Raw genomic sequence first — 57,671 nt, 5'->3', positions numbered from 1 at the left:
TCGTAAACATTTATGACAGGGATAAGGTTGAAGCTCTGGAATATAAATCCAAACTCCTGTCTTCTTATCTTTGAAAGTTCATTGTCGCTAAGGTCGTATAGATTTTTGTCTCCAAGCATTACAACTCCATCTGTAGGTTTATCAAGACCTGCCATACAGTGAAGAAGTGTACTTTTACCAGAACCGGATGTACCTATTATAGAAGTGAATTTACCTGTTTCTATTTGAAGATCTATACCGTCTACAGCTTTTACTGTAGTATCTCCCTTACCGTAGTATTTTTTCAGATTGCTTACTATAAGTGTTTTCATATTAAAAACCCCTTTCAAAATATATTGATGTCTTTGACCTTAAAATACCATTGTAAATATGTTCGTTCAATAGATATGGCCTGAAATGCAGTTAAAATGGCGCGAAATGCAATTTCAAAAGTAAGTATATAAGTTTTCAATTATTTCCTACAAAGGAAAGGATGGTATCAACGTTGAATATAGATATATAAAACATTATGGGAGGGGATTATTCTATGGACAGAGTTGAAATAATAAAAGGCGATATAACAAAGCTCGATGTGGATGCAATAGTAAATGCGGCAAACACATCTCTTCTTGGAGGTGGTGGAGTAGATGGAGCTATTCACAGAGCTGCAGGGAAAGAACTTTTAGAGGAATGCAGAACTCTTGGTGGATGTATGACAGGAGATGCAAAAATAACAAAAGGATATAATCTACCTGCCAGATATGTAATACATACAGTAGGTCCGATATGGCATGGTGGCGACAGAAATGAGGAAAAACTTCTTAAAAGCTGCTACAGAAGATCGATAGAACTTGCCGTAGAGAATAATCTTAAAAGTATAGCTTTTCCGGCTATAAGTACAGGAGTATACGGATATCCACCTGAAAAAGCGGCAAAAGTTGTATCGGATGTTCTTTGTGAAACCCTGAATAAATACGATAAAAATAGGGTAGAAAAAATAATACTTGTGTGTTTTGATGATTTAACATACAATCTTTATAAAATGTATATAAAATAAAAGACAGTGAGGTGTTGATTATGAAGATAACTTTTTTAGGACATTCTGTGGTACTTATTGAAAATGGAGAGTTTAAAGGTATAGTAGACCCTTTTATAACAGGTAATCCGATATGCAAATACAGTGATGAAATGTTGGAAGGACTTACTCATATATTTGTAACACATGGACATGGAGATCATCTGGGGGATACAGTTTCTCTTGCTCAGAAAAACAATGCGCTTGTGGTTGCAAATCATGAGATAGCGCACTATCTTTCAAAGAAAAATCTGAATGTACACTCTATGCATATAGGTGGAAAATTTACATTTGATTTTGGAACTTTAAAAATGACTCCTGCACTTCACGGTTCTGGTATAGAAGATGGAGAAGATATGATATACGGTGGAAATCCATGTGGATTCCTTTTTGAAATAGATGGCAAAAAAATATATCACGCAGGTGATACTGGACTTACTATGGATATGAAACTTCTTGAAGATGACCATATTGATCTGGCATTTCTTCCAATAGGTGGAAACTTTACTATGGATGTAAAGGATGCTGCAAGAGCTTGTGAATTTATAAAGCCGGATAAAGCTGTTCCTATGCATTACGATACATTCGGAGTAATAGAAGCAGATCCTTTGAAATTCAAAAAAAGAGCTGAATATGCAGAAGTTGTAATACTTAAACCAGGTGAATCAATAGAACTCTAGGATAAATATCAAGTATAAATAGAAATACCCGGATTTACATTATGGAATGTACTCCGGGTATTTTTTATAGTCTGTTTTCCCATCTCAGGTCTTTTCCTATGAAATGAAGAAGTCGGAAGTTTCCTATTATCCTTGAAAAAGTTCTCTGAGAATATGATTCTCCCAGTTTTATAGGAGAAAGGTTCGTAGAGATTATAGTTTTTTTGCCAGTCAGAAGTCTGGTATTTACAATATTGAAAATCTCACCTGTAGTAAACGAGTTATTGAGCTCAGTTCCTAAATCATCTATTATAAGGAGATCACATTCGAAAAGATTTCTGTAACTCTCCTCATTCATTCTGTGGTCGCCTTCTTTTCTGAATTTGTAGTTTTCAAGAATCTCAAGTATTTTAAATGCAGTCTGATATATGACTACATATCCCTGATCAAGGAGTGATTTTGCTATACAGTTGCACATATATGTTTTTCCAAGTCCGGTACTTCCGAAGAATAAAAGATTATCTCCGTTATCCTCTTTGAAATCCGCTATGAATGAATCACAGATAGATATAATTTCCATCATATTCTGCTTTGGAGATTTATTTTCCTTTTCATCTATCTCATCAGAAAATATATTCATATCAAATTTGTCGAAGTTTTCCTTTTCAAGAATTCTTGTCATATTTGACATTCTGTATGCTTCATTTATAATTTCCTGCTTAAGACATGAACATTTCTTTCCACCAGGTAGAAATCCTGTGTCTTTGCATTTTTCACATTCATATTTTATTTCCAGATAATCTTCAGGAAAATTATTTGCTATCAGAAGGCTTTTTCTTTTCTCTGATAATGTTTCTATTTCTTTTCTGCATTCAAAGGCGATTTCCTCTCTTGAAGAAGTTTTCTCAAGTGCAGCTTTTGTCATTTTTAGTCCGATGAATGCTATTTCTCTATCTATTGTTTTTATTTCAGGAATCTGTTCATATACCTGAGCTCTTCTTTTTTCAAGCATATACTCGTCATTATCTCTTTTATTCTGATATTTAAGCAGAATACCTCTAAGTTTTTCCTCTTTCATACAATCACCGCCTTCAATATCTATTTAAACTTTCTGCTCTGACTTTTCTTTATAAGATCGTTTAATTCGTCGGCAGAATATCTTGTAAATGTCTCATCAAAATTTTTGAAAGAGTTATTCTTTGATGGAGTTGAACTTTTCTTTTTAGTTGAATTCTGTTTTGCATCTTTTTCTTTTTTTTCTCTTTCTTTCTCTGCCCGTTCAGCTTCTTCAAACTTTCTAAGTTCTTCAATAGTTCTGATGGAAGCATCAGCCCATTTTTTTATTATACCGTCTATATATGCTATCGAAGGGTTTGAAATATTTTTTGATTTTGAACAGGCTTCAAGTGCAAGCTCTATGTCTATATTATAAACATCGAACCATGTATTCATAACATCCTTTTCAGATTTTGACGGTTGTCTTCTGAAGCCAAGATAATCGAATACTGCTCTATACATCATATATCTTTCGCTCTGAAGAGCCATGCTGTTTTTTACATCATCAACTGTATAAAAACATGAATCATACCAGTTTCTAAGTATACTTTCTATGTATTTTACCGGCTTTGATGTACCTGTTCTGTCCTTTGTAATCTGATAGGCAAGTACAATCATATCGGGACTCATATTAAATTTCTCTTTTATATCAAGAAGAGAGATTTTTTCGCCCGGTTCCAGATATCTTCCTACTATTTTGTTTATTTCATTGAACATTTTTCTGTTTTGCGTGTTTTCAGATTTTAAAACTATCATATCTGCATCTGATGAGATAGGAGAAGTTTTGTTGAAATCCATATAGTTAAGGTTCATAAACTCTACAGAAAAATTGAATCGATTGTCGATATCATCTCTATGTATTTTTACTATATTCTGTGATTCCCAGTATTCCCATGCTTTCAGCACATCAGAAAGTGGAACATTGAGATTTGACGCTATATATTCATTTCCCTGTTTTGGGTCCGGATTTGCCATAGTGGCTGTTTTGTATCCAAGTAGATAGACCTTTACAGAAAGCCCGTCAGCCATTGGCATAAATAAATCTATAAATACGTTGGGGATAGTAGTCTGACCAAAATCCCTATCGTTATTTTCGACAAAAAACATTATATCACCTCACTATAAATTATATCATCTAAATACCGCTTTTGTTAATTATACAGGAGAATGAAAATATGGTAAACTATGGTGTAGTGCAAATGCTAAAATTGGGTAGCTATAAAATATAGTCTACTTTTGAAGATAATAGATGATATAATAATTTTTATATAGTTTTAGAGGTGATAGATTTAATGATAAAGTATTGTTCAATAGGCAGTGGAAGTTGCGGAAACTGTCATTTTGTAGGATATAAAGATACAAATATACTTATAGATGCGGGACTTAGTGGAAAAAGAATATCTGATGGTATAAAGGATATAGGAGAAGATGCGGAAAAACTTAGAGGTATATTTATAACACATGAACACTCAGACCATATAAAGGGAGCTGGGATAGTATCCAGAAAATACAATATACCCATATTTGCAAATATAGAGACATGGAGAAGTATGAAAGAAAAGCTCGGAAAAATAGAAAAGGAGAATATGATAGTATTTGAAAATGATAGAAACTATTCTCTGGGTGATTTAATAATAAGACCTTTTTCAATAGAGCACGATGCTGCAAATCCTGTTGGATATAATATGTGTGCAAATGGAGGAAGCGAAAAAATATCTATAGCTACGGATATAGGGATAATAACCGAAAATGTAAGAAGAAATCTGTACAGATCAAAGCTTGTTGTTCTGGAATCTAATTACGACAAGAATATGCTTATGGCGGGATCTTATTCGTATGCACTTAAAAGAAGGGTTATGTCAGATGTGGGACATCTTTCAAATGACGAGGCAGGAAAATTCTGTGTAGATCTCATAAAAAACGGAACTGATAGAATACTTCTGGCACATCTGAGCAAAGAAAATAACTTTCCTGAGCTTGCCTATGAAACATCAAAGGGTATACTGAAAGAAAATCAGATGAGTATAGGGAGCGATGTAAACTTAGATGTACTTCTTAGAAACAGTATTTCTGATATATACAAAGTGGCACCATAGAATAAGTGGAGAATTTTACAATAAAATAAAAAAAGATTGAATATATGGAGGAGTTTAATGAATATAACAGTTATAGGAGTAGGAAAAATAAAGGAAAAATATCTGAAACTAGGGATAGACGAATTTTCAAAAAGGCTTTCAAAGTACTGCAAGCTGGATATAGTCGAGCTTGACGACGAGAAGGCTTCGGAAAAACTGAGTGAAAAAGAAATGATAATGGTAAAGGACAAAGAAGGAAAGAGAATTCTTTCAAAGATAAAGGACAACAGCTATGTAATAGCACTTGCTATAGATGGGAAAAATCTGTCTTCTGAGGAACTTGCCGACAAAATAAGCGATCTTGCAGTCAGGGGAAACAGCAGTATTACTTTTGTAATAGGAGGTTCGCTTGGTCTTTCTGATGAGGTGATGAAGAGGGCTGATTATAAGCTGTCTTTTTCAAAGATGACATTCCCACATCAGCTTATGAGACTTATACTTCTTGAGCAGGTGTACAGAGCTTTCAGGATAAATAATAATGAACCTTATCATAAGTAGGTGATACGATGGTATATCTTAAGGAATTTGTATTTCCAAGTGAAAATGCAGAACATTTATTTATAAGTGGAATAAAGAGTACCTGTTATAAAACATTCTATCCGTTTGGAATTATATCGAAAAATCTGTTTGAAAGGATTGATTTCAGTCCGATTACTATACTTTATGGGTCAAATGGATCAGGAAAATCGACAGCTTTGAATATCATTGCAGAAAAAATAGGAGCAGATAGGGAATCTGTATTTAACAGAAGCGACTTTTATGGAAATTATGTCGATATGTGTGATTTTGTAATGGATGATTATGATTTAAACGAGATAAAGATAGTAACAAGCGATGATGTATTTGACTACATACTCGATATAAGAAATACCAATGAGGGAATAGACAAAAGAAGAAGCCGGCTACTTGAGGACTATATAAATACAAAAGAATCGAGAGCAGTTATGAAATCTCTTGATGATTATGAAACGATAAAACACATAAATGAAGTAAGAAGAAAAAGTCGGTCAAAGTATATAAATGAAAATCTGACAAAGAATCTGAGAACATATTCAAATGGAGAAAATGCATGCAGATATTTTCTCGATAGTATAAAAGAAAATGGAATATATATACTGGACGAACCTGAAAATAGCCTTTCTCCAAAAAGGCAGATAGAGCTTGTAAAATTTATAGAGGATTCTGCAAGATTTTTCGGCTGCCAGTTTATAATTTCGACACATTCACCATTTATATTGTCCATGAAAGAGGCAACTATTTACAATATGGATAAATGCCCTGTATCGATAGATAAATGGACGGAACTTGATAATGTAAAAGAGTATTATAATTTCTTTATGGAACATAAAAATGAATTTGAATAGAAAAAGGGCTATCATTTAAAATGACGGCCCTTTTAAATTTATATAAAATTATATAGCTCTAGTGTATTCTTTTAACCACTCAGCTTCTTCTGCAGTAAGGAATGGAGATATTTTTTCAAATACCTGTCCATGATACCAGTTAAGGTAATTTTTCTCTTCTTCAGTCATTAGCTCAGGATTTATACCATCAAGGTCTATTGGAGCAAATGTTATAACTTCGAAGTTCATGAACTGTCCGTAGAAGTTTTTCTCAGCTTTTCTACAAACTATTTCGTTCTCTATTCTTATACCGTGAGATCCCTCTATGTATATACCTGGTTCGTTAGTAGTTATCATACCCTCTTCTAAAACAGCAGAGTCGAATCTTTCAGGAACAAGTTTCCATCTGAATCCGTTTGGAGCTTCGTGAACATTAAGAACGTGTCCTATACCGTGTCCAGTACCGCACTGATAGTCTATTCCCATCTTCCACATAACTCCTCTTGCAAGTATATCAAGGTTGTATCCGTGGCATCCGTAAAGGAATTTTGCCATAGAAAGTCCTATCATACCTCTAACAACAGAAGTGAAGTGAAGTTTTAATTCATCTGATAATTCTCCAAGTACAAAAGTTCTTGTTATATCAGTAGTTCCGTCAAGATACTGTCCACCAGAATCAAGAAGGAACAGATGCTCAGGTTTAAGTTCAACATCAGTTTCTGGAGTTGAAGAGTAGTGCATCATGGCAGCGTGCTCTTTGTAGGCAGCTATAGTTCCAAATGATGTATCAAAGAAATCTTTATTTTCAGCACGAAGTTCAGCTATTTTAGCCTGTGCAGAAAGCTCAGTTATTCCACCTTTTGCAACGTTGTTCTTTAACCAGTACATAAACTTAGTTATAGCCACACCGTCTTTTATATGTGCATTTCTTGTGCAGGCAAGTTCAGTTTCGTTTTTGCATGCCTTGAAGAATAATGCAGGGTTGTAGTCTACTATTTTTTCAGCTTTTATGTTGTTGAATACAGCGTAGTTAAGTTTTGTTCCATCTACTAGAACTTTTTCGCATTCGCATATTCCTTTAACATATTCATATATATCGTTGTATGGAAGTATTTCAACGTTCTCTTTTGCAAATTCAGCTTTTAATTCATCTGAAAGTTTAGCTTCATCTATGAAAAGAACAACTTTGTCAGTTGTTATTACAGCATAAGATAAAACAACAGGGCTGTGAGCTATATCTCCACCTCTCATGTTGAAAGTCCATGCTATATCGTCAAGAGATGTCATTACATGGCATGTAGCTCCTTTTTCAGCCATTTTTTCTCTTGTTCTCTGAAGTTTAGATGAGAAAGATTCACCTGTGTATTCAATACCAAGCATAAATGCCTTTGCATCAGATAAAGAAGGTCTTCCTTCCCATATAGAGTCTACAAGATCATACTGATATTCTATTTTTATATTTTTTTCAGCAAGAACTTCTGTAAGTTCGTTACCTTCGTTTGCACATATTACTCTTCCGTCAAATCCAAGAACTGAACCTTCAGCAAGGTTTTCAAGAAGATATTCAGTAGTTGTAGGGAATCCTTCAACACCCATTTTCATAAGTTCAACTTCACTACCTTTAAGCTGATTTTCAGCCTGTATAAAGTATCTTCCGTCAGTCCAAAGACCTGCAAAGTCTTTTGTAACTATAACAGTACCTGCAGAACCGTTGAATCCTGATATAAATTCTCTTGATTTGAAGTAGTCTCCAACATATTCACTCTGGTGAAAGTCAGCAGATGGTATCATATACGCATCTATATTCTTGTCAGCCATTGCTTTTCTTAAAGCAGATATTCTTTCATTTATATTCATATTAATCCTCCAATAAAAGGTATTTATGTATCTGATTTTTAATCAGACCGTACAAGATAATGATATCATTTGCCTTTTGTATATTTCAATAAAAGCGATTTTTATATCAATAGTTTTTATGTATTATACCGAGGATTATAAAACGTTAATATATACATATATTAAATATATTTTTGTATATATAAGTGTCGATATCAATAAAAATATATTATTGTTCTAATAAAAATATGAATCGCAAATGCTAAAACAGAAGATTTTATTATTGTTTATAAAGATTGAAAACATCTATAAAATATGGTAAAATCGGAAAATGTATAAATTTAGAGCATAGGAGATTGATAAAATGGAAAATTTACCAAACTGCCCGAAATGTAACTGTGAATATACTTATGAGGATGGAAGTATGATAGTATGTCCTGAATGTGCATACGAATGGAATCCAGAGACAACAGTAGATGAAAATGTAATAAAAGACGTAAACGGAAATATATTAAACGATGGAGATTCTGTAACAGTAGTTAAGGACCTTAAAGTTAAAGGAAGTTCATCTTCAATAAAAATAGGAACAAAAGTAAAGAATATAAGACTTGTTCCAGATGCAGCTGACGGACACGATATAGAGTGCAAGATAGATGGATTTGGTGCAATGAAACTTAAATCAAGTGTTGTAAAAAAAGCATAGTAATATAAAAGGATGATTTGATAACTCAAATCATCCTTTATCTTTATGGTTATTAAAATCAAAAGTTATTTAAAATACTTCAAAACTTAAATATCATTAAAATACATCGCTCATTATATGATTTTTAAGATAATCATTGAAAATAGCATATTCTTTATCAGTAATCTTTTTAGGATAGCTCATAATTACCAGATTATGCCCTTTATTTTCTTCCCTGTAAGGTGGATGAATATGAGAGTATATATTTTTAAAAAATCCACATCTTTCGTAGAAAGAAAGCCTACGAATAGAAATATCGTCTATAGGCGGATCTATTTCAAGAATAATAACCTTTTGTTCTGAAGAAAGAAGTTCAAGAGCTCTCTGTCCATATTTTCTATTTCTCATCTTAGGAGATATACATAGATGCTCCACATATATAAAATTATCTTTTTTCCAGCAAAGAATGATTCCTACGAATTTCTTATTATCCAAAATAAGATTGAAATAGTAGTTTGGATCATCCATTATCTTTAACTGAGAATTAGATTTTCTCTGTTCATGTAAAGGAAAGCTTATAGAGTACAATTCCATAGCTTTTTTATATTCTTCAGTATCTGAATTTGTAATGCGTATAAATTCCATATAATCCCCTCTTGCTAAATAGTATTTTAAATATTATATCAGAATATACTACATAACTCTATCTGTATTAAGCCATTTTCCCTTCCATGTATAAAGAACCATAAGTACAGCACCGATAAGCCAAGATATAGGATAAAGTGCGTATACGGCATCTATAGTATTGAAATAAGGAAGTACGAACTGTATACATAAAACTCTGAACAGACAAAGTGAAACAAGAAGAACTATCATAGGTGGTATAGTTTTTCCTGTACCTCTTACAGTCCCTGCAAATGAATGCATTATACTAAGCAGGAAGTAGAATGGACAGAAGAATTTCATGGCTTCCATTCCAGCCTGTATAACAAGGGCATCTTTTGTAAATAGAGACATTATCTGGTGAGAGAATGTAAGAAGTAAAACTCCTGTTACAATCGTATAGATAAGTCCGATTATAAGTGTTATTGTGGAACCTTTTTTTACTCTGTCTATCTTCCCGGCACCGTAGTTCTGACCTGTAAAAGTAGTTATTGCCATACTTATACTCATTACCGGAAGTATATTGAATCCATCTATTTTAAGATATGCTCCGAATCCTGCCATAGCCTTTGAACCGAATATATTTATACTTGACTGTATAAGTACATTTGAAAAAGATATTACAGTATTCTGTATAGCTGTAGGAAGTCCTACTTTTATTATTTTTAGTGCCATATCTTTATGTATTTTTATCTTTTCAATACATACACTGTATACGTCGTCTACCCTTATAAGGAAATATAATGCAAGGATACATGATACCATCTGGCTTATGTTTGTTGCAACAGCTGCACCCATTACACCCATTCTGAAAGTTTTTATAAAAAGAAGATCCAGAAAAATATTTACTGTAGATGCGACACCAAGATAAAGCAGAGATCTCTTTGAATTTCCGACAGCGTTAAGTATTCCGGCTGCCATGTTATATACTACGTTAAATAGAATACCAAGAGAGAATACTCTAAGATATACAACAGATTCACCCATTACATCTGATGGCGTTCTCATCCACTGAAGAAGCTGAGGTGTAAAAAGTATACCTGCTATAGACATTGTAATTCCAAGAACAATAGAGATTGCAAGTGATGTATGAACAGCCTTCTGTATTCCTTCTCTGTTTTTTGCACCGATATACTGCGATACAATTACACCTGCACCGACAGAGGCACCCTGACAGAACGATATAAGAAGGTTTATAAGAGAAGTACTCGAACCTACCGCAGCAAGTGCATTACTTCCGACATAGTTTCCGACAATTATGGAGTCCACTGTGTTGTACATCTGCTGAAGCAGATTTCCAAGTATAAGTGGAACCGAAAAAAGAAGAAGAATTTTTACAATGTTCCCCTCCGTCATATCAGACGCTTTTTTAGTTTTTGGGGAATGACCTACCGAAAGAGATTTGTTTGCGATACTATCTGCATTTGAACTCAAAAGAACACACTCCATTTCAAATAAATTATTTTTAATATCTGAGTTATATATTATCTGTCTGAAAACATTAGTGTTATTATGCTATTATATAATGATTTTGAAATACAATAATATTTCCAAAAACATATTATAGAACACTTTTTTGCTAATATCAAATATGATATTTATATAACGAGATATAGAGTGAATTTTTATTAAGATATTGAATGTATATTTTATCAATTTGAGCATATTATTAAAAAATAAAAGCGAGAATTGCATCAAAAGATAAGCAATACCCGCTTTTGTTTTGAAAAAACTTAATTAATTAAGAAACTATTTCCTGTGTTTTCCATATAGGAAGATTATCTTCAAAAGAGACAGAAAGTCTTCCGGAATCACATAGATATGAAACCATGGATCTTATTGTGCTTCCTACAAGTACATATTGTCCCATATTCATTGTAAGATCATATGAACTGAATATATTTGATATAAGTTCGTCCATAGAAAGACCATCTCTACAGAAAAGCATTATTCTATCAAGTATTTCTATGACTTTGTTTCTATTCATAGAAACAAGTGAATGTATGTCGTCAGTTACATCCGCATGAGACGGTACGAAAGTTTTACATTCCATTTTTTCAAGATAATCAAGTGTTTCAAGAAATCCCTTTACATCGTATATAAATGAAATGTGGTATTTTTCTATTGTTTTTCTGCCGAATACAGAATCGGCAATGAAACATATATCGTCAGGTGTTCTTACCCCTATCATATCAAAGAAGTGACCCTTTAGATTGAAGATTTCAAATCCTTCAGGAAGTTCAGCTTCTGATATATCCAATGCAGATGATGGTTTTGCCATCAGAAATTTATTTCTAAGAGATGAATCCGGGAATCCGCCGTATAAAAAAGAAGGCTCAAGCACCGGGTGCTCTGTAAAGCATTTTTCTATTCCGGATGTATATATTTTGCAGCCTGTTCTTTTCTGAAGAAAATTATTTCCACCTATGTGGTCTGCATTTGAATGTGTATTTATAATAGCCTCAAGTGTCCAGTTGTTTTTTTCAAGTATTTTTAAAATCTTTCTTCCGGCATCGGAATCATTACCACTGTCTATAAGAAAAACTTTATCCTCAGATGTCTTGTAGATTCCTATTTTTGAAGGACAATCGATATAATAAGTATTTTCTGTAATCTGAACTAAGTTAAACATAAAAATCCCTCTTTCTATAAGAATTAATTAAACTGACCAATCGATAAGTATGATTAAAAAATAGTTTACTATACAATTATAAAATGATTATTCTGAAAATTCAATATATATAAATGTAAACTATATCAAAAATATAGGAAGTATCAAAAGGCGTATATATACATATACAAGTATATCGTTGCAAAAATAAAATAGATAAAAGTTTAAAAAAATATTTGTGATTTTTTGACCCGCGGGACACAAAATGACACATCAGGAAAACTTTTTTTTCAAATGTTACATAGTATTATACAAAAAATAGTGACGGAAAAATGATGCAAAAAGTAGTAAAATAGCACGTTTCAGCGTCAAAAATATACTTTTTTAATGACTGAATTTATGATATATTAAACATAGTAACAATTGACAAAAAATATAGAAACAACTGAGAATAAACGAATTCAAAAGAAGGAGGAGAAATTATGATTTATTCAGCAGAAGTATCTAATATGTGTAAAATAAACAAAGGGCCAAACCACGGTCCAGCTCCAATACCAGAAGAAGGTAAATGGGTAAGAGCTAAAGAAGTAACTGATATAAGCGGTCTTACTCACGGTGTAGGTTGGTGTGCTCCACAGCAGGGTGCTTGTAAACTTACATTAAACGTTAAAGACGGTATAATACAGGAAGCTCTTGTTGAAACTATAGGATGTTCAGGAATGACTCATTCAGCTGCTATGGCATCTGAAATACTTCCTGGAAAAACTATACTTGAAGCATTAAATACAGACCTTGTATGTGATGCTATAAACACAGCTATGAGAGAAATATTCTTACAGATAGTATACGGAAGATCTCAGACAGCTTTCTCTGAAGGTGGACTTCCAATAGGTGCAGGTCTTGAGGACCTTGGAAAAGGACTTAGAAGCCAGGTTGGTACAATGTATGGAACTTTAGAAAAAGGACCTAGATACCTTGAAATGGCAGAAGGTTATGTAACAAAAGTAGCTCTTGACGAAAACAGCGAAATAATAGGATACGAATTTGTTAACCTTGGAAGAATGATGGAAATGATAAGCAAGGGAACAGATGCTAACGAAGCTATGGAAAAAGCTAAAGCTACTTACGGAAGATTTAACGACGCTGTTAAATACATAGACCCAAGACATGAATAATATCTAAAGGAAGGTGTGAATAATATGGCATTATTTGAAAGTTACGAAAGAAGAATAAACCAGATAACTCCTGTATTAGAAAAATACGAGTTAGGTTCATTAGAAGATTGTAGAGCTCTTTGCGAAAGCAAAGGATTTGATCCATACAAAATAGTAAAAGAAACTCAGGCTATAGCATTTGAAAATGCAGGTTGGGCATATACTTTAGGTGCTGCAATAGCTCTTAAAAAAGGATGTACAAAAGCTGCAGATGCTGCAGAAGCTATAGGTGAAGGACTTCAGGCATTCTGTATACCTGGTTCTGTTGCTGACAACAGAAAAGTTGGTCTAGGACATGGTAACCTAGGTGGAATGCTTCTAAGAGAAGAAACTAAATGTTTCGCATTCCTAGCAGGACACGAAAGTTTCGCAGCTGCTGAGGGAGCTATAAAAATAGCTGAAAAAGCAAACAAAGTTAGAAAAGAGCCATTAAGAGTTATACTTAACGGACTTGGAAAAGACGCTGCTTACATAATATCAAGAATAAACGGATTCACTTATGTACAGACTGAATTTGACTACTTCACAGGAGAATTAAAAGTAGTTAAAGAAGTTCCTTTCTCAAATGGAGAAAGAGCTAAAGTTAGATGCTACGGAGCAGATGACGTTAGAGAAGGTGTTGCTATAATGCACAGCGAGGGTGTTGACGTTTCTATAACAGGAAACTCTACAAACCCAACAAGATTCCAGCATCCAGTTGCAGGAACATACAAAAAAGAATGTATAGAGCAGGGTAAAAAATACTTCTCAGTTGCTTCAGGTGGAGGAACAGGAAGAACACTTCATCCAGATAACATGGGTGCAGGACCAGCTTCTTACGGTATGACAGATACAATGGGAAGAATGCATTCTGATGCTCAGTTTGCAGGATCTTCTTCAGTTCCAGCTCACGTTGAGATGATGGGACTTATAGGAATGGGTAACAACCCAATGGTTGGTGCTACAGTTGCAGTTGCAGTTGCAGTAGAAGAAGCAAGCAAATAATAAATACTAGAAAATATAAATATAAAGGGCAGTCTGATAACAGACTGCCCTTTTATAACGGGGAGGTAATATGAAGAAACTGGCTTTTTTTGATGTTGATGGAACGCTTATAGACTGTTCAAACGGAAAAATGGGTATGAGTGAAAGAGTAAAATCTGCCATAAAAAACTTTCAGAAGCGGGGAAACAAGGCTATGGTTTCTACAGGTAGACCATTTGCATTTCTTACAAAAGAACTTATGGAATTTGGATTTGATGGATTTATCCTGGGAAACGGAGCACAGGTAACAGAAGGCGAAAAAAGAGTTCATTTCAATGCTATGGACAAGGATTTTGTAAAATTTGTGGTTGAAAACTGCGATAGAATAGGAATAGAATACTGTCTTCAGGGAGAAAAATACTCTTATTCAAAGAAATTTTTCAATGAACTTATTTCGTATTATGCCGAATATGAAATAAGTACGGATTATTTTATATTTGATTTTAATCTTGATGATATAGAGGTATTCAAAATAGAAATGCTTCCTGTAAGCAAAAAAGGAGATATGTTCTGTAGAAAGCTTGACGAGCTTGAAGATTACAACTGTTTTAAAAACTATCCGGCAAGAGCATATGAACTTTATCCTGTGAGCAATTCAAAGGGAAAAGCGGTATCAATAGCAGCGGAGTATATGGGCGTAGATATTGAAAATACATATGCTTTTGGTGATGGAAGAAATGACATAGAAATGATTGAAATGTCAGGGCATGGCATAGCGATGGGAAATGCCTGTGAGGAACTTAAAAGTGTGGCAAAGGAAATGACTGAAACTGTAGAAAATGACGGGATAGCTGCATATCTTGAAAAACTTGTATAAATCGGACTTAAAGGATATTTCCTCGATTATATAGAATATAGAATTATATGCGAAAGTAGATTTATAATCATGTATCAGAAAAGAGGCGTATCCTAATGAAAGAGGAAGAAAAAATCTTTGCAGGGAAACTATTTGACTGCAGAATAAAAGAACTTAGAGATGTAAAACATAAAGCACACGAACTGTGCAGAAAATTCAACAATATGGATGAATACGACGAAGCAAGACTTCCGCTTGTAAAAGAGTTCATCGGCAGTATAGGTGAAAAATATTATTTTCAGGGGCCAATACAGTTCAACTATGGAAGTCATACATTTATAGGTGAAAATTTTCTGGCAAACTTCAATCTTCTTGTTATGGATGATGGAAAGGTATTTATAGGAGATAATGTAATGTTCGGTCCTAATGTAAGTATTCTATGTACAAATCATCCACTTATAGCGGATGAAAGAATCAGAATGGAATATGAGGATGGGCATGTATCAATGTCAGAATTTGCAGGAGAGATACATATAGAAGATGATGTGTGGCTTGCTGCAAATGTTACGGTAATAGATGGTGTTACAATAGGAAAAGGTGCCGTAGTCGGTGCAGGAAGTGTTGTTACAAGGGATATACCCGCAGGATGGCTTGCGGTAGGAGTTCCGGCAAAACCTATAAGAAAAATAACAGAGAAAGATTCAAAAATGCATCTTTTATAATATATATAAAATCCCGGTCTCAAACGATACAGTTTTGTATCGATGGACCGGGATTTTTGATGGTTTATATGATGATTTAATTGTTTATGCAAAAGCAAGTTCGAAAGAGTTTTCAAATCTACCAGAGTATTTAGATAAAAGTCCTTCATACTCAAGAGTAAGTCCAGGAAGATCGAAGAAATCATTCGGCTGAACAAAGAAGTGCTCCTTATCAAGTATATTTATTCCACTTTTTGAAAGTACATCCGCAACAAAACTTGAACATACATATCCGTATTCCGGATTTCTCTGTATACCAAGAGGTATAGTTATAAGAGAAAGAACATCATATCTATATAAATTTCTTCTGTCTGCTATATCCTCTATATTTTTATGAAGAGATTTAAATGATTCCTCTGAGACCTCCATAGAATAAACTCTACATATAGTATTCTTTCTTATTTCATAAAGCCCTTTGTCTATACCCTCTTCAACAAATCCCGCGAAAAGTGGATTTCTTGGATTAAGTCTTCCAAAAGAGTACATAGTATTAAGAGATTCATCAAGAGCTATTGATATATGAGAATATGGTTTTCTGCTTATTCTTTTTATAATACTTGAAAGAACTGTGCCTGTATAAGTCGATATTATATATATTTTTTTCATTATAATTCCTCCCTGCTGATATTCATTATAATTGCATCTATATATTTCCTATTTTGGTTGTTATCTATTTTATAATTCAATTATATTGCCGAAATATTAAGTAAAACATATCAAAAAACTTAATAATTTCTAAATATGTAGCAAACAGTCGCTTTCATATCTTAATAAATATTGCAAATAAAGTCAATATGATACATATAGACTTCACGAAAAAGTTAAGATTGTGTAAATGTTTTTTTATGGGAAAACTGTTATAATGTAATAAACAGATTGATAATTGAGACAATTATAATCTAGATGGATTTTATGGAGGTATAAATATGGCACAAAAGCAAGGTATCAAAAAAGTGGTATCTCTTTTTTCGGCGGTTGTAATAGCTGGGGCTGTTACAATACCTTATGTATCGTATGCTGATACATATTATGGAATACACAAAATCGAGTATACCGATGAATTCAAACAATATATAGAAGACTATAAAAATGGAGATACAGAAAAATACGGGGATAAAATACCATCTCCATATGATGTAGAAGGAACAGAAATAAAAGGAAATGCTTCTGGTATTTCGAGATATGCTTCTGCAAAATATGACCCAAGAGAGATTGATAAAACCACACCTGCCAGAGATCAGGAAAATCTTGGAGTATGCTGGGCATTTGCAGGAATGACAGGAATGGAATCATATCTTATGACAAATGGATATGGAGAATATGACCTGTCAGAAGAACACATGAGATGGTGGGCAAAAAACGGAGAAAATGGATGGAACGTAGGAGACTATGATGGTACATCGAATCTTCTTTCAATGGGATATTTTGCCTCAGGAGAAGGTCCAAAATATGAATCAGATATAAAATACAATACACATAAAACAAGACCTTCAAATCAGGACAGCGCAAAAACAATAGGATATACAGCAGATAATATAATATATGTAGAAAACACTACAGAATCAATAAAAAATGCCATAATGAAATATGGAGGAGTAGTATCTGGATACTATGATAAAGATCGGTATAGAAGTGAAGATGAAAACTCATACTATATAAACGTAAATCCAGGACAGAACCACGCTGTAACAATAGTAGGCTGGGATGACAACTACAGCAAAGATAACTTTACAGGTCGGGCTAAACCTTCAAAAGATGGAGCCTGGTTAATAAAAAACAGCTGGGGAGATTATAACGATGAAGATGGATTCATGTGGGTTTCATATGAAGACCGGACTCTTAGAAGAGAATCAGACAACTATGCAATAAAAAGCCTTAGAAAAAATGAGGGCGAAAAGATATACCAGCATGAAAATGGTGGATATGCAGCATATGGAGGAACATCTTTTACAGTTGCCAATGTATTTAACTTCAATGGAACTAATGAGACAATAGAAGGCGTTACAATAGGAAATGAATCTATAGGAGCCGAGTACAATATATATTATGCACCTGTTGTAAATGGAGTTCCTCAGAACAAAAACATGACAAAACTTGCATCTGGAACTTTCAAAGAAACTGGTTATATTACAGTACCTGTTGATTCTACATACATACCAAGTGGAAAAGGTGCTATAGTTGTTCAGATGAAGTCAAATGGAAGAAATCTTGCGGCGATACTTGCAGAGGAAAATATAGCAGGTGTAGACTGGTTTGAGGCAAAGGCATCAAAAGGAGAAAGCTTTAAACTTTCATCTTCAGGTAGTTTCCAGGATATGAATTCTAATACATCAAATCCTATGAACTTTGCAATAAAGGCTGTAACAAAATCAAACGTAAGTGAAGATGATATTATAGGAGCAAATAGATATGATACAGCTGTAAAAACAAGCCAGAAGGGATGGAGCAGTGCTGATACGGCTGTCATAGCAAATGGAAGTGCAATAGTGGATGCTCTTACAGCAACACCTCTTGCAGAATCTGAAAATGCACCTATACTTCTTACTGACAAAACATCTCTTAAAGATGTAACAAAGAAAGAACTTCAGAGATTGGGTGTAAAAAAAGTATATCTTATAGGAGGTTCATCAGTATTATCTTCAAGTGTGGAATCTCAGATTAAGTCTATGGGAATTACTACAGAAAGAGTATACGGAAATAACAGATATGAAACTGCAGCTGCAATAGCCTCAGAAATGATTGAGTCTGGAAATGAAATAAAAGAAGCAGCAGTTGTAAATGGAATGACTGGACTTGCAGATGCAATAAGTTTTGGTGCTGTAGCGGCTGAAAAAGGTATGCCGATACTATTAGCTGACAAAAATGGAAATCTTACAGGTTCAGAAAAAATACTTTCAGAAAATAATATAGAAAAGACATATATAATAGGTGGAACAGCAGCTGTACCTACATCAGTTGAAAGCAAGGTTAAAAATCCTGAACGTATAAGTGGTAAAAACAGAAGTGAAACAAATGCAAAAATAATACAGAAGTTCTACACTTCCTCATCGCTTGATTACGCATATGTTGTAAAAGATGGAATGCAGGCCTCAGATCAGCTTATAGATGGACTTTCTGTAGGAGTACTTGCAGCGAAAAATCATTCTCCAATAGTACTTGCAGGAAAATCTCTTTCAGATGAGCAGAGAAGTGTACTTTCATCAAAGACTATAAATAAAGTTGTTCAGGTAGGTGGCGGACAGAATATAAACGCTGTACTTGAACTTAGAAACAAATAAAAATAAATAAATCATAAAACAATTTATGATTTATTATAATAGATACAAACTATGATATATAATAATAAAAATAAGCGAGGCAGAAAACTGCCTCGCTTTATTTTTCAGCAATTGGATTATACAATCCTATATATTATCATTATATCAGTCAAAAATCTTTAGATGAGCACAAAACAAGAATTTTACTGATTAATACTAGTTTTCATCTGAAGCTTCAAGCATAGTTGTAAGTTTTTTGTTTAATGCAAGAAGTAGTACTGCAGATATTATAAGTATAACTGGTATAGCTATGAATACCTGTAACATACCCATTTTATCCATTATACCCTGAACGTATCCAGATGCTTTAGAAGCTGCGAAAGTGGCAAGTGTCCAAACTCCCATTAATACAGTTAAGTATTTAGCAGGAGCGTGCTTAGATACCATTGAGTTTCCTAGTGGTGAGAAGCACATTTCTCCAAGAGACTGGAATGCTATAAATCCGAATAACCAAGCAACAGAAGCTTTGATTGATGGATCAAGGCTTGCACCTCTTGACATTTCAGCACCAACCATGAATACGAAACCAGCTCCAAGGAATATAAATCCAAGAGCAACTTTCTGAAGCATTGATAAGTCTCCCTGAGGTCTGTTTGCTAGCTTAGTCCATATAGCGGCCATAACAGGTCCAAGAAGTATACATAATAATGCATTGAAAGTAGTTTCTATCCATACTGGAGGAACTGCAAAGCTTCCTACGTTCATATTAACAAAATTCTGCATGTATAATAGAACTGAAGTAGAAGCCTGATAGTAGAATGTCCAGAATATTATAGTGAAAGCAGATATTATTATTATCGCTGTAGTTCTTTTTTTCTCAGCTGGAGTAAGAGGTCTGTTAGCATCCTCTTTAGAAACCTCGTGATGCTCAGATCCACCTAATCTGCTCTGAGGTAATTTACCTGCATCTCCTAAAAATCTCCATCCAAAGAAGAAGAAAGCAGCACATACAAGCATCATTGCACCAGAAACAGCGAAACACTGTCTGAATCCGAATACTACATGTCCGTCAACAACAGTTGCAAAAGTATTTGCATAAAGGAATCCCATTATAAGAGAACCAAAGAAAGAACCTATGTTAACGAAAGAATATAATATAGAGTATGCAGAGTCTTTACGGCTGTTGTCATCATAAAGCTCTCCAACAAGAGCATTAAGCTGACCTTTGAAAAGACCTGTACCTATAGAAACAACAGCAACAAGAGCATGTACATACATAACTGAAGTTGCAAAGTATCCTATAAACCAACCTGCAGCCATTATAAGAGCACCTATAACAACACAGTATCTTGCTCCTAACCATCTGTCTGATATTATACCACCTATAACAGGTGCAAGATAAGTAAAGGCTATAAGGTTTGAACCTATTATAGCTGCATCTGCAGCTGAAACACCAAGTCCTCCGTTAAGAACAACTTCGGCTAAGAATAATAATAATAGCGATTTAGAACCATAGTATGCAAATCTTTCAAATGTGAAAGTAAGACTGCAGACATAAAGTCCTTTTGGGTGTTTAACTGAAGTATTATTTCCCATTAAAAAACCTCCGTATTAATTACATATATTTTGTATGAGACAGTTTGAAAACCATATTTAAAAAATAAAGTACAAAAACGGTATCCTGCCCCAAGACCATCTTATTATATATTAACTTTAAACAAAAAATCAATACTTATTAAAGAAAAAATAGAAAAAACTAATTAAACGAAATGTAATATTCGGAAGGAAGCGAACTATATTTTGTTATTTAAAAAACAAACTATTTTCTGATATATACTACTAAAAAATAAAAAAATTCAAAAAATTGTATAATACGATAATTATAAAAAATTGCCTGTTTAGTAAAAATCTTATAAAGAAATGATGTTAGAGTATTCAAATACTGTTATAATATGTAATGTATACAATTGTGTAGTAACAGAGTTATCGATAGGAGGAGTTTAATATGCTTGAATTAAACAATATATCCTTCAAAGTAGAGGAAAATGGGGAAAGTAGAACAATAATAGATGACCTTAGTATTTCCTTTGAAGAAGGAGGATTTTATGTTATAACTGGTCCAAACGGAGGAGGAAAATCAACTCTTGCCAAACTTATAATGGGAATTTCAGAACTGTCTGAAGGTCAGATACTATTTGATGGAGAGGATATAACAGATAAAAATATAACAGAAAGAGCTAATATGGGAATAGGATATGCGTTCCAGCAGCCGCCTAGAATAAAAGGTATGACTGTTGAAGACCTTCTTAAAATAGCACACAAAGGGGATCTTCCTGAAGAGGAATGCTGTCAGTATCTTGCAGATGTAGGGCTATGTCCAAAGGAATACCTTTCAAGAGAGGTGGATAACTCACTTTCTGGTGGTGAGATGAAGAGAATAGAGATAGCTACAATACTTGCAAGAGACCTGAAAATAGCAATATTCGACGAACCTGAAGCTGGAATAGATTTATGGAGTTTTGCAAAACTAAATGAAACTTTCCAGAAAATGCACAAAGAGAAAAACCATACAATAATAATAATCTCACATCAGGAAAGAATACTTGAACTTGCGGACAAAATAATCGTTCTTGAAAACGGAAAAATAAAAACTATGGGAACAAAGGAAGAAGTTCTTCCTTCTATATTAAACCAGGTAAATGGAACTGTATGTGCTATACAGGGAAAGGAGCTTTTCAATGAATAATATAGAACTTAATCTTTTAAAAGAAGTAGCCGACATGAGAATGGGAAAACCACTTATGGGAGCTTTCAATATAAGAAGAAACGGCGAGGGAATAGAAAGAAAATCTACAGAAGACGTCGCTATAATACCTAAGACTGACAAGCCGGGTATAGATATAATAGTTAAACCTGGTTCAAAACCGGAAGATGTACATATACCTGTAATAGTTACAGAATCAGGTGTAAAAGACAAGGTGTACAACGACTTTATAATAGGTGAAGGAGCTGAGGTTACAATAGTTGCAGGATGTGGTATACACAACTGCGGAAGCCATGACAGCCAGCACGACGGTGTACACAAATTTATACTTAAAAAAGGTGCAAAATTAAAATACACAGAGAAACACTACGGTGAAGGAACAGAGGGAGCAGGAAAAAGAATACTGAACCCTGTTACAATAGTTGAGATGGAAGAGGATTCATACTGCGAAATGGAAACTGTTCAGATAAAAGGTGTAGACTCTACAAAGAGAGACCTTGATGCAACTCTTGGCAAAAATGCAAAAATAGTTATCCTTGAAAGACTTCTTACTCACGACAATCAGTTTGCGGAGTCAAATATGGAGGTTGTTCTTAAAGGTGAGGGATCATCTGCTCAGGTTATATCAAGAACTGTAGGGCAGGACAACTCTGTACAGGTGTTTAACCCTAGAGTAATAGGTGAGGAGCAGTGTACAGCTCACGTTCAGTGCGACTCTATACTTATGGGAGATGCAAAAATAAGATCAATTCCTGAAATAGCGGCGGAACATCCGGATGCTATGCTTGTACACGAGGCAGCTATAGGAAAAATCGCAGGAGATCAGATTCTTAAACTTATGACTCTTGGACTTACAGCAGAAGAAGCTGAACAGCAGATACTAAACTGTTTCCTTAAATAGATTAATTGAAAAATATATTATACGGCTATGTATGTTAAAAATAACAGCATGGCCTTTTTTTCGTCTAAATATAAAACACCGAATTTCAATATAGACTTAAAAAATATGTAATATTTTCGGAAAATACAGTTTTTTTAATTGTATTTATAGAAAATAATTGTTATACTTATACCTAGAGAAGGTTTTCTGAAAATCAGAAGCCGATATTTATTTTATCAGATGGAAGGTGTATTCAAATTATGAAAGACAAAGTTTTAGAAAGATTACTTAGATATGTAAAAATCGATACTACATCAGATTCTACAAGTCCAACTTGCCCATCAACTGCTATACAGTTTGACCTTGCAAGAGTACTTGAGGCTGAATTAAAAGAACTAGGTCTTACAGATGTATCTTTAGATGAAAATGGATACTTAATGGCTACATTAAAAGGAAATACTGAAGGTGTTGAAACAATAGGATTCATATCTCATATGGATACTAACGAAGATGTTTCAGGAACTAATGTAAATCCAAGAATAATAGAAAACTACGATGGAAATGATATAGTTTTAAATGAAGAACTAGGTGTTGTAACAACAGTTGCTGAAACTCCAGAATTAAAGAGATTTGTTGGAGAAGATATAATAGTAACTGATGGTACTACTCTTCTTGGAGGAGACGATAAAGCTGGTATAGCTGCTATAATGACAGCTATGGAATACCTTATAGCTCATCCTGAAATAAAACACGGAGACATAAAAGTTGGATTCACTCCTGACGAGGAAATAGGTAGAGGAGCAGATAAATTCGACGTTGAAAAATTCGGAGCAAAATACGCTTATACACTAGATGGTGGTGTAGAAGGTGAATTAAACTACGAAACTTTCAGTGCAGCATCTGCAGTAGTTACAATAAAAGGTAAAAACGTTCATCCAGGTTCTGCAAAGAACAAAATGGTAAACGCTTTATATATAGCAGGTAAAGTAATGGAATTATTCCCAGAAAGCGAAAGACCTGAAACTACAGAAGGATATGAAGGATTCTATCATATAAACGAATTAAGCGGATCTGTTGAAGAAGCAAAAATGGTATATCTTATAAGAGACCATAATAAAGCTAAATTCGAAGAAAGAAAAGAATTCTTCGCAGCTCAGATAAAAGCTATATCTGAAAAATACGATGGAAGAGTAACTGTTGAAATAAAAGATCAGTACTACAACATGGAAGAAAAATTAAAATCTGTAATGCATATAGTTGATATAGCTACAGAAGCTATGAAAGATCAGGGAGTAGAGCCAATAATAGTACCTATAAGAGGTGGTACAGATGGATCTAAATTATCTTTCATGGGACTTCCTTGTCCAAATATATTCACAGGTGGACTTAACTTCCACAGTAAAAACGAATGTCTTCCAATAAGATCAATGGTTAAGGCAGCTGAGGTTGTTGTAAGAATAGCTGAGAAATTTGCTGAAAGAGCTTAATTAAATAGTATATGAAAAGGCTGTAGAATTTAATCTGCAGCCTTTAATTTATATTTTTTATAACAAGTTTATTCAATTCTAACATTTACAGGACTTATGGTAAGATTTCCTCTGCCGGTAACCGTATACCAATTACCTCTTTTTAATTTGATTTTTTCTGATGTTCCAGATGTAATATATCCGACTGTGTACTTTTTACCTGTTTTAATATCAGTAAATACCACATCAGTATCTGCATCGCCGCTTACTTTTACAGTCCCTAGAAGAGGTTGTATCTGTTCTGATTTTATAATAGTTTCACTTTCTTTAAGTGTGAATGTATGTGTTTTTTGAATATAAGTATAAGAGAAAACCGCAATTACAAATACTGCTATTATGCATGGAAATATAAATTTCTTCATTGAAATCCCCCTTAATATCAAAATAGATTTTTTACATTCGAATGTTTGTCTAATATGATACAGGATTTCATCAAAATATAAAATATAAAAGTGTAAATAAGACAATACTGTAATCCTTCTTAAGAAATTCTTAACGCAAAAGAATATGTATGGTATTGGAGATTGCAGAGTTATATTACATGAAAATAAAATTATTATTTATAAGTAAAATTTACAAAAGATTAGAAAATCAGCTGATATAAAAATACTGCCTAATCGACGTATTGTCAATCAGGCAGCATTTCGCAAATTGTTCTATTTTACTTTACTGATTTTTTCTTTATCCCATAAAAATGCCTGTTCAGGGTTATTAAGAGCTATAAATATATTTTTCTTGAAATCAGGCATTTCATCCTGCATGCGGACGATAAGTTCTTTTATATACTGTCTTTTAGTATTTCCGTCTGCCGGGCATGGATTTTTAACAATCTTGAAGTTCATCTCCTCAGCGGCTTTTATAATCATGTATTCTTCGACATATATCATAGGTCTTATAACAGTTATACCGGTTCTGTCCAGATAAGACTTTGGAGAGAATGAGCTGACTCTTCCTTCGTAGAACATAGACATAAGAAGAGTTTCAAGTGCATCGTCTTTATGATGACCAAGGGCTACTTTATTGCATCCAAGTCTGACAGCGTGATCGTTCAGCGCACCTCTTCTCATTTTTGCACATAGAGAACATGGATTTTTCTCTTTTCTTATATCGAATACTACTTCTTTGATGTCTGTAGGTATTTCGTGAAGTTCTACATCTAGTTCTTTACAAAGTTCGTGAAGAGACGAGTTGTCTACACCGCCCATCTGAAGGCATATCGCTATAAGTTCAAATTTCTCAGGAGAAAATCTCTGATAGCTTTTCAGTATGTGTAAAAGTGCCATACTGTCCTTTCCACCTGAAAGACCTACAGCTATTTTATCCCCATCCTGTATAAGATTAAAGTCCTGTATTGCTTTTCTCGATTTGCTTAAAAGTTTCTGAAGAATATTCTTCAAATATTTCACTTCCTTTCTCTCGTGATAAATTCTATTTTTCTGATGACGCAAATATTGCAGCTTTATCGATTATTTCGTCTGAAATAGATATTATAGACTTATTGTCGGTATCTACTACTATATCAGCTACACTCATATATGAAAAACTTCTTTTGTCCATAAGTTCTTTTATAAAATGTTCGTTCATATTTCCGTTCAAAATAGGTCTTGAGTCTGAATTTTTTACCCTTATAAGAACAGTCTTTGGTTTTGCCGATAAAAGAACGATGATTCCATTTTTTTTCAGATTTTCAACGTTTTCATGCCTCAGTACAGTTCCACCGCCACAGGAGATTATACAGTTTTTCATATCTGATATCTCGGATACAACCTCTGACTCCAGGTTTCTGAAATATTCCTCTCCGTAATTCTCAAATATCTCGATTATACTGCATTTTTCTCTTTTTTTAATGAGTATATCTGTATCTATTTTTTTTCTTCCCATGGCTTTTGAAAGATAGTCTGAAATCGTCGTTTTGCCAGATCCCATAAATCCTATAAGGACAATATTTTTATTCTTTAAGCACCTGAATCTGTTTTTCATAGTGTAAATCGCCTCTTTAAATAATATTTATACCTCAATTATATCAAAGAAAACATGGAAATTTTCTTCGTTTTCTGTAACCAATCTAATATACCATATTATCAGCGCGAATAAAATAAAAATGAAAAAGTTAAATATAAATAAATTTTAAGAATAACATTATAATGCTGTTAATAATATACGTATATAATGATAAAAAAAGAAAAAGGAGGACAGGCAATGGATACAATATTTGAAAACAGATACAGATTTTCAGACAAAATGATGAACGAATACGTATATGGTGTTCTTATGAAAAAAACAATAATATATGGGATAATAATACTTATTGCAGGAATTGCAGTTTTTGCATGGAGTATTGTCAGAGGAAATATTCTGTTTACTGGAATATACGGTGCAGTTATATTTATAGTTGCAGCAACTCTTGTTTTTGCCCCAAAGCTGACAAAAAGAGAGCTTAAAAGAAACATATATACGATGCATAAGGGTGAGCAGAAGGAAACAATTGTAAAATTCTCAGATAGAATATATATGAAAGAGGGAGAGCTTACAATGACAGTGGATTATACTCAGATAAGAAAAATAATAGATATGAAAACAAGTATAGTTCTTTATATGGGGAGCAACAGCGGAGTTATACTGTCAAAGAACGGTTTTGAGTGCTCTGATATAGATGACTTTATGGAATTTATAAAAGAAAAATGTATCAATGTTAAATAATCAGAAAATACAGATATATCTGAGTTATACATAGCCGTTCCTGTTTACAAAAATATAAATATAATATATAATATATATCAGTTTAATTCTTATCAAGAATCGGGGGAGAGAGTTAGCTCAATGATCCTGATACCAACCTGAAAGGTGGTCCTGCTAACAGCGATAAGTAAAAAGGATTTTATGCTCTTCTTATCTATCGCATAGATAAGGGGAGTTTTTTTATATATAAATCCGAAAATGTATCAGACTTAAAGTCTTCAAAATACAGAAAAAATATAAATATATGAAAGTAGAGGATATAAAAATGGAAAAAGTGGAAAGTTTTAAACTGGATCATACAAAAGTAAAGGCACCTTATGTAAGAAAATGTTGTGTTTTAGATGGAGAAAAAGGGGACAAGGTTACAAAATTTGACCTTAGATTTTTACAGCCAAACGTGGAGGCTTTTGGAACTGCTGCTCTTCACGGACTAGAGCATCTTCTTGCTACATATCTTAGAGAGACTATGGACAATATAATAGACCTTTCACCAATGGGATGCAGAACAGGATATTATCTTATAATGTGGGGAGATGTTGAGCCTGCATACGTAAAAGAGGGACTTGAAAAAGCACTTGAAATGGTTCTTGATACAGATGAAATACCAGCTGCAACAGCAGTTGAATGTGGAAACTACAGAGACCTTTCTCTATTTGGAGCAAAGGAATACGCAAAGAAAGCCCTTGAAGAGGGATTCTCTTTAAACATATATGGCGAATAATGAATATATAAATCCTGAAATAGACAGAGAAGAGGTTCTGAGATATTTATGCTATCGAGGCCAGAAACTCGAGGATGATTTTTCTGATTCTATAGACAGGATAAGGGAAAAGACGAAATCTGTAATTACACCAAGAGCTGTATATGAAAAATATCCTATAGAAATACATGAACATGGAGTTGAAATAAAGGGAACAAATCTTGTTCTCGATGGAAAGGATATAAAAAAACTCCTGAGAGGATGCAGGGAGTGTATTCTTCTTGCAGCTACAATAGGGGTCGATATAGAAAGAGAAATCAGAAAAAGAGAGTATTCGAACCTTTCAGAAAGTCTGATAATGGATTCATGTGCGACAACTGCAATAGAGGAAGTATGCGATATAGTACAGGCTGAGATAGAAAACAATATCTCAAAATCAGGAATGAAGATAACTATGAGGTACAGCCCCGGATATGGAGATCTTCCGATATACAGAAATACAGAAATTCTGAATGTACTTCAGGCTCAGAAAAGAGCCGGAATAACTATAAACAGCAGTGGAATAATGATACCGAGAAAGTCGGTTGCTGCAGTTATAGGGATATACAATCCGGATGAAACCGGAGATATAAAAAGCAGTAAAAAATCATGTAAAGAATGCAGATGCTACAGCACATGTGTATATAGAAGAGAAAGCGGGGGATTTTGCTGTGGAAATCAGGGAATATCTTAAACAGGACAAAGTTCTTATATTTGATGGAGCTATGGGAACAATGCTTCAGAACAAAGGACTTAAAACAGGTGAAAATCCGGAAGTATTTGCTTATAATAATCCGGAAAAACTAGTTGATATACATAAACAGTATTTTGATGCGGGAAGTAATGTCGTACTTACATGTACTTTCGGATGTAATGAACTTAAACTTCCAGAAGGATATACAGTTGAGATGATAATAGAAAATGCCGTAAAAAGAGCAAGAGAGGCTATGGAAAAATCATCTTCACAGAAGGAAAAATACATTGCACTTGATATAGGACCTATAGGTGAAATGCTTGAACCTATGGGAACTGTAAGTTTTGATAGAGCATATGAAATATTCAAAAGACAGGTTGTCCGGGGAGTAAAAGCAGGTGTGGATGTCATAGTTGTAGAGACTATGATGGACCTTTATGAAATAAAGGCAGCTGTACTTGCAGCAAAGGAAAATTCAGATCTTCCTGTATTTGCGACTATGACATTTGACGAAAGTGGAAGAAGTTTTACAGGATGTCTTCCAGAAAGTATGGTATATACAATTCAGGGACTTGGTGTAGATGCAGTTGGAGTGAACTGTTCTTTGGGACCTGTTCAGATTCTTCCTATAGTTGAAAAGATAGCAGCTGTTTCTGATATACCGGTTATGGTACAGGCAAATGCAGGACTTCCATCTATGGTAGACGGAAAGGCAGTATACGATATAGATATAGAAGACTACTACAGAGGAGTAGAAAAATTTGTCGAAACAGGTGCCAAGATAATAGGTGGATGCTGTGGAACAAATCCTGATTATATAAGAAAAATATCGGATAACATAGATTCCATAAAAATAAAGAAAAGACATAAAAAATACATACCTGCAGTATGTTCTCCATCAAAGGTTGTAATGATGGATCAGCCGCTTGTAGTAGGTGAAAGAATAAATCCTACAGGAAGAAAGGCATTTAAAGAAGCCCTAAAAGCAAATAATACCGATTATGCTGTAAATCTTGCAATAGAGCAGGTAAACGGTGGAGCTGATATTCTTGAAATAAATACAGGACTTCCAGGAATAGATGAAAAAGCCGCAATGGTAACTATACTTAAAGAGGTTCAGTCTGTCACAGATACTCCTGTTCAGATAGACTCATCAAAACCGGATACACTTGAAGCAGGACTTAGATACTGCAACGGAAGAACAATTGTAAACTCTGTAAACGGTAAAGAAGAGTCTATGAATGAAATTCTTCCACTTGTACGGAAATATGGAGCATGTGTTGTAGCTCTTACTCTTGATGAGGATGGTATTCCGAAAAGAGCAGAAAAGAGATTTGAAATAGCAAAAAAAATAATAGATAGAGCAGAATCATACGGAATAAGAAAGTCAGATATAATAGTCGATTGTCTTTCTCTTACAGTATCTGCACAGCAGGAAGAGGCATACGAAACATTGAGAGCCATAAAAATGGTAAAAGAGCTTGGAGTGAAAACAACTCTAGGAGTTTCAAATATATCATTCGGGCTTCCAAACAGAAGAGCAGTGAATTCAGCATTCCTTACTCTCGCACTTGGAGCGGGACTTGATCTTGCCATAATAAATCCAAATGACGAGAGAATGATGGAAGCGATGATGTCTTATAAGGTCCTTAGAAATATAGACAGCGGATGTACAGAATATATAAAAAGATACAGTGAAATGAAGCAGGAAAATACCACTTCTCAATCAAAAGGAGATACACCGCTGAATATTCTTGTAGAAAGAGGAATAAAGGACGAGGCAAAAGAGAAAACAATTGAAATGCTTAAAAATCACGACGAGCATTATATACTTGACGAAATACTGATACCTGCACTTGACGAAGTTGGAAAGAGATACGAAAAAGGGGAAATTTTCCTTCCTCAGATGATACAGTCTGCCGAGGCTGTAAAGGCATCTCTGAATGTAATCAAGGAAAAACTGGCATCAGAAAATACTGGGGATAAAGTTTCGAAGGGAAGAATAATAGTCGCAACAGTTCAGGGGGATATCCACGATATAGGAAAAAACATAGTAAAAATAATGCTTGAAAACTATGGCTATGAAGTTGTAGACCTTGGAAAGGATGTTCCTGTGGAAAAAGTTGTTGATACAGCAGAAAAAGAAAATATAAAACTTGTAGGACTTAGTGCACTTATGACGACAACTGTTCAGAGTATGAAAGATACAATAGAAGCGCTGAAAACAAGACTTCCTGACGTGAAGGTATTTGTCGGAGGAGCTGTTCTTACTGAGGATTATGCAAAGGAAATAGGTGCGGATTATTACTCAAAAGACGCAAAATCTGCTGTGGAAATCGCTAAAATAAATTTATAAATCAAAAAAAGGTATTTAAAAATCTTTGGATTTAGTGTATACTAAGATGTATATTTTGTATATAATATAACCAGGAGAAAAGTCGCATAAAAGGATTAAAGTAGCGAGTGATTCTTTGTGTGATTTTATATGGAAATATTTTATCAATTTATCGTCAACATTAAAAAGAGGCTGTCGCATAGCGACAGCTTCTTTTTTGTTTTGTGAATAAGTCTGTGTATAAAATTTTTTGTGGATAACTATATGTGGATAAGTATCCTAGAAAGCCCAGTTTCCATTTATAAATATATCGACAGTTTCGCCGTCTGATTTTATACCTGTAATATTCATATCAGAAGAACCAATCATAAAATCCACATGAGCCATACTATCGTTTACACCTTTTTCATCAAGCATATTATCTGGTATATTTTCACCATCTTTTATATTGGTTCTGTATGCAGCTCCTATTGCAAGATGACATGATGCATTTTCGTCAAAAAGAGTATTGAAAAATACAGTGTTTGTATCTGATATAGGAGAGTTAAATGGAACAAGTGCAACTTCACCGATGTAGTGAGATCCCTCGTCTGTTTCTATAAGTTTTTTAAGTGTTTCAAATCCCTTTTCAGCAGAGAAATCTATTATTTTTCCATCTTTGAATGTTATTGAGAAATTGTCTATTATATTTCCTCCAAAAACAAGAGGTTTTGTACTGAAGACAGTACCGTTTACACCAAATTTATGTGGCATGCCGTATATTTCCTCTGTAGGAATATTAGGCGTAAACTCCACACCTGAAGGATCATATGCGTTTCCGCTCTGCCAGATATGCCCATCTGGAAGTTTTATTTCAAGATCTGTCTTATCAGATTTGAAATGAAGAGCCTTGAAATCCGCGTTGTTCAGAAAATCAGTTTTTTCTTTAAGAGATAGGTTGTGTTTTTTCCATTCTTCAACAGGATTTTCAAGGTCGGCCCTTGTGCATTTGAAAATAGCGTCCCAAAGCATTTTCACTGCGTTTTCAGGTGTCTCATCTGGGTATACTTTCTGAGCCCATTTTTCTGTAGGGCATGAAACAATACTCCATTTACACTTGTCTGTAAGAGTATATGAGCGCCATTTTTTAAGAGCTTTTCCGGAAGCTTTCTGAAAATCAGCGATTCTCTGAGGATCTACATCTTTAAGAAGATCGGGATCTGTTGCTGAAACAGTAAGGAAAGAACCGCCCTCTTCAGCAATTGATGTATATTTGTCGGCCTGCCACTGTGGATATTCATTGAATGAATCAGAAGGAGCAAGTTTATATGTGCTTAGCGTACAGTCATCATCGCTCCACTCTACATGAACTCGCTTTGCACCGCATTCATATGCATATCTTACAGCAGCTCTGGTGAAATCTGCACATTCGATAGGAGAGCGAACAAGAAGTGTTTCTCCGGGCTGTACATTTATGCCTGTTTTTACCGAAAGTTCGGCGTATTTTTCTAGATTTCGTTTAAAGTCCATTTTTTTAAACCTCCATTTCTGATAGAATTATATTATAAATAATATTATATCATCAAATAGATAATATACACATTTTTGTGTATAATAGGATATAGCTGAAATAATTGAGATAGATAAAACAGGAGGAACACATGGAACTAAGTGAAGCCATTTACTATAGAAAAACAACTGAATTTTTTTCAAATAAGAAATTAAAAGAGCATCTTATAGAAGATGTAAGAAGAGCATGTAATAATATAAGTTATATAGATGAGGATTTAAACATAAAAGCTCACGTAATAGATAAAGGACATCTGATACATTTCCTGATGGGAAAAGAATGTAAAATAAAAGCGCCGCATTATATAGTTGTAACATCAGAAGGTGGGAAAAATCATCTTCAGAATGCAGGATTTGCGCTTGAGGAAGTGGTTCTTTATATGACAAGTCTTGGAATAGCAACATGCTGGCTTGATTCACATCTTACAAAGGCGGATATTCTGGATTGCCTTCAGACAGAGGAAGATGAAAGAGAGTTTGTAAGAGATGAAAGCGGTTTTGAGGTATCAGAAATGATGAAAGATGCGGAGATAGATGAAAATATAGGAGAACCATGTACAATAATAGCATTTGGTATGCCTATAAAGTCAGAACCTCTTTTCAGAACAAGATTTGCAGTACCTGATAGAAAACCGATTGCAAAGATATCAAAGGGAATGACAGGAAAGTGGGAAAATGTAATGGAGCTTGTAAGAAGAGCTCCGTCTGTTAAAAACTCTCAGCCATGGTATGTATCAAAAGAGGGTAATTATATACACTTTTTTGAAAAAGTACCAAGAAAGGCACAGCTTAAAAATATGAGTGCGATAAGTATGGGTATTGCACTTAAACACCTGGATATAGCGTGTAGAGAAAATGATATAGATATAGTATATAAAGATATGGAACTTAGAAATAGAATCGGTGGAAGAGAATATTTTATATCAGTTGAAGAAAGAACAAATGCGGATGTAGAAGAGGAAATACAGGAAGAAATGTAGAATGCCTATTTAGGGGGTGTTTATATGTATAACTGTGCATCATGTAAAGGACAGGGATGTTATGCAAACGACGAGAAGAAAATGATGAAAGTTTGTCCTACAAAAGATAAAGAAATGAGAGAAAAAGCAAGAGCTCTTTATCACGAGGGGGATAACATGAAGATTGCCCATAATGCGGCAGAAGTAGAGGCTCAGGGGTACTGTCAGTGGACCAGAATAAAAGAGATAATAGAGTTTTCTAAAAAATGCGGATATAAAAAACTTGGTCTGGCATTCTGTATCGGTCTTTCTGATGAAGCTGAAACAGCCCGGAAAATATTCAGAAGTCACGGATTTGAAGTTGCATCCATAGCATGTAAAAATGGAGCTATACCAAAATCTGAAATAGGTATAGAAAGTGGGTGTACCGTATCCAGAGAACCTGATGAAGAAAATATGTGCAATCCTATAGGACAGGCATTATTTTTGAATGAGGAAAAGACAGATTTGAATATACTGTTTGGACTTTGCGTAGGACACGATACACTTGCCATAAAATACATGGATGCGCCTGTTACAGTTCTTGTAGCAAAGGACAGAGTTACAGGGCATAATCCGATAGCAGCGATATACAATGCAGGTTCATATTTCAAAGAAAGATTAAAACCTGATGATGAGCAATAATAATTGACATCATATACAAAAAACAATTATAATAGATATAATAAAATCCTTATGCCTGTTTACAAGAGTATAAGGATTTTCTGTGTACGAAAAAGTGATTTCGCTGAGCGGAATTTATAAGAAAATAAATATATAAAGGAGATATCTGAATATGATAAACGGAAAAGAAAAACTTATAGTTGCAATCGATACTGATGATTTTGACAAGGCTAAAGTTCTTATAGACAGCCTTGAGGACAGTGTTGATATATTCAAGGTAGGTCTAGAGCAGTATGTTGCTACAAGAGGAAAAACTCTTGATTACCTTAAGGAAAAAGGAAAAAAAGTATTCCTTGACCTTAAATTCCACGATATACCAAACACTATGAAAAGTGCAGTAAAGGCAGCTGTAAGAGATAATGTATGGCTTATGACAATACATGTTTCTGACTTTGAAGGAATGAGACAGTGTGCTGAAATAGCAAAAGAAGAAGCTGAAAGACTTAACATAGAAAAACCGCTTATAGTAGGTGTTACAGTTCTTACATCTCTAAGCAACGAGGATCTTCAGGATATAGGATGCAGCTATACTGCTGAGGAACTTGTTATAAAAAGAGCTCTTCTTGCAAAAAAATCAGGAATAGACGGTGTAGTTTGTTCAGCAAGAGAAGTTGACAAGATAGTAGAGGTATGCGGAGATGATTTCGTTACAGTATGCCCTGGTATAAGACCTGCTTCAGCTGAGGTTGGAGATCAGAAGAGAGTTGTTACTCCAGCAGACGCAATAAGAAGAGGAGCTAAGTACATAGTTGTAGGAAGACCTATAACTAAGGCTGAGAATCCAAAACAGGCTGCTATAGATATAGTTAAAGAAATAGAAAACGCATAATAAAAGAATATAGAGGTCAAAAGCAGCATTCAGGCTGCTTTTTGACTTTATAGAGAGATAGATTATAAAAGAAAAAGGAGATAAAAAATGCTTATACTTGCAGATAACTGGAAAGATTACGAGCTTATAGACATGGGTAACGGAGAAAAGCTTGAAAGATGGGGAGATATAGTACTTAGAAGACCGGATCCACAGGTTGTATGGCCAATGGAAAAAGAATGGGCTTTATGGAAAAATCCTCATGGACACTACCACAGAAGTAACAGAGGTGGGGGACACTGGGAGCACAAGAAAAGATATCCTGAAAAATGGGTTATAAACTACAAAAACCTTAAGTTCAATATAAAGCCAACAGGATTTAAACATACAGGTCTTTTCCCTGAGCAGGCTGCAAACTGGGACTGGATGATAGACAAAATAAAAGGAGCTAAAAGACCTATAAGAGTTCTTAACCTTTTTGCATATACTGGTGGAGCTACAGTTGCATGTGCATCAGCAGGAGCTGAGGTATGCCACGTAGACGCTGCCAAGGGTATGGTTACATGGGCAAAGGAAAATATAGAAACATCAGGACTTCAGAATCAGACAGTGAGATTTATAGTTGACGATGTTGTAAAATTTGTAGAAAGAGAAATAAGAAGAGGAAGAAAATACGACGCTATAATAATGGACCCTCCTTCATACGGAAGAGGGCCTAAGGGTGAAGTGTGGAAAATAGAAGACAAACTTTTCGACTTTGTAAAGCTTTGTATGGACGTATTATCTGATGATCCTCTATTCTTCCTTATAAATTCATATACTACAGGATTTTCACCGATAGTTCTTGAAAACGTGCTTTCAACTACGATAGGAAAAAAAGTAAAAGGTGGAAAAATATACGGAGGAGAAGTAGGTATACCGGCATCAAGAGATGGTAAAATACTTCCATGTGGTATATTTGGAAGATGGGAGAGATAACAATGGTTAAGGTTATCTATGAGGACAATCATCTTCTTGTAGTGGAAAAACCTGTGAACATACTTTCTCAGGGCGACAATACAAATGACGATGATATGGTCAATCTACTAAAAAAATACATAAAAGAAAAATACAACAAGCCGGGAAATGTATATCTTGGACTTGTACATAGACTTGATAGACCTGTAGGCGGTGTAATGGTGTTTGCAAAGACGTCAAAGGCTGCCTCAAGGCTTTCTGAACAGGTAAGAAACAAGACATTCAAAAAATCGTATAAAGCTGTTATACATGGAACTATGAAGCGAAAATCGGATATGCTGGAGGATTATCTTTATAAAAATAAAAAGACAAATATGGTAAGCGTAGTATCAAAAAATCACAAAGAGGGTAAATTCTCTCAGCTGTATTACGAAACTATAGGAAATAAAGATGGATTCAGCCTTGTAAAAATAGATCTGAAAACAGGAAGATCACATCAGATAAGGGTTCAGTTTGCATCGAGAAATCATCCTCTTTACGGAGATCAGAGATACGGTCAGAATGTAAATAAAGTCGGTCAGCAGATAGCTCTATGGTCAAATGTAATAGAACTTGTACATCCGACAACAAAGGAAAAAATGAAATTCGTATGCGAGCCGCCGAATGAGTATCCATGGAATCTTTTTTCGGGAGTGAAGTAAAATGAATCATTATACAGGATTTTATATAGACAGACCTCTTGGAAATAATGTATTTTCATACGAGGAAAGAGAAAATAAAAGTATATACGTTCCAGAACTTATAGAAGGAACGCTTTGCGATGTGAAAATCGGAGAAAAAGTGGTATTCAATGAGATAGACGATGATGGAAATGAAGTAAAGGCAAAAGGTCTTGAAAGAATGGTTGAATGGGATACAGAAGATGGAAAAAAAGTGTATATATTTGACAATCACAACCATGCGTTCTATTTCTGGAACGACGCACTACATCAGAATCTATTCAAAAGAGGATGTACTCTTGTACATGTAGACCAGCATAAGGATACCAGAGTTCCTGAAAACTACGATGTAAATACAGATGATATGGACGATGTATTTAGATACACAAATGAGGTTTTGAATGTAGGAAGCTTTATAAAACCTGCTATGGAGAAGAAAATATTTTCGGAGCTTATAATAATGGATAGTACTTATAGCCTGAAGGAAAATGTAAGTGGAGAATATGTTCTGGATATAGATCTTGATATATTCTCTACAGACATGGACTATATACCATTTGCAGATAGATTTGACAGAATACAGGAACTGATAAAAGGAGCGTCAGTCATAACGATAGCGACGAGCCCATATTTTATAGAACAGGATAAAGCCATAAAAGTATTAAAAGAATTGTTCAGTTATGATATAATATAATAGTTATACCGTGAAACAGGAACATGATGAAATGCAAATAAAATAATTATTATTAGGAGGAAAAATCATGGGATTATATGAAGCATGGAAAAATTTAAGTGAAAATCATGAAAGTCAGGAAGCTGAAATAGAGTTCTGGAAAGAGTACTTATCAGTAGAAAGAAATATATATAATGAAATATTAAACAATAAAACTCAGGTTGTAGAAGGAACTCCAGCTGAACTTGCTGAAAAATATTCAACAAATGCTGAATACTTCATGGGATTCATAGATGGAATAAGCGAAAGTCTTCAGGAGGATATAGATCTTGACGCTATAGAAGCTGATAAAGCTATATCTTTAAAAATAGACTGGGAAAAATTATACTACAACATGTGTGCAGCAGAAGCTAACTGGTTATATGAGTTAGAGGGATGGAATGATATACTTGCTGCAGATACAAGAAAAGCACTTCTTAAGAAGTACAAAACAAGCAAGACTGTAGTTAAAGAAAACAAAGTTGGAAGAAATGATCCATGTCCTTGTGGAAGTGGAAAGAAATATAAAAAATGCTGCGGTAAAAACGCATAGTTATTAAAGTATAAAGTTAATGCTGCCCAATAGTATTATTGGGCAGCATTTTTTAATCTGAAAGAATTTTTATAAGTTCAAGACACAATGCTTTTGCTTTCTCAAGATCTTCTATAGAAATATGTTCTTTTGTAGAGTGAACATTCTTCATATTCAGTCCAAGATTTACCGCATTTATTCCATTTTTTCTATATACATTTGCATTACATCCACCACCACATGATAGCGGATTAAATTTTAAATTTAGATTAGAACATGCTTTTTTGAAATCTTTTACGATTTCATCATCTTCAGATATATTGTATCCTGGAGTTCCGTACTTAAGGTCTTCTTCAAAGGAAGCACCATTAGATAAACATATTTCTTTAAAAGTATTTTTTACATTTTCTATAAGAGAAATAAGCTCATCTTTCAGATAACTTCTTGCTTCAAATTTCATTTCAACGGAACCCATTACAACATTTGTAGCAGTTCCACCAGAAATTACTCCAATATTTGAAGTTGTATTTTCATTTATTCTCCCGAAATTAAGTGATGTTATAGCTTCTGAAGCAACGCATAATGCATTTATACCATTTTCGGGACATACTCCTGCATGAGCTTCCTTTCCAATAACTTTTAGAGTGCCTTTACATCCATACGGTGTTTTTAAAATCATTGAGCCAACATCACCCTCACCATCAAGGACAAATACATATTTATGATCTTCAAAAATATTCAAATCCAAGTTTTTTGCTCCCTGAAGACTTTTTTCTTCACATACACTAAATACAAAAGTAAGTGGTGGATGAGGCAATTTTTTTTCTATTATTTCGTGGATTATTGAAATCATTACAGCAATACCACTTTTATCATCGGCACCTAGTATAGAATTACCATTGGTATATATTATAGAGTCTTTTATAATAGGATTTATAGCATTGCAGGGTTCTACAGTGTCCATATGGGCATCAAATGCTATTGGTTCACCTTGTCCATCAATTTTGACAATTATATTTCCGCAATTGCCATCGATAAGTATTCCTGCATTATCTTCGTATATATCGAGATAATCTTTATAATACGAAAGAGATTTTTTTATATAATCAGCCACACATCTTTCATTTTTTGATGGAGATGAAAGCTTCACAAGATCAAGAAATATAGATAAAATATCCATTTTTTATTACCTTTCTATATATATTTTATAAATTCATCATAAGAAGAGATATCCAAAAGTTTTTCTTTATTTTCATTTAGATATCTATATATGTATTTAAAAATATTTATATTTTTAGTCATACTTGCACTCATCATGGTGATAAGTATATCTGAAATATTGTTGCCCTCTACAGTGACATTTTTATCAAGATGTATATATATACACATACAAAAATTTTCTTTTTTACTTATACAGTGAGGAATTGAAAAATTGTTTATTACCAGAGAATTACCGGAAGCTTCTCTTTCAAGTATACGTGAAGCCTCATCTGCATTTATAGCGTTACAGTCACAGAGCTTTCTACATATATCTGAAAGGATATCTCTATATGTCTGAGAAGGCTTAACAGAATATGTAAAGCTGTACTCCTTTGGAAATATAGACTGTATATTTCTATTTATACTTATATTTTCAAGTTTTTCTTTTATATTTGAAATTTCATTTTCGCTTAAAATATACGGTGCAGAAAAAACCGGTATATCTGTATGTATATCTTTTGATGTACCATTGAGTATTATCGAAAATGATTTAATGCTATCTAAATCAAGTCTATCTGTTATCTCAACATTACAGTTAGAAACACTGGATTCTATTAATTGCTTATTTATATTGGCAATAGAATTTATATTTGAGTATATAAGTATGTTGTGTTTGTGATTTCTCATATCCTCCATACCAACAGTAAAATAAAGCCCGATTAAATCTCTGTTTGGAATCTGATATCCATATAATTTTTCCATATAATTTATAAATATTATACTAAGATCAAATGAAAAAGGATAAAGTGCTTTGATATTAGATATATTATAAACTTCGTAATTTTTCAGATATGCTGGATAGCATAAAATTCTCTTAAGATGATGATAAAGCTGAGAAGCAAGTTTTGGATTATCAAATCGTATTGAATTTTCAGCTTCGATAAGAGAAAGTACATTTTCTATTTGAGATATATTAAGATTCAGATTTACAGATATACAATAGTCCGATATTGAAGATAATGTAGCTATATTTTCAGGAGTGAAATCTATATCACAATATTCAAAAATATGCTCAAAATCAGTGTTGGTATCCTTATTCTTTTGCCCTTTAAATACAACAGATGAAATAAACAAATCAGCTATATCTGAGGATATAACGTTTGGGAAATACTCTTTTATCTCAGGACTATGTTCTATACAATTGCATAACTTTTCATATTCAGCAGAAGTTATGTTCATTTTATCCAAGTAATACCCTGTATTTCCGCTTATAAGGGAACTTAATAAAAAACATTTTTTCTCTGTTGATTCATTTAGATGGTGACCTTTATTTGAAACCTCTATATTCATAAAAGAAGAATATTTCTCTTTTATAAGGTTTAATTTTTCTGAAACACTTATTCTTGATAAATACAGAATATCGGATAATTTTTCTATAGTAAGATAATCATTATTTATAAGTTCAAAAATAATTACTTCCTCATCATTTATAATTTTTTCCATAAAACTGTTATAAGCTTTTCGATCATTTATTATTATTTTATATCCAGATCCTTTTACATTCACAATAAGCTGACCTATATCATTGCTTTCGAGAAATTCCTTTATAGTTGATAAATCCCTCATTATAGTTCTTTTGGATTTCATAACAACTCCAGCAATATTTTCAGAAGATATAGGAACTTCTGATTTTGAAAGAAGATCTATTATTGACAATTGTCTATCATTAAGCATCTTTATCACCCTCTATATTTCTAAAGGCATATTTTATTTTTTCTATACCATCAAGTAACTTTTTCCTTGGGCACCCAAGATTCATTCTCAGGAATCCAGTTCCGTTTTCTCCATACACGTCACCTGACATTATTCCTATTTTACCATCAATAACAAGAAGTTTCTGTATTTCTTCAGATGATAATCCTGTTTTTCTCATATCTATCCATGCCAGATAAGTAGATTGCGGCATTTTGAATGAAATAGAAGGAAATTCTGTTTCAAAGAATTCTTTTAGAAGAATCATATTAGATTCTGTATAAGAAACAAGTTCATCTATATAGTAATCACATTTTTCATAGGCACTCATAGTAGCAATCATACCCATTATTGCCGCTGAATTTACAAAATCCTTTTGTCTTGTCTGAATAAGAAAGTCTTCTCTAATATCCGAAGATGGAACCAGTAAATAAGAGCCTCCCAGTGCAGGGATATTAAATGTCTTTGAAGCGGAGTTTACAAGAATAATATTTTTATATATGTTGTAGTATTTTAGAATAGGAATATGTCTATTTTCCCAAAGTACAATATCACTGTGTATCTCATCGCTTATAATAAAAACATTATATTTTTTACATAGAAGTACTATTTTATCAAGCTCCTCTTTACTAAAAACTTTACCGGTTGGATTGTGTGGAGAACACAGAAGTAGTATTTTGCTTTTTGAAATACTTTTTTCAAAATAATCAAAATCAATTTTATAATCATTATCAAAATCAAGAGGAATAGGATTTATTATTCTATTATTTTTTTTAATTACATTTATAAATGCATCATACATAGGATCGAAGACTGATATTAAATCATCTTCTTTGCTTAACATACGAATAAGTACAGATACACTATACATTACACTTGGACTATACAATACCCGGTTTTCATCTATGCCAGTGCTAAAAGATTTTTCATAGTGTTTCTTTATTTTACTTTTGAATTCGTGATGATTCCATCTTGTATACCCGAAAATTCCGTGCTCGAGAACCTTTTGAAGATCATCAATAATTTCTTTGGGTGCTCTAAAATCGGTATCAGATATGGAAAATGGAAGAAGATCGCTAACTCCGAATCTGTCTTGTATATAATCCCATTGAGTACAAAAAGTTCCTTTTCTATCTATTATTTTATCGAAATCATGTTTCATAAATAAAAACCTCACATATTACAGATTGATTATAAAAGAATAAAGAAACAAGTGTATCGTATTGATACACTTGTATAGTTATTCAAAAATGTTTTTTACTTTGCAAGAGCAGCTTTTTTAGCACGATGTTTCATCATCATCTGTTTAAATACAAGTATAAGAATTACATTAAGTGCTACACCGAATGCAAATGCAAGATAGAATGCCCATCCAGGAGTCATAAGACCAAGAAGAGGGTCAAATACTCCAAGTCCTGGAGCCATACGTTCTATGCCAAGCATTATAGTAAGAACACCTGTTATTCCACCAGCTATAGTATTTGCTGATATCATTGGGATTGGATCAGCCATTGCAAATGGTATTGCAGGTTCTGTGGCTACTGTACCACCAACAATAATAGCGGAAAGTGCCATATCGTGTTCCTCTTCAGAGAACATTTTAGGTCTAAGAAGAGCAGCTATACCTGCAGCAACAGGTGGAACAGATGCAACAACACCGACTATCGCATACCAAGTAAATATTTTCTCTGCAACAAGAGAGAAGCAGAAGAACCAGGCAATTTTATTTATTGGTCCACCCATATCAAATGCAAGCATTGCACCTATAAGGAATGCTAGAGGATATTTATACTGAGGTGGTACACTGTTAAGGAACTCAAGCATTCCTCCCATAAGTCCGGCAAGGAATGGTCCTACAAGATAGAATGTGAACGCACCAAATATAAATATTGTAACAAATGGTATTATAACAAGGTTCATAAGTGATTTTACAGTCTGTGGATAGTTATATGATTTTATCCATTTTACAAAATAACCTATTGTTAAACCGAAGAATATTGCTCCAAGGAATCCACATCCAGATTCAGTTCCAAGCATATCTTTGTTATTTGCAAAATAAGTTATAATGAATGCAGGAGCAAGACCCGGTTTATCAGCTATACTATAAGCTATGTATCCACCCATAACAGGTATCATGAATGTAAAGCCAAGGTAACCAATCTGCTCCATTATCCATGCAAAAGAAGCACCGCCATCTTCAAAGCTTGTATAAGGCATACCAAGTCTCATAAGTACGTTTGCAAGTGCTACAAGTACACCACCACCGATAACAAAAGGAAGTGCAGCTGATATACCAGCCATAAGGTGAGACATTATACTTCCCCGAGCAGCTTTCTGGCTTCCTAGTTTTATTTTAGTATTATTAGTATTGGAATTATTATTGCTATTATCAACACTGTCATATACGACAGCTCTCTCTTCAAGATGATCGAAAATAGTTTTTACTTCTTTAAGAGCATCACTGACTTTCATATCTATTACTTTTTTACCTGCAAATCTTGCTTTGTCTGAATCTGAAAGACCCTTTCCGACTGCAAGTATAACGTAATCAGCTTCAGCAATCTGCTGATCTGTAAGTCTGTTTTCTACACCACTTGCACCCTGTGTTTCAACATGTATCTCATGACCAAGTTCTCTGGCTTTTTTTTCAAAAGCTTCAGCAACCATATAGGTATGAGCTATACCTGCAGGGCAGTTTGTTATAGCTACTATTTTAAGATTCTTCATTTGAAAAATTACCCCCTTATGAAATTTAAAAATTATTAAGCTATCACTTCATTTATTGATTTAAGAACATCCTCTTCTGAAGCATTTTTAAGGACATCTACAAAATCTTCATGCATAAGTTTTCTTGCAAATTTTGAAAGTGTTTTAAGATGAAAATCATTCTGATCATCTGGAGCTATAAGACACACACAGACATTTACAGGATCTCCATCAAGTGATTCCCATTCAATATCATTTGAACATCTTACAAAAAGTATACCAGCTTCTTTGACACACGCATGTCTTGCATGTGGTATCGCTATTCCATTTCCAAATCCAGTAGTACTTTCGGTTTCTCTTTCACATAGAGCCTTGAAAAATGTATCTGAATCAGAAACTTTTCCAAGTTTAAATGCCATAGAAGCAAGTTCTTTTAATGTTTCTTCCTTAGTAGTTGTATTCAGGTTAAAATTAACGTTTTCTTTTGTAACTAAATTCATAAATCATATCTCCTTTCGTTAAATTCATTATATATAAATATTCGAAATTTAAAAATTACGATAATGTCATAGGGGGAATGACAAACTATAAATCAGTAAAGCTTTTGTCAAAATCGAGTGACAAATTCTTTATACAAAAAAGGGTGAAAGATAATCTATCACCCTTATAAATAGTCTAAAAGCCGTGTAAGAACCCAGTTGTTATGATCTTTAAGATAGTATATACCCTGAGATGACATAATTCCCTCATCGGATAACTCTCTGAAAACCATAGTACTATTTCTGAATTCCTGAGCTTCATGTCTGGTTGTAAAAACAATTCCTCTATTAAGGCTTCCTGTAATAAGTAAAAGCTCCATATCATCTTCTGATTTTATTCTTGAAGATTTTATATTGCTTGTTCTTGCCAGATAATCTGTGTGTGTGTCCAGTATATATACATTTGAATCCGAGTTTTCTATATCTGACATACTTACACTCACTTTAGTCGAAAGTGGATTTTCCTTTGGAATCATAACTCCAAAAGGACAGCTTCTGATAGCCTTGAAGGCAATTTCGTCAGGAAGAGTAAGTGATGGAGAAACGTAGGCAAGAATAACATCGTATTTGCCTTCCAATAAATAGTTCGCATAACATACATCCTGACATCTGTCGAACGATATATCAGCATGAGGATATTTTGATTTAAGAGAAGAAACTGTGGCATCAAGTATGTTTAAAGAACTGAAACCATACATGCCTATAGACAGTTTTCCCTTGGAATACATAGAGCTGAATTTTGTTTTCATAACAGCATCCTCATATGCTTTGAGAATTTTTACCACTTCTTCATAAAAAACCTCTCCCCGTGGAGTAAGGGATACATTTCTACTGTTTCTTATAAAAAGTGGAGTTCCGAGTTCATCTTCAAGACTGTGTATATGATGGCTTATTGCAGGTTGGGCAATATGACATTCCTTCGCTGCTTTTGTGAAATTTTTATTTCTGGCAACGCTTTCGAAATAATGAAGTTTTTCTATTTTCATTTTAATCACCGTAAATATAGATTTTAATTTATGTAGAGACATTATATCTCTATATACTATTATAAATGAAATTTCATCTGTTAACAAAATAAAATTGTTAAAATGAAAACGAAAATAGTAAAAATATATATAAATAATAAAATATAAGGAATACTGTATTATATATGAAATTATATTGACAAAATACAAAAAAATTTATAAAATAAATAGTTATACATTGACTTGACTGAAAATTTGTGCTATTATGTAAACATAGGAAAAGTGGGAAGGTGATATAATGGCAACAGTCCAGACTTTAGATAAAATAAGAGAAAGTCTAGAAAAGCATTTAGGAAAGAGGATATTACTAAAGGCTAATAAAGGGAGAAAGCAGATTGTCACTAAAAGAGGGGTACTTGAGAAAGTATATCCAAGCGTATTTGTAGTAAGAATTGAAGATGGAAGAAATGATGATTCAAGAATATCATACAGTTATTCAGATCTTCTTACATCAAATGTAAAGCTTCGGGTTTTTAAAAACAGTGAACCAGAGGATAAAAACCTTAAGGTAAGCTAATCATACTGAGAGATAAGTTTGGAAATAAAGAGCAGTATATAGATTAATTCTATGTACTGCATATTTATTTTTTTGAGGAGAATTCATCAAAATAACTTATATACATACAGTATATTATATACAACTTGTTTTTTATTTGTAGTATAATATAATCTGTAAGGCTTATAATGGCATAACAGGCGGTGAAATAGATGAAAGTTAAGTGTAGAGCAAAAATAAATATTTCCATAGATGTTCTTGGACGACTGGAAAACGGATATCATCTTGTGGAAATGATAATGCAGTCTATAGATTTATACGATATAATAAATGTTGAAAAAAGAAATGATGGTAAAATCTGTCTATACAGTGAAAGTGATGAAATACCTCTTGATGAAGGAAATATAGTATACAAGGCGGCTTCAAAACTTAAACAAAGATATAAAGTAAGTGATGGAGCTGATATAAAAATAGAAAAAAATATACCTGTAGCTGCCGGTATGGCAGGAGGAAGTACAGACGCAGCAGGAGTAATAAAAGCTCTTAATATAGTGTGGAACCTTAATCTTTCAGAAAATGATATGAAGGAAATAGGTTTTGAAATAGGGGCAGATGTTCCGTTCTGTATATCTGGGGGAAGTTCTCTTGCAGAAAATCTTGGAGAAAAACTTACACAAATAAAGGGACTTCCGGAAGGAACAAATATTCTTGTATGTAAGCCGGATATATATGTATCTACAGCTGAAGTGTATAAGCATATAGATTCTGAAGAGATACAGAAAAGACCGGATACAGAAATGCTTATTGAATATCTTAAACAGGAAGATATAAAAGCGGTTGCGGAAAATATGTACAATGTTCTTGAACTCGTAACTGAGAAAATGCATCCTGAAATAAAGGAAATAGAAAATGTCATGTATAGTAATGATGCTCTTGGAGCAATGATGAGTGGCAGTGGTCCTACAGTTTTTGGAATATTTGAAGATAAAAATGATGCTTTGAGAGCAGAAAATGAGTTAAAAAGAAAATACAGACAGGTATATCTTGTCAGCAGTTCTGAAAGGGGAATAGAGATCGATGGATAATATAACTAAAATAAATATGGACAATTATAAACCTCTTAGAGATGTGGTATTTGAAAGTCTTAGAAAGGCTATTGTAGAAGGACAGTTAAAACCTGGTCAGAGAATGATGGAGGTACAGCTTGCAGAACAGCTTGGAGTAAGTAGAACTCCTGTAAGAGAAGCTATAAGAAAATTAGAACTTGAAGGTCTTGTTATAATGCTTCCAAGAAAGGGGGCATATGTTGCAGATATGTCTATAAAGGATATAATAGATCTTCTTGAAGTTAGAGCAGCACTGGAAGGGCTTGCAGCATCTCTTGCAGCAGAAAGAATGGACGATGCAGGAATCAAAAAACTTAAGACTATATCAAAAGAACTTAAAAAGAGTGTATCAGAGTCAGATTTAAAAGAGATACTTAAAAAAGACGTTGAGTTTCATCAATGTATATTTGAAGCATCAGGAAATAAAAGACTTGCACAGATGATAAATGCTTTATGGGAACAGGTATATAGATTCAGAGAGGGATATATGTCTGACTATAATGCAGCACTTTCAATAATAGAGGAGCATGAAAGTCTTATAGCTGCAATAGAAAATGGAGAGTGCGAAAATGCGGCAAAATGTGCAAAGGATCATATAGAAAAAGCTGAACAGTATATGATTGATAAAGCAGAAAGCATGAAATAGAAAGCAAAAACTATTATACAAAAGCAGGTGTAATATATGGATGAAAGAGGAATAGGAGTTTTTGACTCGGGGCTTGGAGGCTTAACTGTATTAAAAGAAATAAAAAGAATTCTTCCAAATGAGAATATAGTATATTTCGGGGATACAGCAAGAGTTCCGTACGGGCCGAGATCTAAAGAGACAATAATAAAATATACTTTTCAGGCTATAAACTTCCTTAGAACAAAGGATGTAAAAGCCATTGTAATTGCATGTAATACAGCAACTGCAAGAAGTCTTGCAGAAGCACAGGAAAAATATGATATTCCTATAATAGGTGTTATAGAAGCAGGAGCAAGAACTGCAGCTATGACTACGAAAAATGGAAAAGTTGGTGTTATAGGTACTGAGGGTACTATAAAATCGAGAGCATATAACCAGGAAATAAAGAAGATAAACAAAAAAATAAAAATATATGGAAAAGCCTGTTCTCTGTTTGTACCTATAGTAGAGGAAGGATGGGCAAACACAGAGGTCGCAAGATTGACAGCGAAGGAATACCTAAAGGATTTAAAAGAAAAAGATGTGGATTCGATTGTATTGGGATGTACACACTATCCTATACTTAAAAGAACCATCGGAGAAGAAGTGGGAATGGATGTTAAGCTTGTAAATCCTGCTAGAGAAACTGCATATGATTTGAAAAAGCAGCTTGAGGAAAAAAATCTTATGACTTCTAGAGAAGAAGCAGGAACATGTGAGTACTTTGTTTCTGATATAAATGAAAAATTCACATCTATAGCTAGAGAGTTCCTTAAAAGGAAAATAGATGTAAGCAAGGTTGAAATACAGAGATATTAATTATCAGGAGGTTTTAGCTTGAGCGTAAAAATAAAAATAGAAACAAGGCAATACGATGATGCCGGAAATATGGATACAATAGAGTTTAAAACATCAGGAAAGCTATTCGAAAAAAATGGAAATACATATATAATATATAAGGAAAAACAGGATGGCGAGGAAATTACAAATACCATAAAAATTTCTGACGAATATGTATCTATGAAAAGAATGGGTGCATTCAATACTGATATAAGAATAAAACCTGGAGAAAAATATGTATGCAGATATGTAATTCCACAGGGAGCCTTTCTTATAGAAACAAATGGAAGAAAAATAGATATAGAAAAAGACAATTGTGGCAATATAAGGCTTTTTATGGACTATGATATAGATATAATAGATATGTTCAGAGGAAGAAACAAAGTCACAGTTGATGTGAAAAATATAAAATAATATTAAATTTTAAGAAGGTAGTGGAAAAAGCTACCTTTTATTTAATATCTTTGGTATTATTATAACTAGATTTGGTTTATAATATTGAAATAGAGGTATAAAACAGATAAAAGAACTGTATATATCTATGTTTTCAATAAATAAAGAGGTAGTCAAATGATATTAAATAAAATTAAAAATACAATAGAAAGATACAACATGATATCTGAAGGAGATAGCATAATTGTAGGTCTGTCTGGTGGACCGGATTCTGTATGTCTTCTTCATGTTCTCTCAGGTTTAAGAGAGAGTATGGGTATAAAGGTTTATGCAGCACATCTTAACCATCAGATAAGAGGAATAGAGGCTCATAGAGATGCTTTATATGTATCCGAACTTTGCAGAAAAGAAGACATTCCGTGTTTTATAAAATCAGTGGATGTACCATCATACTGCAGGGATAATGGATACTCTCTTGAAGAAGGAGCAAGAAAAGTAAGATACGATATGTTTTTTGAAATAAAGAAAAATATCGGTGCTAATAAAATAGCTATTGGTCACAATATGAATGATCAGGCTGAAACAGTACTTATGAGGCTTATGAGAGGAACCGGGCTTCAGGGTCTTAGGGGAATCGAGTATACAAGAGAAGATGGTATAATAAGACCTCTTCTGGATGTTGAAAGAAGCGAAATAGAAGCGTATTGCGAGGAGCATAGTCTTGATCCCAAAATAGATAAAACAAATCTTGAAAGTATATATTCAAGAAATAGAATAAGACTTGAACTTATACCATATATGAAAGAACATTTCAATCCCGGAGTCATAGAATCTGTAGTAAGAATGAGTAACAGTCTAAAAAATGACGGAGATTATATTGATTCAGAGGCAGAAAAAATCTACAGGGATATTTCAGAGAAGACAAATGATGGAATAGAACTTAGTGTACCTGAGTGCACAGAACTTCATCAGGCAATACTGTCAAGAGTCATAAGATATTCCATAAGAGATGTTCTTGGAGATACAAACTTTGTGGATATGAAGCATATATACGATGTAGAGGAACTTTTTGAGGAATCAAAAAACAACAAGATGCTGAATCTGCCAAGAGGATTGTTTGCATATAGAAAAGATGATGTAGTTCTTTTTACAATGAATGAAATCAAATACGAGGATATAGAATATAGTCACAATATACCTAAAAACGGTTTTGTAAAAGTAAAGGAAACAGGTCTTATAATAGAGACTAAGCAAATGAGTATGTCGAGATTCAAAGGTATGAAAAAGGATCCTGAATCAATTTGTGTAGATGCAGACAAAATAGAAGGAGAAATAAAGGTCAGAAATAGACAGGCCGGAGATAAAATAAAATTAAAGGCAGGTTCAAAAAAACTGAAAGATCTATTTATAGACCTGAAGATACCTAGAGAAATGAGAAGCAGAATACCGGTAATAGAAGATGAAAATGGTATAATAGCTGCTGGTACATACAGAACAGGCGAAAACTATATCCCTGATTTAAAGACAAAAGAAGTACTGAAAATAACGATAAAAAAACTTTAATACAGTGCTGAGAGGAGGAAATAAAGTTTGAAGAAAATGTTAAAAGGCGTTGCTTTCTATGTGCTGATGCTGGCTATAATAGTAGGCGTTGTCCAGTTTACAGGCAAGGAAGTGGATACTGTAAAAGAAATTCCTTTTTCCCAGGTATACAGTAATCTGACTGAGGGGGAAGTTTCAGAAATATATTTTATAGATGAAACATCAGTAGAGGGCGTTCTGAAGGACAAGACAAAATTCAAGTCATATATACCTTCAGAAGTAAAAGGAGATCAGCTTGCAGATGCTATTTTAGAGCAGAGTCAGAAAAGTGATCTAAAAATAGATGGAGAAGCAAAACCGGAAACACCATGGTTTATAAGTATGCTTCCTACAATAATAATGTTTATATTCCTTGGAGTACTTTGGTTTACTTTTATGAATCAGTCGCAGGGCGGCGGAGGAAAAGTTATGAACTTCGGTAAATCAAAGGCAAAACTTCACAAGGATGGAGACGGAGAAAAGGTTACATTCAAAGATGTTGCCGGTCTTCAGGAAGAAAAAGAGGATCTTCAGGAAGTTGTCGACTTCCTTAAAAATCCTAAGAAATATACGCAGCTTGGAGCGAGAATACCAAAAGGTATACTTATGGTAGGACCTCCAGGAACAGGTAAGACATATCTTTCAAAAGCTGTTGCCGGAGAAGCCGGAGTACCGTTTTTCAGTATAAGTGGTTCTGATTTCGTCGAGATGTTTGTCGGTGTCGGTGCATCTAGGGTTAGATCTCTGTTTGAAGATGCAAAGAAAAATGCACCTGCGATAATATTTATAGACGAGATAGATGCTGTAGGTAGAAAAAGAGGTGCCGGACTTGGCGGTGGACATGATGAGAGAGAACAGACTCTTAACCAGTTACTTGTTGAGATGGATGGTTTTGGAATAAACCAGGGTATAATAATAATGGCTGCTACAAACAGACCTGACATACTTGACCCTGCGCTTTTAAGACCGGGAAGATTTGACAGACAGGTAGTTGTAGGTGCGCCGGATGTAAAAGGAAGAGAAGCTATATTCAAGGTTCATTCAAGAAAGAAACCTCTTGCAGATGATGTAGACCTTGGAGTGCTTGCAAGAAGAACTCCTGGATTTACTCCAGCTGATATAGAGAACCTTATGAATGAAGCTGCTATACTTACAGCCAGAAAAGGTGAAAGTAAAATAACTATGGAAGTTATAGAAGAATCTATAACAAAAGTAATAGTTGGGGTTGCAAAAAAATCAAGAGTTATAAGCGAAGATGAGAGAAAACTTACTGCATACCACGAGGCTGGACATGCGATATGTGCACATCTTCTTGAAAAAGTGAGTCCGGTTCATCAGGTAACTATAATACCTAGAGGAATGGCAGGAGGATTTACAATGCAGCTTCCTGTAGAGGACAAATACTTTGCAACAAAGAGAGAAATGGAAGAAAATATAATCGTTATGCTTGGTGGTAGAGTTGCGGAAGAACTTGTTCTTTCTGATATATCTACAGGAGCATCAAACGACCTTGAAAGAGTAAGTGAGACAGCAAGAGGAATGGTCAAGAGATATGGTATGAGTGAAAAACTTGGACCTATGACATTTGAAAGTGGTGGAGAAGTATTCCTTGGAAACAGCTTTGGAAGTTCCAAGGAGTATTCTGAAGAGGTTGCAAGTGAGATAGATGCGGAAGTAAGAAAAATAATAACTGAAGCTCATGAAAGAACAAGAAAACTTATATCAGAAAATATGGATAAGCTTGAAAATGTTGCAAAAGCTCTTCTTGAATACGAAACTCTTAATGAAAAGGAATTTGTTCAGGCATTTAACGGAGAACTTAAATCTAAAGAAAAAGAGGAAAATACAGAGAATATTTCTGAAGAAAAATCTGAGTCTGTTGAAAATGTTTCGGATGTTGTAGAAAAAGAGAAGGATAATATATCAGACAACAATGAAAATATTGATGAAAACAAATCGGATGCAGAAGAGGTAAAAACTTTTTCGGAGGAATAAATAAAGATTAAAAAGGAGGATTTTTATCCTCCTTTTTGTTTATACAAACATTATTTATCGGGTATAATGAAATAAAAATATATAAAGGGTGATATTATGGCCAGAGATAATAGAGCAAAAATAGCTGAAATACTTATGAATAGTGACAATTTTATATCGGGTGAAGAAATTTCTGAAAAACTCGGAATATCGAGAGCTGCTGTATGGAAACATATAAAAACTCTTAAAGAAAACGGGTACGATATAGAATCTGTCAATAAAGTAGGATACAGACTAAAGTCTATAAACAACAGCAGCTTTTCTCCGGAAAGATTTTTATCTATTCTGGATACTGAGTTTATAGGACGTAATATAAAGTGTTTTGATAGTCTTGAATCCACAAATAAATATGTACTTGAAAACTCAGAAAATCTGGAAGACGGATCTGTTGTAATTGCTGAAGAACAGACCGGTGGAAGGGGAAGAATCGGAAAGCCGTGGAAATCTAAATCAGGAGAGGGAATATGGATGAGCATCGTCCTGAAGCCGGAAATACCTCTGAATAAAGCTCCGTTTATAACACTTATATCGGGAGCAGCACTTGTTGATGCATTCAGAAATATGGATGTGGATGCTAAAATAAAATGGCCGAACGATATAATTCTGAATGGTAAAAAGCTTTGTGGAATACTTACTGAAATGAAGGCTCAGGTTGAAAGAATAGAATGTATAACAACCGGTGTTGGTATAAACGTTCTAACTGAAGAATTCCCAGAAGATATAAGAAAAAAAGCCACATCTCTTTTTATTGAGGGATGTCTGACTGACAGGGAAAAAATAGCGTCTGAATTTATGAAATCATTTGAGAGAATGTACAAGGCATATATAGAAAAAGATGATAGGAAAGAAGTTCTGGATATATGTACAGAGAACTCTGTTCTTATAGGAAAAGAAATAAGAGTAATAGAACGCGGTGAAGAAAAATATGCCATATGTAACGGCATAGATGTGGATGGGAATCTTATTGTGACAGATGAAAATGGTCATAGAAAAACTATATTTTCTGGAGAAGTATCAGTGAGAGGAAAAAATGGATATATATAAAAACTGATGATATATTGACATAGATATTCTAAATTGCTAAAATTAAAATTTGTCCGGACTATGGAACGGTCCGAAAAATTACAGCCTGTAATGGCTTAGGAAAGAGGGTATACAGATGCTACTGGTATTTGATGTAGGAAATACAAATATGGTTCTTGGACTGTATGAAGGGGAAGAACTTAAAAATTACTGGAGAATACATACAGACAAGGATAAAACATCAGATGAGTACGGTATGCTTATAAAAAATCTGTTCAAACATGAAAATCTTAGAATAGATGAAATAGATGATGTGATAATATCTTCTGTTGTGCCGGATGTTATGCACTCTCTTGAAAATTTCTGCATAAAGTACTGTAAAAAAGAAGCGATGGTAGTTGGACCTGGAATAAAAACAGGACTTAATATAAAATATGATAATCCAAAACAGGTAGGTGCTGACAGAATAGTAAATGCTGTTGCCGGAATAGAAAAATACGGATATCCTCTTATAATAGTGGATTTTGGAACGGCTACTACATTCTGTGCTATATCTGAACAGGGAGACTATCTTGGAGGAACTATTGCTCCGGGAGTTAAAATATCAAGTGAGGCTCTTTTCCAGAGAGCATCAAAACTTCCCAGAGTGGAACTTATAAAACCGGGTACTGTAATAGCAAAAAATACGGTTTCAGCTATGCAGGCAGGGCTTATATATGGTTATGTCGGACTTGTAGACAAAATCATAGAAATGATGAAAAAAGAACTTGGAGGAGACGATATAAAGGTTATAGCGACTGGGGGACTTTCAAGACTTATATCATCAGAAACAGACAGTATAGATGAGATAGACAGATTTCTTACACTTGATGGACTTAGAATAATATACGATAAAAATAAAGAAAAATAGAGGTACTTATTGTACCTCTTTTTGAGTATTGGGAAAGGGGATGAATATGAAACTAAGAGAACTTGAACTTGAAAATGAGGTATTTCTTGCGCCGATGGCTGGAGTTACAGATCTTCCATTCAGACTTATATGCAGAGAGTACGGGTGTGGAATGCTTTATACAGAAATGATAAATGCAAAGGCTCTTTGCTACGACGATGAGAAGACAAAGAGCATGCTTAAGATGGAAGAGGAAGAACATCCGGTAGCTGTTCAGATTTTTGGTTCTGAGCCTGAATATATAGGAAGGGCAACTGAGATACTTAATGATTATTCAAATGAAGTACTGGATATAAATATGGGATGTCCAGCTCCAAAGGTTGTAAAAAATGGAGATGGTTCTGCACTTATGAAAAATCCAAAGCTTGCTTCTGAAGTTATAAAAGCAGCTGTAAAATATTCAAAAAAACCTGTAACTGTAAAATTCAGAAAAGGTTGGGATGAGGACAGTATAAATGCCGTTGAGTTTGCAAAAATGGCTGAGGCAAGCGGTGCAGATGCTATAACAATACACGGAAGAACAAGAGTACAGTATTATTCAGGAAAAGCGGACTGGGATATAATTGAGAAAATAAAAAGTGCTGTAAATATACCTGTTATAGGAAATGGAGATATAGTAATTATAGATGATGCTATAGAGATAAGAAAAAAGACAGGATGCGATGCAATAATGATAGGTAGAGGAGCACAGGGAAATCCATGGATATTTGATAGAATAAACCACTATATAAAAACCGGAGAGATAAAACCTGAACCATCAGTGGATGAAAAAATAAAAACAGCTATAAAACATTTCAATCTTGCAATAAGAGAAGATGGAGAATATGTGGCTGTAAGAGAAATGAGAAAACATCTTGGATGGTATCTGAAAGGAATGAAGGGTTCGGCTAGACTTAGGGACTCTATAAATAAAATGGAAAGTGCATCAGAAGTAATATCCACACTTGAGTGCTATATGGCTGAAACCTTGACATAAAGCGAATATTAGCCTATAATATAGCGGATAAAGTAAAATACAAACGGTATAAAAACCGCTTAATTTTATATAAAAAATCAATAAAAAAGGAGCTACAGGATAAATGGAAGAAAACAAAGAGATACTGCTGACTCAGGAAGGTTTTGACAAACTTGAGGCTGAGCTTGAAGAATTAAAGATAGTTGGAAGAAAAGATGTTGCTGAAAAACTTAAAGTTGCTATATCTTATGGAGACTTATCAGAAAATGCAGAGTACGATGAGGCTAAAAAAGAGCAGGCTGAACTTGAAGAGAAAATAATGAAGATAGAAAACATGATAAGAAAGGCAACTATAATAGATGAAACAGCTATAGACCTTACAAAGATAACAGCTGGTTCAATAGTTAAACTTTACGATTATGATTTCGATGAGGAAGTTGAATATACAATAGTTGGATCAACAGAGACAGATCCTTTCTCTGGAAAGATATCTAACGAATCTCCAATAGGAAAGGCTTTATTAGGAAAATCTGAGGGAGACATAGTGGAAGTAAATGTTCCAGATGGTACTGCAAAATTCAAAGTAATATCAATAAGCAGATAATAAATCGGGGGTGTATTTAATGGAAAATAATAATACAGAAGTAAAAGCTGAATTATCTACTGAAGAATTAAGCGAAGTGCTTCAGGTAAGAAGAGATAAACTTGCCAATCTTCAGGCTATGGGAAGAGACCCATTCAAGGAAAGCAGATATGATAGAACTCATTATTCAACAGAAATAAAAGAAAACTTTGACGAACTTGAAGGACAGACTGCAAAAATAGCAGGACGTATAATGAGTAAGAGATTACAGGGAAAGGCTGGATTCATAGATATACAGGATCAGAATGGTAGAATACAGTCTTATGTAAGAAAAGATAGAATAGGTGACGAAGAATACGATATATTCAAGACTTATGATATAGGAGATATAATAGGTGTTGAAGGTGAAATCTTCAAAACTAAAAAAGGAGAAGTATCAATAAAAGCAAACAAGGTTACACTTCTTACAAAATCACTTCAGATACTTCCAGAAAAATATCATGGACTTAAAGATCAGGAATTAAGATACAGACAGAGATATGTAGACCTTATAGTTAACCCTGAGGTTAAAAATGCATTTATAACAAGAACAAAAGCTCTTAAAGCACTTAGAGCATATCTTGATGAGAGAGGCTTCCTTGAAGTTGAAACTCCAATACTTAACACAATAGCAGGTGGAGCAAATGCAAGACCTTTCATAACTCATCACAATACACTTCATATACCTATGTACCTTAGAATAGCAAACGAACTATATCTAAAGAGACTTATAGTAGGTGGATTTGACAAAGTATACGAAATGGGAAGAATGTTCAGAAATGAAGGTATGGACATGAAGCACAACCCAGAATATACTGCAATAGAGTTATACCAGGCATATGCTGACTACACAGATATGATGGAAATAACTGAAAACCTTATAGCTCATATGGCTGAGGTTGCTACAGGAAGTACAAAAATAAACTTCCAGGGAACTGAAATAGATTTCAAACCACCATGGAAGAGAATGACTATGATAGAGTGTGTAAAAGAGTACTCTGGAGTAGACTTCAACGAAATAAACACAGATGAAGAGGCTATAGCTATAGCAAAAGAAAAAGGAATAGAAATAACTCCTGGTATGAGAAGAGGAGAAGTTATAAGCGCATTCTTTGAAGAGTTTGGTGAAGACAATCTTGTTCAGCCTACATTTATAACTCATCATCCGGTTGAAATATCACCTCTTTCTAAGAGAAATGTAGAAGATCCAAGACTTACAGATAGATTCGAAGCATTTGCAAACAGATGGGAACTTGCAAACGCGTTCTCAGAGCTTAACGACCCGATAGATCAGAAAGGAAGATTCCTTGATCAGTTAAGAAAGAAAGAACTAGGAGACGACGAGGCGTGTGATATGGATGAAGACTTCCTAAATGCACTAGAAGTAGGTCTTCCTCCAACAGGTGGACTTGGAATAGGTATAGACAGAGTTATGATGCTTCTTACAAACTCTGCAACAATAAGAGACGTATTACTATTCCCTACAATGAAACCTATAGATAAAAAAGAAGCAGTTGAATCAGAAGAAGAGTAATATTATTTTGAAGAGAAGAAATCCTTGTGACAGGATTTCTTCTCTTTGTATATAGAAACCCTGGTTTTGTATTTAATTCTTTTGTTTAAACTTATGTCTGACAAAAGGTTTTAACTACATTTTACAGAGAATCATTTTTGTAGTTCCTGATTTTTATGGGGGTTTTTACTCTTTTGAATAGTTAGTTTGTATAATGCTTATATTTTGCAATTATAAAATTTCTAATGTGTTTTATGAAATGATATAAACGAGTTCTGATTATAATTGTATAGCGGAAATAATCACCTAAAATAAAGTGAAAAGCTGATATTTCAATACCTTTAAAGTGGAGAAAATATAAAAATAAGAAAAAATAAATATTTTTTTAAAAAAGTGTTGACTCTTTTATATTAAGGTGGTATTATAATACTTGTCCTTGAGAGAGGGCAAAAGAAAATAAGAAATGAACTTTGAAAACTGAACAGCAGATAAATTTGTTCGAACGATTTGTTCGGACTCTTACAAACCATAATTAAGCCAGATAT

General features: G+C 33.9%; 56 protein-coding genes (1 of these 56 running past the window's edge). 37 read left to right on the top strand and 19 right to left on the bottom strand.

All coding sequences use genetic code 11. The features are described from left to right. Nucleotides 1–311: the start of an ABC transporter ATP-binding protein gene (locus EXD82_RS06055; protein ID WP_142536028.1), read on the bottom strand. It extends 373 nt beyond the left edge of the window; 311 of the gene's 684 nt are visible here — the first part of the coding sequence; its start codon is at nucleotides 309–311; the stop codon falls past the left edge of the window. A 215-nt stretch (nucleotides 312–526) separates the two neighbouring features. Between EXD82_RS06055 and EXD82_RS06050 the strand changes: the two genes are divergently transcribed. Both EXD82_RS06050 and EXD82_RS06045 read left to right on the top strand, forming a co-directional pair. Further along, nucleotides 527–1,036 (top strand): O-acetyl-ADP-ribose deacetylase, encoded by a 510-nt coding sequence (locus EXD82_RS06050; protein ID WP_142536027.1) that lies wholly within the window; start codon nucleotides 527–529, stop codon nucleotides 1,034–1,036. A 20-nt stretch (nucleotides 1,037–1,056) separates the two neighbouring features. Continuing rightward, a complete protein-coding gene (locus tag EXD82_RS06045) occupies nucleotides 1,057–1,734 on the top strand; it encodes a metal-dependent hydrolase (protein WP_142536026.1) in 678 nt (225 codons plus the stop codon). Between the two features lie 64 nt (nucleotides 1,735–1,798). Here EXD82_RS06045 and EXD82_RS06040 read toward each other — a convergent pair whose 3' ends face one another. Then, nucleotides 1,799–2,791, bottom strand: a complete 993-nt coding sequence (locus EXD82_RS06040; RefSeq protein WP_142536025.1) for an ATP-binding protein — start codon at nucleotides 2,789–2,791, stop codon at nucleotides 1,799–1,801. Between the two features lie 20 nt (nucleotides 2,792–2,811). Beyond that, on the bottom strand, nucleotides 2,812–3,876 hold the full coding sequence (locus EXD82_RS06035; protein WP_142536024.1) for a DnaD domain protein: 1,065 nt from the start codon (nucleotides 3,874–3,876) through the stop codon (nucleotides 2,812–2,814). A gap of 185 nt (nucleotides 3,877–4,061) precedes the next feature. Here EXD82_RS06035 and EXD82_RS06030 point away from each other — a divergent pair, with 185 nt between their 5' ends. Genes EXD82_RS06030 through EXD82_RS06020 form a run of 3 tightly spaced genes read left to right on the top strand, consistent with a single transcriptional unit; the run spans nucleotide 4,062 to nucleotide 6,268 of the window. Beyond that, nucleotides 4,062–4,865: an MBL fold metallo-hydrolase gene (locus tag EXD82_RS06030; protein WP_142536023.1), complete on the top strand. Its 804-nt coding sequence runs from the start codon at nucleotides 4,062–4,064 to the stop codon at nucleotides 4,863–4,865. A gap of 57 nt (nucleotides 4,866–4,922) precedes the next feature. Continuing rightward, on the top strand, nucleotides 4,923–5,402 hold the full coding sequence (gene rlmH, locus EXD82_RS06025; protein WP_142536022.1) for a 23S rRNA (pseudouridine(1915)-N(3))-methyltransferase RlmH: 480 nt from the start codon (nucleotides 4,923–4,925) through the stop codon (nucleotides 5,400–5,402). Between the two features lie 8 nt (nucleotides 5,403–5,410). After that, nucleotides 5,411–6,268 (top strand): AAA family ATPase, encoded by an 858-nt coding sequence (locus tag EXD82_RS06020; protein WP_142536021.1) that lies wholly within the window; start codon nucleotides 5,411–5,413, stop codon nucleotides 6,266–6,268. A gap of 48 nt (nucleotides 6,269–6,316) precedes the next feature. Here EXD82_RS06020 and EXD82_RS06015 read toward each other — a convergent pair whose 3' ends face one another. Further along, entirely contained in the window at nucleotides 6,317–8,104 is a 1,788-nt protein-coding gene (locus EXD82_RS06015) for an aminopeptidase P family protein (protein WP_142536020.1), read from the bottom strand. Between the two features lie 343 nt (nucleotides 8,105–8,447). Here EXD82_RS06015 and EXD82_RS06010 point away from each other — a divergent pair, with 343 nt between their 5' ends. Further along, nucleotides 8,448–8,786, top strand: a complete 339-nt coding sequence (locus EXD82_RS06010; RefSeq protein ID WP_142536019.1) for a zinc ribbon domain-containing protein YjdM — start codon at nucleotides 8,448–8,450, stop codon at nucleotides 8,784–8,786. 96 nt (nucleotides 8,787–8,882) lie between these two features. Here EXD82_RS06010 and EXD82_RS06005 read toward each other — a convergent pair whose 3' ends face one another. From EXD82_RS06005 to EXD82_RS05995, 3 genes are all read right to left on the bottom strand, one after another. Next, complete coding sequence (locus tag EXD82_RS06005; RefSeq protein WP_142536018.1) at nucleotides 8,883–9,410, bottom strand: GNAT family N-acetyltransferase; 528 nt, start codon at nucleotides 9,408–9,410, stop codon at nucleotides 8,883–8,885. Nucleotides 9,411–9,458: 48 nt separating this feature from the next. After that, the gene (locus tag EXD82_RS06000; RefSeq protein ID WP_330573723.1) at nucleotides 9,459–10,862 is read right to left on the bottom strand and encodes an MATE family efflux transporter; all 1,404 of its coding nucleotides are present in this window, start codon (nucleotides 10,860–10,862) and stop codon (nucleotides 9,459–9,461) included. Between the two features lie 307 nt (nucleotides 10,863–11,169). Further along, nucleotides 11,170–12,060 (bottom strand): MBL fold metallo-hydrolase, encoded by an 891-nt coding sequence (locus tag EXD82_RS05995; protein ID WP_142536017.1) that lies wholly within the window; start codon nucleotides 12,058–12,060, stop codon nucleotides 11,170–11,172. A 461-nt stretch (nucleotides 12,061–12,521) separates the two neighbouring features. Here EXD82_RS05995 and EXD82_RS05990 point away from each other — a divergent pair, with 461 nt between their 5' ends. The 4 genes from EXD82_RS05990 to EXD82_RS05975 all read left to right on the top strand — a co-directional run bounded on the left by EXD82_RS05990 (nucleotide 12,522) and on the right by EXD82_RS05975 (nucleotide 15,794). After that, a complete protein-coding gene (locus tag EXD82_RS05990) occupies nucleotides 12,522–13,214 on the top strand; it encodes an iron-sulfur cluster assembly scaffold protein (RefSeq protein WP_142536016.1) in 693 nt (230 codons plus the stop codon). 24 nt (nucleotides 13,215–13,238) lie between these two features. Continuing rightward, entirely contained in the window at nucleotides 13,239–14,237 is a 999-nt protein-coding gene (locus EXD82_RS05985; RefSeq protein WP_142536015.1) for a GGGtGRT protein, read from the top strand. 70 nt (nucleotides 14,238–14,307) lie between these two features. Beyond that, nucleotides 14,308–15,093, top strand: coding sequence for an HAD family hydrolase (locus tag EXD82_RS05980; protein ID WP_142536014.1), 786 nt, complete (start codon nucleotides 14,308–14,310; stop codon nucleotides 15,091–15,093). A 95-nt stretch (nucleotides 15,094–15,188) separates the two neighbouring features. Next, a complete protein-coding gene (locus EXD82_RS05975) occupies nucleotides 15,189–15,794 on the top strand; it encodes a sugar O-acetyltransferase (RefSeq protein ID WP_142536013.1) in 606 nt (201 codons plus the stop codon). 84 nt (nucleotides 15,795–15,878) lie between these two features. Here EXD82_RS05975 and EXD82_RS05970 read toward each other — a convergent pair whose 3' ends face one another. Continuing rightward, entirely contained in the window at nucleotides 15,879–16,439 is a 561-nt protein-coding gene (locus EXD82_RS05970; RefSeq protein WP_142536012.1) for a hypothetical protein, read from the bottom strand. Nucleotides 16,440–16,759: 320 nt separating this feature from the next. Here EXD82_RS05970 and EXD82_RS05965 point away from each other — a divergent pair, with 320 nt between their 5' ends. After that, nucleotides 16,760–19,111, top strand: a complete 2,352-nt coding sequence (locus tag EXD82_RS05965) for a cell wall-binding repeat-containing protein (protein WP_142536011.1) — start codon at nucleotides 16,760–16,762, stop codon at nucleotides 19,109–19,111. A gap of 195 nt (nucleotides 19,112–19,306) precedes the next feature. On the opposite strand, the gene EXD82_RS05960 is transcribed toward EXD82_RS05965, so the two are convergent. Then, nucleotides 19,307–20,686 (bottom strand): peptide MFS transporter, encoded by a 1,380-nt coding sequence (locus tag EXD82_RS05960; RefSeq protein ID WP_142536010.1) that lies wholly within the window; start codon nucleotides 20,684–20,686, stop codon nucleotides 19,307–19,309. 409 nt (nucleotides 20,687–21,095) lie between these two features. Here EXD82_RS05960 and EXD82_RS05955 point away from each other — a divergent pair, with 409 nt between their 5' ends. The 3 genes from EXD82_RS05955 to pepT all read left to right on the top strand — a co-directional run bounded on the left by EXD82_RS05955 (nucleotide 21,096) and on the right by pepT (nucleotide 24,221). Then, nucleotides 21,096–21,836 (top strand): ABC transporter ATP-binding protein, encoded by a 741-nt coding sequence (locus EXD82_RS05955; protein ID WP_142536009.1) that lies wholly within the window; start codon nucleotides 21,096–21,098, stop codon nucleotides 21,834–21,836. Beyond that, a complete protein-coding gene (locus EXD82_RS05950) occupies nucleotides 21,829–22,755 on the top strand; it encodes a SufB/SufD family protein (RefSeq protein ID WP_142536008.1) in 927 nt (308 codons plus the stop codon). The genes EXD82_RS05955 and EXD82_RS05950 overlap by 8 nt, the downstream gene beginning before the upstream one ends. Before the next feature lie 239 nt (nucleotides 22,756–22,994). After that, nucleotides 22,995–24,221: a peptidase T gene (gene pepT / locus EXD82_RS05945; RefSeq protein ID WP_142536007.1), complete on the top strand. Its 1,227-nt coding sequence runs from the start codon at nucleotides 22,995–22,997 to the stop codon at nucleotides 24,219–24,221. A 68-nt stretch (nucleotides 24,222–24,289) separates the two neighbouring features. Here the strand turns inward: pepT and EXD82_RS05940 are convergent, their stop codons facing one another. The 3 genes from EXD82_RS05940 to EXD82_RS05930 form a co-directional block, all read right to left on the bottom strand. Then, on the bottom strand, nucleotides 24,290–24,622 hold the full coding sequence (locus EXD82_RS05940; RefSeq protein ID WP_174919176.1) for a hypothetical protein: 333 nt from the start codon (nucleotides 24,620–24,622) through the stop codon (nucleotides 24,290–24,292). Nucleotides 24,623–24,916: 294 nt separating this feature from the next. Beyond that, entirely contained in the window at nucleotides 24,917–25,657 is a 741-nt protein-coding gene (locus EXD82_RS05935) for a tRNA 2-thiocytidine biosynthesis TtcA family protein (protein WP_142536006.1), read from the bottom strand. Between the two features lie 31 nt (nucleotides 25,658–25,688). Further along, entirely contained in the window at nucleotides 25,689–26,240 is a 552-nt protein-coding gene (locus EXD82_RS05930; protein WP_142536005.1) for a shikimate kinase, read from the bottom strand. A gap of 219 nt (nucleotides 26,241–26,459) precedes the next feature. On the opposite strand from EXD82_RS05930, the gene EXD82_RS05925 reads away from it, so the two are divergent. From EXD82_RS05925 to EXD82_RS05910, 4 genes are all read left to right on the top strand, one after another. Continuing rightward, complete coding sequence (locus tag EXD82_RS05925) at nucleotides 26,460–26,960, top strand: YcxB family protein (RefSeq protein WP_174919175.1); 501 nt, start codon at nucleotides 26,460–26,462, stop codon at nucleotides 26,958–26,960. A 304-nt stretch (nucleotides 26,961–27,264) separates the two neighbouring features. After that, on the top strand, nucleotides 27,265–27,720 hold the full coding sequence (locus EXD82_RS05920) for an S-ribosylhomocysteine lyase (RefSeq protein ID WP_142536003.1): 456 nt from the start codon (nucleotides 27,265–27,267) through the stop codon (nucleotides 27,718–27,720). Beyond that, nucleotides 27,710–28,432 carry a vitamin B12 dependent-methionine synthase activation domain-containing protein gene (locus EXD82_RS05915; protein WP_142536002.1) on the top strand — a complete coding sequence of 241 codons (723 nt, stop codon included), beginning with the start codon at nucleotides 27,710–27,712 and terminating at the stop codon, nucleotides 28,430–28,432. The genes EXD82_RS05920 and EXD82_RS05915 overlap by 11 nt, the downstream gene beginning before the upstream one ends. Then, nucleotides 28,410–30,788 carry a homocysteine S-methyltransferase family protein gene (locus EXD82_RS05910; protein WP_142536001.1) on the top strand — a complete coding sequence of 793 codons (2,379 nt, stop codon included), beginning with the start codon at nucleotides 28,410–28,412 and terminating at the stop codon, nucleotides 30,786–30,788. Before EXD82_RS05915 ends, EXD82_RS05910 begins: the two co-directional genes overlap by 23 nt. A gap of 258 nt (nucleotides 30,789–31,046) precedes the next feature. Here EXD82_RS05910 and EXD82_RS05905 read toward each other — a convergent pair whose 3' ends face one another. Beyond that, complete coding sequence (locus tag EXD82_RS05905) at nucleotides 31,047–32,276, bottom strand: aminopeptidase (protein WP_142536000.1); 1,230 nt, start codon at nucleotides 32,274–32,276, stop codon at nucleotides 31,047–31,049. Between the two features lie 131 nt (nucleotides 32,277–32,407). On the opposite strand from EXD82_RS05905, the gene EXD82_RS05900 reads away from it, so the two are divergent. The 7 genes from EXD82_RS05900 (at nucleotide 32,408) to EXD82_RS05870 (ending at nucleotide 37,746) form a co-directional block, all read left to right on the top strand. Next, nucleotides 32,408–33,295, top strand: a complete 888-nt coding sequence (locus tag EXD82_RS05900; RefSeq protein WP_142535999.1) for a nitroreductase family protein — start codon at nucleotides 32,408–32,410, stop codon at nucleotides 33,293–33,295. Nucleotides 33,296–33,319: 24 nt separating this feature from the next. Beyond that, on the top strand, nucleotides 33,320–33,958 hold the full coding sequence (locus tag EXD82_RS05895) for a DUF1847 domain-containing protein (protein WP_142535998.1): 639 nt from the start codon (nucleotides 33,320–33,322) through the stop codon (nucleotides 33,956–33,958). A gap of 151 nt (nucleotides 33,959–34,109) precedes the next feature. Then, nucleotides 34,110–34,826, top strand: a complete 717-nt coding sequence (pyrF, locus tag EXD82_RS05890; RefSeq protein ID WP_142535997.1) for an orotidine-5'-phosphate decarboxylase — start codon at nucleotides 34,110–34,112, stop codon at nucleotides 34,824–34,826. Nucleotides 34,827–34,913: 87 nt separating this feature from the next. After that, complete coding sequence (locus tag EXD82_RS05885; RefSeq protein ID WP_142535996.1) at nucleotides 34,914–35,783, top strand: class I SAM-dependent methyltransferase; 870 nt, start codon at nucleotides 34,914–34,916, stop codon at nucleotides 35,781–35,783. Nucleotides 35,784–35,785: 2 nt separating this feature from the next. After that, nucleotides 35,786–36,463 carry an RluA family pseudouridine synthase gene (locus EXD82_RS05880; protein WP_142535995.1) on the top strand — a complete coding sequence of 226 codons (678 nt, stop codon included), beginning with the start codon at nucleotides 35,786–35,788 and terminating at the stop codon, nucleotides 36,461–36,463. 1 nt (nucleotide 36,464) lies between these two features. Further along, a complete protein-coding gene (locus tag EXD82_RS05875) occupies nucleotides 36,465–37,175 on the top strand; it encodes a peptide arginase family protein (RefSeq protein ID WP_142535994.1) in 711 nt (236 codons plus the stop codon). A gap of 67 nt (nucleotides 37,176–37,242) precedes the next feature. Next, nucleotides 37,243–37,746 (top strand): SEC-C metal-binding domain-containing protein, encoded by a 504-nt coding sequence (locus EXD82_RS05870; RefSeq protein ID WP_142535993.1) that lies wholly within the window; start codon nucleotides 37,243–37,245, stop codon nucleotides 37,744–37,746. Between the two features lie 52 nt (nucleotides 37,747–37,798). Here EXD82_RS05870 and EXD82_RS05865 read toward each other — a convergent pair whose 3' ends face one another. The 6 genes from EXD82_RS05865 to EXD82_RS05840 all read right to left on the bottom strand — a co-directional run bounded on the left by EXD82_RS05865 (nucleotide 37,799) and on the right by EXD82_RS05840 (nucleotide 44,908). Further along, a complete protein-coding gene (locus EXD82_RS05865) occupies nucleotides 37,799–38,905 on the bottom strand; it encodes a M20/M25/M40 family metallo-hydrolase (protein WP_142535992.1) in 1,107 nt (368 codons plus the stop codon). A 14-nt stretch (nucleotides 38,906–38,919) separates the two neighbouring features. Next, on the bottom strand, nucleotides 38,920–40,659 hold the full coding sequence (locus EXD82_RS05860; protein WP_142535991.1) for a PTS sugar transporter subunit IIA: 1,740 nt from the start codon (nucleotides 40,657–40,659) through the stop codon (nucleotides 38,920–38,922). After that, entirely contained in the window at nucleotides 40,652–41,839 is a 1,188-nt protein-coding gene (locus tag EXD82_RS05855; RefSeq protein WP_142535990.1) for a MalY/PatB family protein, read from the bottom strand. The genes EXD82_RS05860 and EXD82_RS05855 overlap by 8 nt, the downstream gene beginning before the upstream one ends. Before the next feature lie 95 nt (nucleotides 41,840–41,934). Then, on the bottom strand, nucleotides 41,935–43,404 hold the full coding sequence (locus EXD82_RS05850; protein WP_142535989.1) for a fructose-specific PTS transporter subunit EIIC: 1,470 nt from the start codon (nucleotides 43,402–43,404) through the stop codon (nucleotides 41,935–41,937). 35 nt (nucleotides 43,405–43,439) lie between these two features. Next, complete coding sequence (locus EXD82_RS05845; RefSeq protein ID WP_142535988.1) at nucleotides 43,440–43,883, bottom strand: PTS fructose transporter subunit IIA; 444 nt, start codon at nucleotides 43,881–43,883, stop codon at nucleotides 43,440–43,442. A 164-nt stretch (nucleotides 43,884–44,047) separates the two neighbouring features. Beyond that, nucleotides 44,048–44,908, bottom strand: coding sequence for a LysR family transcriptional regulator (locus tag EXD82_RS05840; protein ID WP_174919174.1), 861 nt, complete (start codon nucleotides 44,906–44,908; stop codon nucleotides 44,048–44,050). Nucleotides 44,909–45,185: 277 nt separating this feature from the next. Here EXD82_RS05840 and EXD82_RS05835 point away from each other — a divergent pair, with 277 nt between their 5' ends. The 12 genes from EXD82_RS05835 (at nucleotide 45,186) to lysS (ending at nucleotide 57,147) form a co-directional block, all read left to right on the top strand. After that, nucleotides 45,186–45,464 (top strand): Veg family protein, encoded by a 279-nt coding sequence (locus tag EXD82_RS05835; protein ID WP_142535986.1) that lies wholly within the window; start codon nucleotides 45,186–45,188, stop codon nucleotides 45,462–45,464. Nucleotides 45,465–45,655: 191 nt separating this feature from the next. Continuing rightward, nucleotides 45,656–46,528, top strand: a complete 873-nt coding sequence (ispE, locus tag EXD82_RS05830) for a 4-(cytidine 5'-diphospho)-2-C-methyl-D-erythritol kinase (protein WP_174919173.1) — start codon at nucleotides 45,656–45,658, stop codon at nucleotides 46,526–46,528. Then, nucleotides 46,521–47,195, top strand: coding sequence for a GntR family transcriptional regulator (locus EXD82_RS05825; RefSeq protein ID WP_142535985.1), 675 nt, complete (start codon nucleotides 46,521–46,523; stop codon nucleotides 47,193–47,195). Before ispE ends, EXD82_RS05825 begins: the two co-directional genes overlap by 8 nt. Nucleotides 47,196–47,231: 36 nt before the next feature. After that, nucleotides 47,232–48,035, top strand: coding sequence for a glutamate racemase (murI, locus tag EXD82_RS05820; RefSeq protein ID WP_142535984.1), 804 nt, complete (start codon nucleotides 47,232–47,234; stop codon nucleotides 48,033–48,035). Between the two features lie 18 nt (nucleotides 48,036–48,053). Further along, nucleotides 48,054–48,470, top strand: coding sequence for a DUF1934 domain-containing protein (locus EXD82_RS05815; RefSeq protein ID WP_142535983.1), 417 nt, complete (start codon nucleotides 48,054–48,056; stop codon nucleotides 48,468–48,470). Between the two features lie 156 nt (nucleotides 48,471–48,626). Then, complete coding sequence (gene tilS, locus EXD82_RS05810) at nucleotides 48,627–50,012, top strand: tRNA lysidine(34) synthetase TilS (protein ID WP_142535982.1); 1,386 nt, start codon at nucleotides 48,627–48,629, stop codon at nucleotides 50,010–50,012. Nucleotides 50,013–50,039: 27 nt separating this feature from the next. Next, on the top strand, nucleotides 50,040–52,025 hold the full coding sequence (gene ftsH / locus EXD82_RS05805; protein WP_281282229.1) for an ATP-dependent zinc metalloprotease FtsH: 1,986 nt from the start codon (nucleotides 50,040–50,042) through the stop codon (nucleotides 52,023–52,025). Nucleotides 52,026–52,121: 96 nt separating this feature from the next. Beyond that, entirely contained in the window at nucleotides 52,122–53,108 is a 987-nt protein-coding gene (locus EXD82_RS05800; RefSeq protein WP_142535981.1) for a biotin--[acetyl-CoA-carboxylase] ligase, read from the top strand. Between the two features lie 115 nt (nucleotides 53,109–53,223). Continuing rightward, nucleotides 53,224–53,997, top strand: coding sequence for a type III pantothenate kinase (locus EXD82_RS05795; RefSeq protein ID WP_142535980.1), 774 nt, complete (start codon nucleotides 53,224–53,226; stop codon nucleotides 53,995–53,997). A gap of 46 nt (nucleotides 53,998–54,043) precedes the next feature. Further along, entirely contained in the window at nucleotides 54,044–55,012 is a 969-nt protein-coding gene (dusB, locus tag EXD82_RS05790) for a tRNA dihydrouridine synthase DusB (protein ID WP_142535979.1), read from the top strand. Between the two features lie 103 nt (nucleotides 55,013–55,115). After that, complete coding sequence (gene greA, locus EXD82_RS05785) at nucleotides 55,116–55,595, top strand: transcription elongation factor GreA (RefSeq protein ID WP_142535978.1); 480 nt, start codon at nucleotides 55,116–55,118, stop codon at nucleotides 55,593–55,595. A 19-nt stretch (nucleotides 55,596–55,614) separates the two neighbouring features. Beyond that, complete coding sequence (lysS, locus tag EXD82_RS05780) at nucleotides 55,615–57,147, top strand: lysine--tRNA ligase (RefSeq protein ID WP_142535977.1); 1,533 nt, start codon at nucleotides 55,615–55,617, stop codon at nucleotides 57,145–57,147. Nucleotides 57,148–57,671 lie beyond the last annotated feature (524 nt).

Source organism: Peptacetobacter hominis (assembly GCF_006861675.1).
Taxonomy (GTDB): Bacteria; Bacillota; Clostridia; order Peptostreptococcales; family Peptostreptococcaceae; genus Peptacetobacter; species Peptacetobacter hominis.
This window is presented reverse-complemented; position numbering and strand designations above follow the sequence as displayed.

Excerpts from the sequence above, each read along its gene's own strand:
- EXD82_RS06050 (WP_142536027.1), top strand. The coding sequence starts at position 527 with ATGGACAGAGTTGAAATAATAAAAGGCGATATAACAAAGCTCGATGTG.
- EXD82_RS06045 (WP_142536026.1), top strand. The coding sequence starts at position 1,057 with ATGAAGATAACTTTTTTAGGACATTCTGTGGTACTTATTGAAAATGGA.
- EXD82_RS06040 (WP_142536025.1), bottom strand. The coding sequence starts at position 2,791 with ATGAAAGAGGAAAAACTTAGAGGTATTCTGCTTAAATATCAGAATAAA.
- EXD82_RS06035 (WP_142536024.1), bottom strand. The coding sequence starts at position 3,876 with ATGTTTTTTGTCGAAAATAACGATAGGGATTTTGGTCAGACTACTATC.
- EXD82_RS06030 (WP_142536023.1), top strand. The coding sequence starts at position 4,062 with ATGATAAAGTATTGTTCAATAGGCAGTGGAAGTTGCGGAAACTGTCAT.
- rlmH (WP_142536022.1), top strand. The coding sequence starts at position 4,923 with ATGAATATAACAGTTATAGGAGTAGGAAAAATAAAGGAAAAATATCTG.
- EXD82_RS06020 (WP_142536021.1), top strand. The coding sequence starts at position 5,411 with ATGGTATATCTTAAGGAATTTGTATTTCCAAGTGAAAATGCAGAACAT.
- EXD82_RS06015 (WP_142536020.1), bottom strand. The coding sequence starts at position 8,104 with ATGAATATAAATGAAAGAATATCTGCTTTAAGAAAAGCAATGGCTGAC.
- EXD82_RS06010 (WP_142536019.1), top strand. The coding sequence starts at position 8,448 with ATGGAAAATTTACCAAACTGCCCGAAATGTAACTGTGAATATACTTAT.
- EXD82_RS06005 (WP_142536018.1), bottom strand. The coding sequence starts at position 9,410 with ATGGAATTTATACGCATTACAAATTCAGATACTGAAGAATATAAAAAA.
- EXD82_RS05995 (WP_142536017.1), bottom strand. The coding sequence starts at position 12,060 with ATGTTTAACTTAGTTCAGATTACAGAAAATACTTATTATATCGATTGT.
- EXD82_RS05990 (WP_142536016.1), top strand. The coding sequence starts at position 12,522 with ATGATTTATTCAGCAGAAGTATCTAATATGTGTAAAATAAACAAAGGG.
- EXD82_RS05985 (WP_142536015.1), top strand. The coding sequence starts at position 13,239 with ATGGCATTATTTGAAAGTTACGAAAGAAGAATAAACCAGATAACTCCT.
- EXD82_RS05980 (WP_142536014.1), top strand. The coding sequence starts at position 14,308 with ATGAAGAAACTGGCTTTTTTTGATGTTGATGGAACGCTTATAGACTGT.
- EXD82_RS05975 (WP_142536013.1), top strand. The coding sequence starts at position 15,189 with ATGAAAGAGGAAGAAAAAATCTTTGCAGGGAAACTATTTGACTGCAGA.
- EXD82_RS05970 (WP_142536012.1), bottom strand. The coding sequence starts at position 16,439 with ATGAAAAAAATATATATAATATCGACTTATACAGGCACAGTTCTTTCA.
- EXD82_RS05965 (WP_142536011.1), top strand. The coding sequence starts at position 16,760 with ATGGCACAAAAGCAAGGTATCAAAAAAGTGGTATCTCTTTTTTCGGCG.
- EXD82_RS05960 (WP_142536010.1), bottom strand. The coding sequence starts at position 20,686 with ATGGGAAATAATACTTCAGTTAAACACCCAAAAGGACTTTATGTCTGC.
- EXD82_RS05955 (WP_142536009.1), top strand. The coding sequence starts at position 21,096 with ATGCTTGAATTAAACAATATATCCTTCAAAGTAGAGGAAAATGGGGAA.
- EXD82_RS05950 (WP_142536008.1), top strand. The coding sequence starts at position 21,829 with ATGAATAATATAGAACTTAATCTTTTAAAAGAAGTAGCCGACATGAGA.
- pepT (WP_142536007.1), top strand. The coding sequence starts at position 22,995 with ATGAAAGACAAAGTTTTAGAAAGATTACTTAGATATGTAAAAATCGAT.
- EXD82_RS05940 (WP_174919176.1), bottom strand. The coding sequence starts at position 24,622 with ATGAAGAAATTTATATTTCCATGCATAATAGCAGTATTTGTAATTGCG.
- EXD82_RS05930 (WP_142536005.1), bottom strand. The coding sequence starts at position 26,240 with ATGAAAAACAGATTCAGGTGCTTAAAGAATAAAAATATTGTCCTTATA.
- EXD82_RS05925 (WP_174919175.1), top strand. The coding sequence starts at position 26,460 with ATGGATACAATATTTGAAAACAGATACAGATTTTCAGACAAAATGATG.
- EXD82_RS05920 (WP_142536003.1), top strand. The coding sequence starts at position 27,265 with ATGGAAAAAGTGGAAAGTTTTAAACTGGATCATACAAAAGTAAAGGCA.
- EXD82_RS05915 (WP_142536002.1), top strand. The coding sequence starts at position 27,710 with ATGGCGAATAATGAATATATAAATCCTGAAATAGACAGAGAAGAGGTT.
- EXD82_RS05905 (WP_142536000.1), bottom strand. The coding sequence starts at position 32,276 with ATGGACTTTAAACGAAATCTAGAAAAATACGCCGAACTTTCGGTAAAA.
- EXD82_RS05900 (WP_142535999.1), top strand. The coding sequence starts at position 32,408 with ATGGAACTAAGTGAAGCCATTTACTATAGAAAAACAACTGAATTTTTT.
- EXD82_RS05895 (WP_142535998.1), top strand. The coding sequence starts at position 33,320 with ATGTATAACTGTGCATCATGTAAAGGACAGGGATGTTATGCAAACGAC.
- pyrF (WP_142535997.1), top strand. The coding sequence starts at position 34,110 with ATGATAAACGGAAAAGAAAAACTTATAGTTGCAATCGATACTGATGAT.
- EXD82_RS05885 (WP_142535996.1), top strand. The coding sequence starts at position 34,914 with ATGCTTATACTTGCAGATAACTGGAAAGATTACGAGCTTATAGACATG.
- EXD82_RS05880 (WP_142535995.1), top strand. The coding sequence starts at position 35,786 with ATGGTTAAGGTTATCTATGAGGACAATCATCTTCTTGTAGTGGAAAAA.
- EXD82_RS05875 (WP_142535994.1), top strand. The coding sequence starts at position 36,465 with ATGAATCATTATACAGGATTTTATATAGACAGACCTCTTGGAAATAAT.
- EXD82_RS05870 (WP_142535993.1), top strand. The coding sequence starts at position 37,243 with ATGGGATTATATGAAGCATGGAAAAATTTAAGTGAAAATCATGAAAGT.
- EXD82_RS05865 (WP_142535992.1), bottom strand. The coding sequence starts at position 38,905 with ATGGATATTTTATCTATATTTCTTGATCTTGTGAAGCTTTCATCTCCA.
- EXD82_RS05860 (WP_142535991.1), bottom strand. The coding sequence starts at position 40,659 with ATGCTTAATGATAGACAATTGTCAATAATAGATCTTCTTTCAAAATCA.
- EXD82_RS05855 (WP_142535990.1), bottom strand. The coding sequence starts at position 41,839 with ATGAAACATGATTTCGATAAAATAATAGATAGAAAAGGAACTTTTTGT.
- EXD82_RS05850 (WP_142535989.1), bottom strand. The coding sequence starts at position 43,404 with ATGAAGAATCTTAAAATAGTAGCTATAACAAACTGCCCTGCAGGTATA.
- EXD82_RS05845 (WP_142535988.1), bottom strand. The coding sequence starts at position 43,883 with ATGAATTTAGTTACAAAAGAAAACGTTAATTTTAACCTGAATACAACT.
- EXD82_RS05840 (WP_174919174.1), bottom strand. The coding sequence starts at position 44,908 with ATGAAAATAGAAAAACTTCATTATTTCGAAAGCGTTGCCAGAAATAAA.
- EXD82_RS05835 (WP_142535986.1), top strand. The coding sequence starts at position 45,186 with ATGGCAACAGTCCAGACTTTAGATAAAATAAGAGAAAGTCTAGAAAAG.
- ispE (WP_174919173.1), top strand. The coding sequence starts at position 45,656 with ATGAAAGTTAAGTGTAGAGCAAAAATAAATATTTCCATAGATGTTCTT.
- EXD82_RS05825 (WP_142535985.1), top strand. The coding sequence starts at position 46,521 with ATGGATAATATAACTAAAATAAATATGGACAATTATAAACCTCTTAGA.
- murI (WP_142535984.1), top strand. The coding sequence starts at position 47,232 with ATGGATGAAAGAGGAATAGGAGTTTTTGACTCGGGGCTTGGAGGCTTA.
- tilS (WP_142535982.1), top strand. The coding sequence starts at position 48,627 with ATGATATTAAATAAAATTAAAAATACAATAGAAAGATACAACATGATA.
- EXD82_RS05800 (WP_142535981.1), top strand. The coding sequence starts at position 52,122 with ATGGCCAGAGATAATAGAGCAAAAATAGCTGAAATACTTATGAATAGT.
- EXD82_RS05795 (WP_142535980.1), top strand. The coding sequence starts at position 53,224 with ATGCTACTGGTATTTGATGTAGGAAATACAAATATGGTTCTTGGACTG.
- dusB (WP_142535979.1), top strand. The coding sequence starts at position 54,044 with ATGAAACTAAGAGAACTTGAACTTGAAAATGAGGTATTTCTTGCGCCG.
- greA (WP_142535978.1), top strand. The coding sequence starts at position 55,116 with ATGGAAGAAAACAAAGAGATACTGCTGACTCAGGAAGGTTTTGACAAA.
- lysS (WP_142535977.1), top strand. The coding sequence starts at position 55,615 with ATGGAAAATAATAATACAGAAGTAAAAGCTGAATTATCTACTGAAGAA.